The 55152-nt window shown below is 72.5% G+C and carries 48 protein-coding genes and 7 pseudogenes; 30 read left to right on the top strand and 25 right to left on the bottom strand.

Going from position 1 to position 55152, the window contains the following annotated elements:
- A partial coding sequence (locus ACFW6P_RS27160) for an IS701 family transposase (RefSeq protein ID WP_386425101.1) occupies nt 1-433 on the bottom strand: 433 nt, incomplete at its 3' end.
- A 51-nt stretch (nt 434-484) separates the two neighbouring features.
- Between ACFW6P_RS27160 and ACFW6P_RS27155 the strand changes: the two genes are divergently transcribed.
- The gene (locus tag ACFW6P_RS27155; protein WP_386358552.1) at nt 485-1264 is read left to right on the top strand and encodes a hypothetical protein; all 780 of its coding nucleotides are present in this window, start codon (nt 485-487) and stop codon (nt 1262-1264) included.
- Nucleotides 1265-2478: 1214 nt separating this feature from the next.
- Nucleotides 2479-3552: pseudogene (locus tag ACFW6P_RS27150) on the top strand (EF-Tu/IF-2/RF-3 family GTPase); the annotation flags it as partial.
- Between the two features lie 55 nt (nt 3553-3607).
- Here ACFW6P_RS27150 and ACFW6P_RS27145 read toward each other — a convergent pair.
- The gene (locus ACFW6P_RS27145) at nt 3608-5392 is read right to left on the bottom strand and encodes a coagulation factor 5/8 type domain-containing protein (protein ID WP_386425098.1); all 1785 of its coding nucleotides are present in this window, start codon (nt 5390-5392) and stop codon (nt 3608-3610) included.
- Between the two features lie 230 nt (nt 5393-5622).
- On the opposite strand from ACFW6P_RS27145, the gene ACFW6P_RS27140 reads away from it, so the two are divergent.
- The gene (locus tag ACFW6P_RS27140) at nt 5623-5844 is read left to right on the top strand and encodes a hypothetical protein (protein ID WP_386358548.1); all 222 of its coding nucleotides are present in this window, start codon (nt 5623-5625) and stop codon (nt 5842-5844) included.
- A gap of 431 nt (nt 5845-6275) precedes the next feature.
- On the opposite strand, the gene ACFW6P_RS27135 is transcribed toward ACFW6P_RS27140, so the two are convergent.
- Both ACFW6P_RS27135 and ACFW6P_RS27130 read right to left on the bottom strand, forming a co-directional pair.
- Nucleotides 6276-7199 (bottom strand): hypothetical protein, encoded by a 924-nt coding sequence (locus ACFW6P_RS27135; protein WP_386358546.1) that lies wholly within the window; start codon nt 7197-7199, stop codon nt 6276-6278.
- Nucleotides 7200-8117: 918 nt separating this feature from the next.
- Nucleotides 8118-8846: a hypothetical protein gene (locus tag ACFW6P_RS27130; protein WP_386358544.1), complete on the bottom strand. Its 729-nt coding sequence runs from the start codon at nt 8844-8846 to the stop codon at nt 8118-8120.
- 586 nt (nt 8847-9432) lie between these two features.
- Between ACFW6P_RS27130 and ACFW6P_RS27125 the strand changes: the two genes are divergently transcribed.
- Nucleotides 9433-9975 (top strand): hypothetical protein, encoded by a 543-nt coding sequence (locus ACFW6P_RS27125; protein WP_386358542.1) that lies wholly within the window; start codon nt 9433-9435, stop codon nt 9973-9975.
- Nucleotides 9976-10003: 28 nt separating this feature from the next.
- Here the strand turns inward: ACFW6P_RS27125 and ACFW6P_RS27120 are convergent, their stop codons facing one another.
- On the bottom strand, nt 10004-10963 hold the full coding sequence (locus ACFW6P_RS27120; RefSeq protein ID WP_386358540.1) for an ATP-binding protein: 960 nt from the start codon (nt 10961-10963) through the stop codon (nt 10004-10006).
- A gap of 112 nt (nt 10964-11075) precedes the next feature.
- Nucleotides 11076-11477, bottom strand: coding sequence for a RidA family protein (locus ACFW6P_RS27115; protein ID WP_386358538.1), 402 nt, complete (start codon nt 11475-11477; stop codon nt 11076-11078).
- A gap of 120 nt (nt 11478-11597) precedes the next feature.
- Here ACFW6P_RS27115 and ACFW6P_RS27110 point away from each other — a divergent pair, with 120 nt between their 5' ends.
- Complete coding sequence (locus ACFW6P_RS27110; RefSeq protein ID WP_386358536.1) at nt 11598-11978, top strand: winged helix-turn-helix transcriptional regulator; 381 nt, start codon at nt 11598-11600, stop codon at nt 11976-11978.
- 342 nt (nt 11979-12320) lie between these two features.
- Here ACFW6P_RS27110 and ACFW6P_RS27105 read toward each other — a convergent pair whose 3' ends face one another.
- Entirely contained in the window at nt 12321-13082 is a 762-nt protein-coding gene (locus ACFW6P_RS27105) for a CDP-alcohol phosphatidyltransferase family protein (protein ID WP_386358534.1), read from the bottom strand.
- 108 nt (nt 13083-13190) lie between these two features.
- On the opposite strand from ACFW6P_RS27105, the gene ACFW6P_RS27100 reads away from it, so the two are divergent.
- The 5 genes from ACFW6P_RS27100 (at nt 13191) to ACFW6P_RS27080 (ending at nt 18488) form a co-directional block, all read left to right on the top strand.
- Nucleotides 13191-14171: a zinc-binding alcohol dehydrogenase gene (locus ACFW6P_RS27100; protein ID WP_386358532.1), complete on the top strand. Its 981-nt coding sequence runs from the start codon at nt 13191-13193 to the stop codon at nt 14169-14171.
- A gap of 195 nt (nt 14172-14366) precedes the next feature.
- Entirely contained in the window at nt 14367-14765 is a 399-nt protein-coding gene (locus tag ACFW6P_RS27095; protein ID WP_386358530.1) for a 6-pyruvoyl tetrahydropterin synthase family protein, read from the top strand.
- Complete coding sequence (locus ACFW6P_RS27090; protein ID WP_386358528.1) at nt 14762-15961, top strand: glycosyltransferase family 4 protein; 1200 nt, start codon at nt 14762-14764, stop codon at nt 15959-15961. Before ACFW6P_RS27095 ends, ACFW6P_RS27090 begins: the two co-directional genes overlap by 4 nt.
- Nucleotides 15958-17037 (top strand): SAM-dependent methyltransferase, encoded by a 1080-nt coding sequence (locus ACFW6P_RS27085; RefSeq protein WP_386358527.1) that lies wholly within the window; start codon nt 15958-15960, stop codon nt 17035-17037. The genes ACFW6P_RS27090 and ACFW6P_RS27085 overlap by 4 nt, the downstream gene beginning before the upstream one ends.
- A gap of 113 nt (nt 17038-17150) precedes the next feature.
- Entirely contained in the window at nt 17151-18488 is a 1338-nt protein-coding gene (locus ACFW6P_RS27080) for a lysylphosphatidylglycerol synthase transmembrane domain-containing protein (RefSeq protein WP_386425095.1), read from the top strand.
- Here ACFW6P_RS27080 and ACFW6P_RS27075 read toward each other — a convergent pair.
- A pseudogene (locus ACFW6P_RS27075) lies at nt 18374-19093 on the bottom strand (creatininase family protein); the annotation flags it as partial. The gene ACFW6P_RS27080 and the pseudogene ACFW6P_RS27075 sit on opposite strands and share 115 nt — an antisense overlap.
- A 40-nt stretch (nt 19094-19133) precedes the next feature.
- On the opposite strand from ACFW6P_RS27075, the gene ribA reads away from it, so the two are divergent.
- The gene (gene ribA / locus ACFW6P_RS27070; RefSeq protein WP_386358523.1) at nt 19134-19793 is read left to right on the top strand and encodes a GTP cyclohydrolase II; all 660 of its coding nucleotides are present in this window, start codon (nt 19134-19136) and stop codon (nt 19791-19793) included.
- Between the two features lie 175 nt (nt 19794-19968).
- The gene (locus ACFW6P_RS27065; RefSeq protein ID WP_386425093.1) at nt 19969-21030 is read left to right on the top strand and encodes a saccharopine dehydrogenase; all 1062 of its coding nucleotides are present in this window, start codon (nt 19969-19971) and stop codon (nt 21028-21030) included.
- Nucleotides 21031-21045: 15 nt separating this feature from the next.
- On the opposite strand, the gene ACFW6P_RS27060 is transcribed toward ACFW6P_RS27065, so the two are convergent.
- The gene (locus ACFW6P_RS27060; RefSeq protein ID WP_386358520.1) at nt 21046-22275 is read right to left on the bottom strand and encodes a serine hydrolase domain-containing protein; all 1230 of its coding nucleotides are present in this window, start codon (nt 22273-22275) and stop codon (nt 21046-21048) included.
- Nucleotides 22276-22652: 377 nt separating this feature from the next.
- Here ACFW6P_RS27060 and ACFW6P_RS27055 point away from each other — a divergent pair, with 377 nt between their 5' ends.
- Both ACFW6P_RS27055 and ACFW6P_RS27050 read left to right on the top strand, forming a co-directional pair.
- Nucleotides 22653-22946, top strand: coding sequence for an ArsR/SmtB family transcription factor (locus tag ACFW6P_RS27055; RefSeq protein ID WP_386358518.1), 294 nt, complete (start codon nt 22653-22655; stop codon nt 22944-22946).
- Nucleotides 22943-23332 (top strand): VOC family protein, encoded by a 390-nt coding sequence (locus tag ACFW6P_RS27050; RefSeq protein ID WP_386358516.1) that lies wholly within the window; start codon nt 22943-22945, stop codon nt 23330-23332. The genes ACFW6P_RS27055 and ACFW6P_RS27050 overlap by 4 nt, the downstream gene beginning before the upstream one ends.
- 224 nt (nt 23333-23556) lie before the next feature.
- Here the strand turns inward: ACFW6P_RS27050 and ACFW6P_RS27045 are convergent, their stop codons facing one another.
- The 7 genes and pseudogenes from ACFW6P_RS27045 to ACFW6P_RS27015 form a co-directional block, all read right to left on the bottom strand.
- On the bottom strand, nt 23557-24147 hold the full coding sequence (locus ACFW6P_RS27045) for a histidine phosphatase family protein (protein ID WP_386358514.1): 591 nt from the start codon (nt 24145-24147) through the stop codon (nt 23557-23559).
- Nucleotides 24148-24152: 5 nt separating this feature from the next.
- Nucleotides 24153-25037: a phosphogluconate dehydrogenase (NAD(+)-dependent, decarboxylating) gene (gnd, locus tag ACFW6P_RS27040; RefSeq protein WP_386358512.1), complete on the bottom strand. Its 885-nt coding sequence runs from the start codon at nt 25035-25037 to the stop codon at nt 24153-24155.
- A gap of 1 nt (nt 25038) precedes the next feature.
- On the bottom strand, nt 25039-26691 hold the full coding sequence (pgi, locus tag ACFW6P_RS27035) for a glucose-6-phosphate isomerase (protein ID WP_386425090.1): 1653 nt from the start codon (nt 26689-26691) through the stop codon (nt 25039-25041).
- Nucleotides 26684-27619, bottom strand: a complete 936-nt coding sequence (gene opcA, locus ACFW6P_RS27030) for a glucose-6-phosphate dehydrogenase assembly protein OpcA (protein ID WP_386358509.1) — start codon at nt 27617-27619, stop codon at nt 26684-26686. Before opcA ends, pgi begins: the two co-directional genes overlap by 8 nt.
- Nucleotides 27616-29340: a glucose-6-phosphate dehydrogenase gene (gene zwf, locus ACFW6P_RS27025; protein WP_386358507.1), complete on the bottom strand. Its 1725-nt coding sequence runs from the start codon at nt 29338-29340 to the stop codon at nt 27616-27618. The genes opcA and zwf overlap by 4 nt, the downstream gene beginning before the upstream one ends.
- Nucleotides 29337-30420: pseudogene (gene tal / locus ACFW6P_RS27020) on the bottom strand (transaldolase). The gene zwf and the pseudogene tal overlap by 4 nt, the downstream one beginning before the upstream one ends.
- A gap of 7 nt (nt 30421-30427) precedes the next feature.
- Nucleotides 30428-30580, bottom strand: a pseudogene (locus ACFW6P_RS27015) (hypothetical protein); the annotation flags it as partial.
- Between the two features lie 211 nt (nt 30581-30791).
- On the opposite strand from ACFW6P_RS27015, the gene ACFW6P_RS27010 reads away from it, so the two are divergent.
- Nucleotides 30792-31679 (top strand): helix-turn-helix domain-containing protein, encoded by an 888-nt coding sequence (locus tag ACFW6P_RS27010; protein ID WP_386358503.1) that lies wholly within the window; start codon nt 30792-30794, stop codon nt 31677-31679.
- A 54-nt stretch (nt 31680-31733) separates the two neighbouring features.
- Here ACFW6P_RS27010 and ACFW6P_RS27005 read toward each other — a convergent pair whose 3' ends face one another.
- Nucleotides 31734-33128, bottom strand: coding sequence for a glycoside hydrolase family 16 protein (locus ACFW6P_RS27005; protein WP_386358501.1), 1395 nt, complete (start codon nt 33126-33128; stop codon nt 31734-31736).
- A gap of 690 nt (nt 33129-33818) precedes the next feature.
- On the opposite strand from ACFW6P_RS27005, the gene ACFW6P_RS27000 reads away from it, so the two are divergent.
- The 5 genes from ACFW6P_RS27000 (at nt 33819) to ACFW6P_RS26980 (ending at nt 38402) form a co-directional block, all read left to right on the top strand.
- The gene (locus tag ACFW6P_RS27000) at nt 33819-35654 is read left to right on the top strand and encodes an ATP-binding protein (RefSeq protein ID WP_386425088.1); all 1836 of its coding nucleotides are present in this window, start codon (nt 33819-33821) and stop codon (nt 35652-35654) included.
- Nucleotides 35655-35733: 79 nt separating this feature from the next.
- A complete protein-coding gene (locus tag ACFW6P_RS26995) occupies nt 35734-36192 on the top strand; it encodes a roadblock/LC7 domain-containing protein (protein WP_386425087.1) in 459 nt (152 codons plus the stop codon).
- The gene (locus ACFW6P_RS26990) at nt 36189-36545 is read left to right on the top strand and encodes a DUF742 domain-containing protein (RefSeq protein WP_386358495.1); all 357 of its coding nucleotides are present in this window, start codon (nt 36189-36191) and stop codon (nt 36543-36545) included. The genes ACFW6P_RS26995 and ACFW6P_RS26990 overlap by 4 nt, the downstream gene beginning before the upstream one ends.
- Nucleotides 36526-37143 (top strand): ATP/GTP-binding protein, encoded by a 618-nt coding sequence (locus ACFW6P_RS26985; protein WP_386358494.1) that lies wholly within the window; start codon nt 36526-36528, stop codon nt 37141-37143. Before ACFW6P_RS26990 ends, ACFW6P_RS26985 begins: the two co-directional genes overlap by 20 nt.
- Nucleotides 37140-38402 (top strand): cytochrome P450, encoded by a 1263-nt coding sequence (locus ACFW6P_RS26980; protein WP_386358492.1) that lies wholly within the window; start codon nt 37140-37142, stop codon nt 38400-38402. Before ACFW6P_RS26985 ends, ACFW6P_RS26980 begins: the two co-directional genes overlap by 4 nt.
- Before the next feature lie 82 nt (nt 38403-38484).
- Here the strand turns inward: ACFW6P_RS26980 and ACFW6P_RS26975 are convergent, their stop codons facing one another.
- Nucleotides 38485-39711, bottom strand: coding sequence for a cytochrome P450 (locus ACFW6P_RS26975; protein ID WP_386358490.1), 1227 nt, complete (start codon nt 39709-39711; stop codon nt 38485-38487).
- A gap of 219 nt (nt 39712-39930) precedes the next feature.
- Between ACFW6P_RS26975 and ACFW6P_RS26970 the strand changes: the two genes are divergently transcribed.
- The 4 genes from ACFW6P_RS26970 (at nt 39931) to ACFW6P_RS26955 (ending at nt 45632) form a co-directional block, all read left to right on the top strand.
- The gene (locus ACFW6P_RS26970; RefSeq protein WP_386425084.1) at nt 39931-40431 is read left to right on the top strand and encodes an SRPBCC family protein; all 501 of its coding nucleotides are present in this window, start codon (nt 39931-39933) and stop codon (nt 40429-40431) included.
- On the top strand, nt 40424-42043 hold the full coding sequence (locus ACFW6P_RS26965) for a phytoene desaturase family protein (protein ID WP_386425081.1): 1620 nt from the start codon (nt 40424-40426) through the stop codon (nt 42041-42043). Before ACFW6P_RS26970 ends, ACFW6P_RS26965 begins: the two co-directional genes overlap by 8 nt.
- A gap of 824 nt (nt 42044-42867) precedes the next feature.
- Entirely contained in the window at nt 42868-43758 is an 891-nt protein-coding gene (locus ACFW6P_RS26960; RefSeq protein ID WP_386358485.1) for an oxygenase MpaB family protein, read from the top strand.
- A 533-nt stretch (nt 43759-44291) separates the two neighbouring features.
- Nucleotides 44292-45632 carry a 6-phospho-beta-glucosidase gene (locus tag ACFW6P_RS26955; protein WP_386425078.1) on the top strand — a complete coding sequence of 447 codons (1341 nt, stop codon included), beginning with the start codon at nt 44292-44294 and terminating at the stop codon, nt 45630-45632.
- 357 nt (nt 45633-45989) lie between these two features.
- Here the strand turns inward: ACFW6P_RS26955 and ACFW6P_RS26950 are convergent, their stop codons facing one another.
- Nucleotides 45990-47156, bottom strand: coding sequence for an ATP-grasp domain-containing protein (locus ACFW6P_RS26950; RefSeq protein ID WP_386358481.1), 1167 nt, complete (start codon nt 47154-47156; stop codon nt 45990-45992).
- Between the two features lie 260 nt (nt 47157-47416).
- Between ACFW6P_RS26950 and ACFW6P_RS26945 the strand changes: the two genes are divergently transcribed.
- The gene (locus ACFW6P_RS26945) at nt 47417-48274 is read left to right on the top strand and encodes a metallophosphoesterase family protein (RefSeq protein ID WP_386358479.1); all 858 of its coding nucleotides are present in this window, start codon (nt 47417-47419) and stop codon (nt 48272-48274) included.
- Entirely contained in the window at nt 48271-48930 is a 660-nt protein-coding gene (locus ACFW6P_RS26940; protein WP_386358478.1) for a 4'-phosphopantetheinyl transferase, read from the top strand. The genes ACFW6P_RS26945 and ACFW6P_RS26940 overlap by 4 nt, the downstream gene beginning before the upstream one ends.
- Before the next feature lie 67 nt (nt 48931-48997).
- Here the strand turns inward: ACFW6P_RS26940 and ACFW6P_RS26935 are convergent, their stop codons facing one another.
- The 3 genes from ACFW6P_RS26935 to ACFW6P_RS26925 form a co-directional block, all read right to left on the bottom strand.
- A complete protein-coding gene (locus ACFW6P_RS26935; RefSeq protein ID WP_386358476.1) occupies nt 48998-49222 on the bottom strand; it encodes a hypothetical protein in 225 nt (74 codons plus the stop codon).
- A 176-nt stretch (nt 49223-49398) separates the two neighbouring features.
- Nucleotides 49399-49929: a toxin-antitoxin system, toxin component gene (locus tag ACFW6P_RS26930; RefSeq protein WP_386358554.1), complete on the bottom strand. Its 531-nt coding sequence runs from the start codon at nt 49927-49929 to the stop codon at nt 49399-49401.
- 32 nt (nt 49930-49961) lie between these two features.
- On the bottom strand, nt 49962-50621 hold the full coding sequence (locus ACFW6P_RS26925) for a helix-turn-helix domain-containing protein (protein WP_386358475.1): 660 nt from the start codon (nt 50619-50621) through the stop codon (nt 49962-49964).
- Nucleotides 50622-50858: 237 nt separating this feature from the next.
- On the opposite strand from ACFW6P_RS26925, the gene ACFW6P_RS26920 reads away from it, so the two are divergent.
- The 3 genes and pseudogenes from ACFW6P_RS26920 to ACFW6P_RS26910 all read left to right on the top strand — a co-directional run.
- Complete coding sequence (locus ACFW6P_RS26920) at nt 50859-51518, top strand: hypothetical protein (RefSeq protein ID WP_386358473.1); 660 nt, start codon at nt 50859-50861, stop codon at nt 51516-51518.
- 57 nt (nt 51519-51575) lie between these two features.
- Nucleotides 51576-51761: pseudogene (locus tag ACFW6P_RS26915) on the top strand (proline racemase family protein); the annotation flags it as partial.
- Nucleotides 51761-52205: pseudogene (locus ACFW6P_RS26910) on the top strand (GntR family transcriptional regulator); the annotation flags it as partial. The pseudogenes ACFW6P_RS26915 and ACFW6P_RS26910, both read left to right, overlap by 1 nt.
- Before the next feature lie 188 nt (nt 52206-52393).
- Here the strand turns inward: ACFW6P_RS26910 and ACFW6P_RS26905 are convergent.
- The 3 genes and pseudogenes from ACFW6P_RS26905 to ACFW6P_RS26895 form a co-directional block, all read right to left on the bottom strand.
- Nucleotides 52394-53500 carry an aliphatic sulfonate ABC transporter substrate-binding protein gene (locus ACFW6P_RS26905; RefSeq protein ID WP_386358471.1) on the bottom strand — a complete coding sequence of 369 codons (1107 nt, stop codon included), beginning with the start codon at nt 53498-53500 and terminating at the stop codon, nt 52394-52396.
- A 460-nt stretch (nt 53501-53960) separates the two neighbouring features.
- Entirely contained in the window at nt 53961-54419 is a 459-nt protein-coding gene (locus ACFW6P_RS26900) for an RrF2 family transcriptional regulator (RefSeq protein WP_386358470.1), read from the bottom strand.
- A 90-nt stretch (nt 54420-54509) separates the two neighbouring features.
- Nucleotides 54510-54653, bottom strand: a pseudogene (locus tag ACFW6P_RS26895) (TauD/TfdA family dioxygenase); the annotation flags it as partial.
- A 62-nt stretch (nt 54654-54715) separates the two neighbouring features.
- Between ACFW6P_RS26895 and ACFW6P_RS26890 the strand changes: the two are divergent.
- Nucleotides 54716-55152: TetR-like C-terminal domain-containing protein (locus tag ACFW6P_RS26890; RefSeq protein WP_386425074.1), on the top strand; the 437-nt coding region annotated here is incomplete at its 3' end.

The raw sequence follows: 55152 nt of genomic DNA, 5'->3' as shown, positions 1-55152 counted from the left end.
CGCGGTCCGACGTCCAGTCCTTCGGCAGATACAACTCCCGGTCGATCAACGCCCGGCCCTTTACGGACCCGTAGGCCAGAAAGACCGCTACCTGGGAGTTCTCGATCCGGCCGGCCGTCCCGGAGTACTGGCGCGCGACACCCGCTGACCGCACTCCCTTCTTGAGGAATCCCGTCTCGTCAAGAATGAGAACTCCCGCCACGGGATCTCCGATGTGTTCCACCACCGCGTCGCGGACGTCGTCACGCACAGCGTCCGCGTCCCACAGGTAGTGGTTCAGCAGCCGCTGCATGCCCTGGGGGCCTGCATCACCGGCGGCCTCCGCCAGGGTCCAGCCGTTCTTGCGTTCCGCCTCGCCCAGCAGTCCGCGCAGATAGGACACCATCCGCCGCCTCGGCTCCACCCGCCCGAACCGGCCTGCGAACCGCGCCACGAAGTCGTCGAACAGAACTGACCACTCGTCAGCTATCTCTCCCGTCACAAAGTGACCAACGACGCGCAACACTCCACGTCACGGAGTGTCGTTGCAGTACTAACCGCGCCCACCTGCGCAAACGCCGCATCAAGGCGGTCTTCCCGGAGTGCGATTTCTCGCGACGATCTCTCGCAGTACCCTCAGCACCCCGCATTCCCTGACGGCTTCATCACCGACCCCTACTGCTGCGTCTCGCCGCCGGACGACCTGGGCGACGTCGACGACCGATTCGTCTTCGACTTCCATTCCTACGACGACCTCGAGGACGGCCAGTGTTGGTCGACCTGGCTCAGCGTCGAACCCCTCTGCCGAGGCCCCGAGCCGCTACCGGACTGGGTGGCGACCTCGCAGAGCGCGATCGACACGGAGCTCGGCGTCCTGAAGACCGGCAAGGAGGCCGACGTCCACCTCGTCGAGCGCGCCGACCCGCTTGACCCCGCCGCCGACGTGGTCATGGCGGCGAAGCGGTACCGCTCTCCCGGGTACCGGACCTTCCACCGCGCCGCGTCCTGCACCGAGGGCCGCTCGATGAAGCGCTCACGTGACGAGAGGGCCATCAAGCGGAAGAGTGAGCAGGCCGGAGTGGAGGCAGAGGTACTCGGCTGGCTGATGGCGCGACCGGTCAGAGATCGGGACACCACGGTCGCGATCGCACAGCTGTCACGCGAAAGGGGCCAGGACCCGTCCGAGGTGTTGGTCTGGTATCAACGGGCGGCAGAGCTGGGTGAGGAGAACAGTTGGGGCTGGATCTCGGACCTGGCGGGCGGAGGCCGTGGGCCAGATCCCTGAAGCGATCGCATGGGCCGAACCGATGGCCTTGGCCAGCAACGCGAGGGCGGGCACCAGGCACCGGCGTTCTCGCCGTCTCCTGCCTCCAAATAGAGGCGCTCCATCAATTCGCACGCGCAACAAGGAGGCGGGGTTGAAGGCGTATCCGCACTACGTGCTGCAGCGAATCGGTGACGCGGAGAGGAAGCGCCAAGTGGAGGAGTACGGGGATCGAGTCTGGCGGACAGGTCGCCGAAGCATGGGACGCTGCGGAGATCCTCGACTTGCCTCCCGATTAGGTCCCCTCGTGGGGCCGTGGTGTCTCACTGCGCAAGCGGCCGCGAGTCGATGCCTGACCCATGGCCAGTCGGCCCTCACGGTGCGTGCGGTCTCAGCCTGTAGCTCGTTGTCGTGGAGGGCAAAGCCGTGGTCGAGGGGTGCAAGGGCAGGTTCGCCGATGACGGTGCAGCTGGCGACGTAAAGCGAGGAGACGTACAGGTCCCCGTCGGTGGCGATGGTCGGCACGGTGGGACTCCAGTGCTGAGGGCGAGGGGGCGGCGCTGCCGTCGGGAGCCGGCATGCATGGCGAGCGGGGTCGGCACGGCCGGAGGCGGAGGTGCGTGTATCGTCTGCTGGCAGTGATCACGATGATTTGCCTGGTAGCACCACTGCGTGTCGACGATCTGGGCCGCAATCCCGGTCGACCTATCCATGGTGATCTCGCCCAGCACCCGGGCGCGGCAGGCGGACGGCTTGAGGGAGAGGGCAGTCTCAGGCATGCCTGATCCACTGCCGGTTTGGGTGATCCGCCTCCGGTGCTTGAACGGGTGGGTGGCCCATGACGCGGTGGGAACGGTTCATGGCGCATGGAATGCACGCGCATTTTCTCGGGGAGTGATCTCGCGTGCTGCGGGAAACTATTGATCATTAACTCCCGTTGCGCCTGATCAAAGGATCTCGTGAACGTCCCACAGACAGATACAGATCAGCTCGGGCGGGTCGAGGAACCTCTCGACCCGCCCGAGCTGTGTGTTGCCCGCGGAGCGCGGGGATCCTGCCCTCCCCTTGACGCCCCGGCACCACGGCCCGCGCCGGCCCCGCCCTCGGCCGAGATACCCCTGGTTTTCCCACCGCCGCGACGGACCCTCACACCCGTCCGAGCACGCGCATCACGCCCCCGGGCACGCCCCGGCACCCGCATCGTCTCCAGGCACCCCCTGGCACGCGCATCAATGCGGATCTACTCCGGGACCGTCCAGAAGGGACACACCCTGTGGGACGCGACCGCGCGGCGCACCGAGCGGATCGGGCGCATCCTGCGTGTCCAGGCCGACCGGCACGCCCCGCTGGACCGTGCCGTCGCCGGTGACATCGTCGCCGTCGTCGGGCCGAAGTCGACCCGGGCGGGCTCGACGCTGTGCGCTCCGGGCGCCCCGCTGCTGCTGGAACCGCCCGGTGTGCCCGAGCCGGTGGTGTCGGTCGCGGTGGAGTCCCGCCGGGCCGGCGACACCGACCGTCTGGCCTCGGGTCTGGCACGGCTGACCGAGGAGGATCCCTCGCTGGCCGTGCGGACGGACCCGGAGACGGGCCAGACCGTGCTGTCCGGCATGGGCGAACTGCACCTGGAGGTGGCGGTGGAGAAGCTCCGGCGCGACCTCGGGCTGGACGTCAACGTCGGCCGCCCCCGGGTCAGTCACCGGGAGACCGTCGGCCGGGGCGTGTCCGGCCTGGTGTACCGGCACGTCAAACAGGACGACGGCGCCGGGCAGTTCGCGCACGTCGTGCTCGACGTCGAACCGTACGAGGAGGGCGGGTTCGCCTTCCGCTCGGCGGTCGTCGGCGGGCGGGTGCCGCAGGAGTACGTCCGGGCGGTCGAGGCGGGCTGCCGGGACGCTCTCGCCGAAGGGCCCCTCGGCGGGCACCCGGTGACCCGGCTGCGCGTCACGCTCACCGACGGGGCGACCCATGTGAAGGACTCCCCGGACACGGCGTTCCGCACCGCCGGCCGGCTCGGTCTGCGCGAGGCCCTGCGCGCCTGCGCGATGGTCCTGCTGGAGCCGGTCGTCGAGGTCACGGTCACCGTGCCCGAGGACGCGGTGGGCGGCGTGCTCGGCGACCTCGCCGCCCGGCGCGGCCGGGTGACCGGCTCGGACACCCGGGCGGGCGCGGCGGTCGTCACCGCCACCGTGCCGCTGGCCGAACTGTTCGGCTACGCGACCCGGTTGCGCAGTCGCACCCAGGGCCGCGGCACCTTCACGGCCCGGCCCACCGGCTACGCGCCGGCGCCCGCGGCGACCTCGGTGCGCTAGGACCGCGTCCGGCCCCTTCCCCCCGTACGCACGAGGGGAAGGGGCCGGTCCGTTCCTACGGGTAGGACACGATCGTCGACGGCACGGTCGATGTCCCGGAGGTCGGCGACCCGGTGTCGTTGATGACGCACTCGTACTGCCCGTTGCCGCCCAGCGACACCACGAGCAGGTCGTGGAAGCGCACCCCGGGCCGGTTCGGCGCGTCGAAGCCGTGGTGCTGGACGATGCTCGGATCCACGTTGTAGTAGCAGTAGCTCCCCAGGCCCCAGCCCTCGTGTCTGGTCACGTTCTCCCCGACCCGGTAGGCCGCATAGCCCTTGACCAGACCGTTCTGGATCGCGGCCTGGTTCGGCGCGTCGTACGCCTTCTCGTTCTGGAAGAAGATCGTGCGGCCGCGCTCGCCGAACCATTGCACGTCGTACTTGTTGAAGTGCTCCACGAACAGCCCGGTCGCTAGCACGTCGTGACCGTTGACGACGACGCCGTAGTCCGCGCGGTTGGTCTCCCAGCCGACGCCGTCGCCGTGGTCGGCGCGCCAGACCCAGGTGTGGTCGACGACGGTGTGGCGGCTGTTGACGACCATGCTGGTGGTGGCCTTGCCGGGGCCCGCCCCGCCGATGCGGACGAACACGTCCTGGACCGTGGTCGGGTTGGCCGAGTGGTCCCGCGAGGCTCCGCGCGGGCCGATCTCCAGCAGCGTCGGGGAGTTGACCGGCCCGGCGTCGACGAGGAAACCGGCCAGACGTACCCCGCCGACGTCGGCGACGCGCAGCGCGGTGACGCCGTTGTCGGGGATCAACGTCGCGTAACCCAGGCCGAGCACCACCGTGTTGGGCCGCTCGATCCGGACCGGACGGTCGAGGTGGTAGATCCCCGGCGTCAGCAGCAGGTGGAGCCCCTGGTCGAGGGCCTGGTTCAACGTGGCGGCGGACACGCCGGGCTTGGCCACGTAGAACCGCGACAGGGGCAGCGAGGTGCCGCGCGGGGTGCCGTTGCCCCAGGTGACCCCGCGGGCGTCGGTGCGCTTTGCCGGCAGGAAGATCCGGTACTCGTCACCGCTGAGGTACAGGAACGGCTTCTCACGGGAGACGGGTGTCGTGTCCAGCGTGGTGTAGGGAGGGTTCGGGAAGCCCTGCGCGGGGGCGCCCTCGACACCGGAGAACACCATGTTCCACACGCCGTTGAGCCAGCCGCCGATCGCGCTGTCACGGGTGTACCACTGCTGCTGCGAGTACGGCTGCACCTGGCCGTCGATGCGGCTGTCGGCGATGTAACCGCCGCTGGACCAGCCGTAGCCGCTCGGGGCGAGGTTGAGGTTGCCGCGCACGTGCATGCGGCGGAACGGGGCCGCCTGGGACACCGCCCAGCGGTTGGTGCCGCTGACGGGGACCACGGCGAGGTTCTCCGCCGAACGCCAGAAGTTCTGCGTGGCGTTGCCGCCGAACCAGCCCGCGTCGACCGTGATGTCGCCGTGGATGGTGGTGTCGTCGGGGGAGAGGCCGAGGCCCGAGATGGAGGTGTAGAAGCCGATCTGCGCGTTGAGGCCGTGGTAGGCGCCGGGCTTGAAGAGGAGTTGGTAGCGGCCGGTGCCGAACTGGGCCGACTCCTGCCGGCGGAAGACCTCGTCCAGCCTGGCCTGGACGTCCGGCGTCGACGGGTCGAAGACCAGTACGTTCGGGCCGAGGTCGCCCCCGCCCGGCAGGGCGCGCGGCTTCCTGCGCCGGGCCGGTGCGGCCGTGGCCGTGCCGGGCAGCGCCGCGAGCGCGGAGGCGGCCGCGGCGGCACCGAGGACGGCACGGCGGCAGGGGGCGGGCAGGTGGGACGGGGAGTCAGCAGGCATGGGGCGGCTCTCCTGGTTCAGGAAGTGAACGGAGTGGGGTTGTGGGAGCGCTCTCTCGCCGCTGAATGGTTCATCCCCTGGAACGGATGCGTCAAGGGGCAGCGGCGAGGGTGGGGAGAGTACGTCCGAACCCCTTGACGGTGCCGCCGTCGGGCGATTAACTCACGTCCTGAATCAAGTCATGATGACTCTCTTCCGGCGAGCTCGGGTGAGCGCGGTCGGGGGCCGCGGTGCCGCTGAGCGCGCTCGCCCAGGACTTCGAGGAGCTCGGCGACCTTCCCCGGGCGCTGCGCGCCCAGCGCCCGTACGCCGCCCTTCAGGAGACGGCATGGGACCGGGCCTCGGCGCGGCACACCCTCGCCCGCCTGGAACGGGAGGCGGGCCGGCTGCCGCAGGCGGTGAACAGCCTGGCCGCCGTGCGGGAGGCCCTGGCGACGCCGGGCGACGACTGACTGCGCTACTGGCAGCGGGTCAACCTCGGCCGTTTCATCGCCGAGGAGCACCACCGGATCACCCTCGCCCTGGCCGACGCGGGCCACCCCGAGGAGGCCCGTGCCCTCCTCACCGCCGCCGACGCCGTACTCGGCGAGCTCTCGGACGACGCCGTCAAGGGCGTCCGCGAGCTCGCCGAACGGACCGCTGCACGCGTCCGGGAGGTCGACTGACGACGGGCACGGTGGGCGGCTGGCCCGCCGCGAAGCAGTGACTGCCGCAGCAGCCTCCTCGCCCGCTGCTCCGAGCGACGCACCACCGTCGACGCTGCATTCTCCGAGATCGCCGGCGGGGAGAACGCCCGAAGACCGACATGTCGTGGTGGTGAACCCGTGGGCGGGGTGACGGCGCCCCGCCCACGCGTGCGGTAGCGGACGAGGCGGGAGGGAGCTCAGTCCGGCAGGGGGCAGGTGAGGGGGAGGACGCGTTCGGTCAGCCGGCCGGTGAGGTGGGTGTCGGTGAGGGCGGCGTCGGTGAGCCAGTCCGCTGCGGTCAGCCGGTCGATCAGGTCCCGCAGTTCGCCGGAGCCGACCGGGACCCGGGTGGCGAGGGCGTTCAGGGCGACGCCCCGGCCGCCCGGTCCGAGGCGCCCCACGCCGTCCGTCCACGTGGCCAGCGTCACGGCGAGCAGCCGGGCGCCGGCGGGTGCCTTGGCCTTGCGGAGCTTCTTGTCCGAGACCACTCTCTGGGCCCAGCCGGAGAGCTTGGGCCGTGTCTTCCTGCCGAACGTGAACGGGCTCGTCCCGTCCTCGTCGGGCACCACGGAGGGGACGGTGACCGGGGTGGGGTTCTCCGGCCGGGAGGCGAGCAGGTCGCCGACGGTGCCGGGGAGGGACAGCCAGCCGCAGCCGGTCAGCTGCTCGACCAGCTCCTCCGGGTCGGTCAGGCCCAGCGCGTTGACGTCCTGGCCGACGAGGTTGCCGGTGCCGGTGCGCGCGGTGCGCAGGGTCAGCATCAGCACCAGCAGCCGTGCCTCCGCTCCGGGCAGCGGCGTGTGGCCGGCCACGTGCGCGAGGACGGAGCGCACGCACTCCCACTGCGCCGGCACGGTCAGCAGGCGCGCCAGGCCCGGTTCGTCGCCGTCGGGGAAGCAGCCGGTGCGGTGCTGGTGCTGGCGTCGGATGACGGCGGCGGCCTGCTCGGCGCGCTGGGCCTCCAGCCGCAGGGTCACGTCGCAACTGACGTCGGACCAGGTGAGGAAGGCGCGGGCCTTGCGTTCCTGGAGATCGGCCAGCAGCGCCAGGTCGGGCTCGGGGCGTTTCTGGTAGGCGCGGAAGAGGCCACCGAGCTCGGTGAGTTCGTCCCGCAGGGACACGGGCCGCAGGTCCCGCGGGATGACACGCCGGCCGATCCGCGCCTCCGGCGGGCGGCGGCGCCGCGCGGGTACGGGGCGGGGTGCGGGTACGGGGAGGGGCGCGGGTACGGGGAGGGGCGCCGGACATCCCGTCCGGGGGGTGACCTGTTGGTCGGAGAACTGAGGCGTGCCCGCGCCGGTGCCCGCCACCGCGGGCATCGGGGGGCCGGCGGTCCGGGGTGCGGACGGACGGGAAGTGGCCGCGGTCCGGGCCCCCGGAGTGGCGGCCGCACACCGTGAACAACACTCCAGGGCCTGCCACCAGCGTCCTGCCCGGTCGGTGATCACGGCGAGGACGATCGGTCCGCCGCACCGCCAGGGTTGTTCGGTACGCGCATGCCTGCCGGTGTCGGGGAGGTGGGCGCGGCAGCCGTCGGCCCGGCAGACGCAGTAGGTGTCGGCCCTGGGGGCGGGGGTGGCGCGCAGGTGCGCCTTCACGTGGGCGACCGCGGCCGTACGGCCTGCCGCCGCGGAGGGCAGACGCCGCTCGGCACAGGCGGGTCGGCTGCACGAGACGCGCACCTCCGCGCTGCCTCGGCCGACGGGGTCCAGACGCACGGTCCACCGGCGCCCCGGCACCCGCTCGTCCGGTTCGCTCCCTGCGGCGGCCTGTGTCATCCCGTTCACCCTCCGTCTCCCGTGACCCGCGTGTCACCGCCGCTTCCCGTTCTGCCGAGAGGTGTTCGGGCGGCGAGCCCACGGTATGCGGCACAGAGGTGCAGGGGGATGAAACAGCCCAGGGTGAGGGCTTTCGGGTGACAACGCCGTCCGTTTCGGTGAACCCGGGCGGGCTCGGCGGCGGACATGACGACGGAATCGGTTCCGAACTGATCGTCTCGCGGGCGCACTTGAGCGGCTGCGGGGGAACTGAACTGTCGGTCAGCTGCCTTGGTAGATCGTGGTGCACAGCAGCGTGGCGCCGTCGTCCACCAGGGCGGCCCAGTAGCGCGTCTGGTCGCCTGCCGCCCGGCGGCAGTTGTTCGCGTCGGCGCCCGCCGGGGCGCGGTAGACGCCTGTGATGTGCATGATCTGGTTGTAGGGGACGGGTACCGGCTCGCGTCGGCAGGCCACGGCCGTCATCAGGGCGAGGGAGATCGAGTCGCCGGACTGCCGGCCGAGCATGCAGTAGTTGACGTGGTAGACGCGGGTGAGGCAGAGCTTCGTGGTGTCGCCGGTGGTGGCGGACCGGTAGCTCCAGTACGACTTCCCATAGCTGGTGGGGCAGACCGTGTTGATGGCGGTCACCTTGACCTGCGCCTGCTCGTCGGCGCAGGACACGGGGTCCGGCGGAGCACCGACGCTCCAGTCGACGCTGGTGGTGCCCCCGCGGCCCGTGTCGTAGACCGCCAGGCAGTCGCCGACCGAGATGGCCTCGAACGCCTCTTCGGTGGGATCGGGAGCGGGTGTCGACGGCTCGGGGTCGGGCTCGTCAGCGCTCCGCTCACCGGTGTCAGCGCTCCCCTCACCGGTGTCGGAGTCATCGGGGATGCGGACGGTCGGCGAAGACGTGTACGGCGCCGGGCTGGAACTGGAGGGGGGCGAGTCGGCCAGCAAGTCCTTGAGTTCACCCACGTTGTTCAAGCCCAGCCAGCCCAGGATAGACAGCACGGATGCGATTCCGCCGATCAGTGCCCACACCTTGGCAGCGGAATGGTCATCGGATGCCCCTGTCACCATGCCCTCCCCCCGCCGAGACGCAGGCGATGTTAGCTGTTGTGGCGCCGTCGAGAGTCCAACTCCCGCGTCCCGCCCCCGCTGGCCCCCGCCCGGGTCCAGCACCCCACGGATCGCTGCCCGCCGTGGCCACTACGCCTTCGGAGCCAGCCCGGCGACGATGAGGTGCTGCCAGACGCTGAGCTCCGGCCGCGCGCCGTCGGCGCTCCGACGGTTGGCGGTCGTGTCGGGACGCCACGGCGGCGCGGGAACGATCCCGATGGTCCGTGACCTGAGGGGAATCGCGAGCGTGTTCCTGACGGACCTCGCCGCTGTGCGCGGATCTCTTCGGGGTCCGGAATCCTCCTCGGGGAGTGCAACCACCGCTTGTCCGGCTGGGCCGGGCAGTTCCCGAGGCGCCGTGTTTCACGCTATCGGATGGTGCTTCGCGGGCCGGGCACCTGCCCGGGCCGCGGGCCGTTCGAGCGGGTGACGGGACTTCTTCGTCCCCAGTACAGCAACGGAGTGATGGGAGCACGCCATGTCACTGACTTTCCACCGCAACCCCGACGGCACGACGACCGGGCGCAACGAGGCCAACGGCTTCTCCGTGACGCATGCCGAAGAGGAAGAGGTGAAGCGGCAGTTGTACGAGGACGCAGGGTGGGAGTACACGCCTCCACCACCTCCGGTGCCGCCCGGCCTCCACCGGTTCTCGCTGGTGCACGACGAGTTCCGGGCCTCCGGGTTCGACGACGAGAGGTACGCCGGGCTGCGGGAGCGTCCGCCCGACGGGTGCGTACCCGTCGACGGGGGGTCCTTCGCCCTGGAGTGCGTGCGGCCGGGCAGGACGCTGTTGGACGCGGTCGCCGGTACCGTCGCTGAGATCCGCCGGGAGCACGGCCTGGTGATGAGCGGTCTGGGTGTCGAGAAGCCCCAGGAATGGTTCGACGCCGAGAGCAAGGACGGGTACGCGGCGGAGATCGTCGCGCACCTCCTGCTGATGGCCGCTGGTCGTGCCCGGCTGCTCGGGTACGGGCGCAAGGACCTGGTCCGGCTACTCGACGCGACAGGGATCGAGTAGCCGGTGGGGTGTGTCGGCAGGGCAGAGGTCAGGCCTGAGTGGCCGGCCCCGGGACGTACTCCGGATCCACCTGAGCAGCCAGGTCCTCCCCGGTTCGCGCGTCTCCCCACGCCCGGGCGTTGCGCAGGTGGAACTCGACCGCGTGGCGGTGGAGCCGGTCCCAGTCGCGGACGTGTGCGTCCAGTGTCTCGCGCAGGACGCGCAGTGCGTGGAGGTTGTGCGGTTCCAAGGAGTCCAAGGCGTCCAAGCCGCCCTCCGTGCGGCCCTGTTCCGCCGCCCGGACCCAGGGGGACTGCACCAGGTGCGTCAGCAGGTCGTCACCCACCTGCTCCTTGAGGAAGAGCAGGTCGTCCTCGCAGGTCACCTTGTTGCCGACGACCGCGATGCGGATGCCGAACTGTTCCGCGTGGTCGCGGTACTGCCGGTAGACCGAGACGCCTTTGCGCGTGGGCTCCGCCACCAGGAACGTCACGTCGAAGCGGGTGAACAGGCCGGAGGCGAAGGCGTCCGCGCCCGCCGTCATGTCGACCACGACGTACTCACCGGGGCCGTCGATCAGGTGACCGAGGTACAGCTCGACCCCGCCGAGCTTGGAGTGGTAGCAGGCCACGCCCAGGTCGGACTCGTCGAACTCGCCGGTGACCATGAGGGGGACCCCACCGGCCCGGCCGACGTGCCGGGCGTGCAGCTCGTCGTCACCCAGCGGCTGCAGGAGGCGGGAGCCGCGGCCCGGCGGGGTCGTCTTCATCATCGCCTCGGAGGAGGAGATGCGGGGGTTGTCGCCCCGGAGATAGTTCTTGATCTCCGGCAAGTGCGCGCCCAGGGGAGGAGCCGGCTCCTCCAGACCGCCCAGCGCCTCGGCCAGGTGCTGGTTGATGTCGCCGTCGACAGCGAGTACCGGGGCTCCCGAGCGCGCCAGGTGGCGGGAGAAGAGCGCCGACAGCGTGGTCTTGCCGCTGCCGCCCTTGCCGACGAATGCGACCCTCACGCCCGCTCCACCTTGTTGAAAATGGATGTCATGTGGACAGATTTAGGGAGTGATCACCTGTGGTGTCAAATCCGGTACTCCGTATGGATGCGATATCGCTGAGAAGCGTGCGTCACGCGGGCAGCCCCATGTCGACCACGCAGCTGATCTCCACGAGCTGTCCGGGGAAGGTCAGTTCGGTGACGCCGAGTGCCGTGGTGACCGGGCGGTGCGTGCCGAAGTACGCGCGGTTTCCTCGTGCCACTGCTTCGGAGTGGCGGTTCACGTCCACGATGTACAGCGTCTGGGAGACGATCTGGTTGCGGGTGGCGCCGTAGTGGGCCAGGACCTTGTCGATGTTGCCGTAGGTCCCGTCGAGCTGGGCGGCGATGCCGTCCTCGGGCCGGAAGTCACCCGCCTCGTCGAACGAGAGCTGTCCCGAGACGTGGATCAGGTCGCCGGACCTGATCGCCTGCGTGTAGCCGAAGTAGGTCTCGGCGGGGATGCCGTGGTCGTAGAGGTTCGGGCTGGTCATGGTGGTGTCCTTCCGTCAAGCACGGGCTCGCGGCTTCGTGCTCTCTTGCGGTTACTCGGAAACCATAGGAGAGTGAGCGTCGACCTGGAAGAACGCACTTTTTGGTGACTGGGGAACCAGATGGTGACCAAGCAGTTGACGGACCTGCCCGAGAACGCGGACCTGCGGCGGGCGGACTCCCTGGCGCGGGAGATCTTCTCCGACGTGGCCAACAAGTGGGCGTTGCTGATCATCGAGGCCCTCGGTGAACGCACCCTGCGCTTCAGCGAGCTGCGGGACGAGGTCGAGGGCGTCAGCCACAAGATGCTGACGCAGAACCTGCGGATGCTGGAGCGGAACGGCCTGGTCGACCGGACGGTGCATCCCACCGTGCCGCCGAAGGTCGAGTACACGCTGACCGAGCCGGGCCGGGCCCTGCGCGCCACGGTCGACGCCATCTGCGGCTGGACCCATCAGTACCTCGGCCATATCGAGGCGGCTCGCGGGCGGTTCGGCGCCTGATGAGGCGGCTCGTGGGCGGTTCGGCGCCTGATGAGGCGGCTCGTGGGTGGTTCGGTGTCTGGCGAGGTGGTTCGTGGGCGGTTCGGCGCCTGATGAGGCGGCTCGTGGGCGGTTCGGTGTCTGGCGAGGTGGTTCGCGGGCGGTTCGGCGCCCGGTGAGGTTGGTTCGCGGGCGGTTCGGTGCCTGACCGGTGGCTTTTCGGCCCCTCGCCGGCTCGGACCGAAGCCGGCGCGCCGGGCGGGGAGGGCCAGGCATCTGCCGTGTCTCGGTCAGGCTTCTGTCGTACCTCGGGCAGACATCCGCCTCACCTCGGCCAGGCATCGGCCGTCCGTCGGCCGGGGGTCAGCCCGCGACCAGCTCCGGCAGCGGCCGGGGCGCCGGGGGCTTCACCACCCGTGAGGTCCGGTACAGCCACAGCACATCGCGGCCGAAGGACCACACCAGCAGGCCCAGCGCCAGGGCCGCCACGCCGACGTTGGCTTTGTACGGCAGCGGTTCGGCGCCCGCCAGCAGCAGGAGCACGCCCTGGAGCGCGGCCACCGTCTTGCGTGCGGTGCTCGGCGGCAGCGCTGCGGTCAGCCAGGGCCAGACCTTCGCCGCGGCGACGAAGACGTAGCGCATGCCCCCGATCAGCAGCACCCACGGGCCCAGTTGCGTCGACACGTACACACTGAGCACCAGGATCAGGAACGCGTCGACCTCCATGTCGAAGCGCGCGCCCAGCGGGGTCGAGGTGCCGGTGCGGCGGGCGACCTTGCCGTCGACGCCGTCGAGGATCAGTGCCACCGCCGTCAGGCCGACGAACAGCGACACGGGGGGCGAGCTCTGGAAGGAGTCCGCGACCAGCGCGGTGACGCCGCCGACGAGGGCGGCCCGGCCGAGGGTGACCCGGTTCGCCGGCCCGAACGAGCGCAGCCCGGAGCGGTGCAGGGCCCGGGAGAGCACCGCCCAGGTGGCGATCGCGAACGCGAGGCCGCTCAGCCAGCCCACCGGGCCCATCCCGATCGCCGTGCCGATCAGGGCCAGCAGCAGGATCTGTGCGCCCGCCCCCACAGCGGTCTCCTGCTGTACGAGCCTCGCGTCGTAAGTGTTGTTCAGGGCCACCGAACACCCTCCGGCCGTGTGACAGAGTCGATCAACGCCGCTACCTTGTGCGCGGCCTGTGCACCCCTCGGTACGCAAGCGGCTTCCCGATCGTTCAGGAGGACTTCGATGACGCACACCGGTCGCGCGTTCTGGATCGATTCGCCCGGGCGAGGCGGGATCCGGGACGTCGCCCTGCCGGACCCCGGCGAGGGGGAGGTGCTGGTCCGCACGCTGTACTCCGGCGTGAGCCGTGGCACGGAGACGCTCGTCTTCCGCGGCGGGGTGCCCGTCAGCCAGCACACGGCCATGCGGGCACCGTTCCAGGAGGGCGACTTCCCGGGGCCGGTGAAGTACGGCTACCTCAACGTCGGAGTGGTGGAGCGGGGGCCCGGCGCGCTCGTCGGCCGTACGGTGTTCTGCCTCTATCCGCACCAGACCCGGTACGTCGTGCCGGCGAGCGCCGTGACGCCCGTGCCGGACTCCGTGCCCGCCGGACGCGCCGTGCTCGCCGGGACCGTGGAGACCGCCGTGAACGCCCTGTGGGACGCCGCGCCCCTGGTCGGCGACCGGATCGCGGTCGTCGGCGGCGGCATGGTCGGCTGCTCGGTGGCGGCGCTGCTCGCCCGGTTCCCCGGTGTGCGCGTCCAGCTGGTCGACGCCGACCCGTCCCGCGCCGAGGTCGCCGAGGCGCTCGGTGTCGTCTTCGCCGCACCCGAGGACGCCGCGGGGGACTGCGACCTGGTGGTGCACGCCAGTGCCACCGAGCAGGGCCTCGCCCGCTCCCTGGAACTGCTCACCGCCGAGGGGACCGTCGTCGAGCTCAGCTGGTACGGCGACCGGCGGGTCAGCCTGCCGCTCGGCGAGGCCTTCCACTCCCGGCGGCTCGTCATCCGCTCCAGCCAGGTCGGCACCGTCTCCCCGGCCCGCCCCCGGCGCACCTACGCCGACCGGCTCGCCGTCGCCCTCGACCTGCTCGCCGACCCGGCGCTGGACGCGCTCGTCACCGGTGAGTCGGCGTTCGAGGAACTGCCGGACGTGCTGCCGAAGCTCGCGTCCGGCGCGATCCCGGCGCTCTGCCACCGCGTCCGCTACGACCAGGGGGACTGACCACGTACGAGGAGTGCGAGGAGCGCATCGGCTGCCGATTCGTTCCATCCGGTACGAGATCGTTCCGACGCGAGCGCCTGACCTGAGAAAAGACGTAGCGGGCGCTGAACGGGGGAAGGCAAGGAGCCGTACTACCCGGCATCCCCGGCAGTCGACAGCGGGGGAGCCGACGCGCCGCACCTGGAGGGTCGTCCGTTGTTCAGCATCACCGTCCGCGATCACATCATGATCGCCCACAGCTTCCGCGGCGAGGTCTTCGGACCCGCGCAGCGCCTGCACGGCGCCACGTTCCTGGTGGACGCCACCTTCCGGCGCGAACAGCTGGACGCGGACAACATCGTCGTCGACATCGGGCTGGCCACCCAGGAACTCGGTGCGGTCGTCAGCGAACTGAACTACCGCAACCTCGACGACGAGCCCGACTTCGCCGGCGTCAACACCTCGACGGAGTTCCTCGCCAAGGTCATCGCCGACCGGCTCGCCGAGCGGATCCACAAGGGAGCGCTCGGCGAGGGCGCCAAGGGCATCGCGGGCCTGACCGTCAGCCTGCACGAGTCGCACATCGCCTGGGCGAGTTACGAGCGTGCGTTGTGACCGACTCGACGATCGAGCGGCCGGGGCAGGCCGGACCGGCACGCCTGGACTACGTTCGGGTGGGGCACGCCTCCCTGAAGAACGCCGAGATCATCCCCATGTCCCTGCGCACCGTGCACTTCGTGCTGCCGGGCGGTGTCGACGACCCGACGGCGCCGAGCGGCGGCAACGCCTACGACCGGCGCGTCTGCCTGGACCTGCCCGGCTTCGGCTGGCAGGTGACCCAGCACCTCGTGGCCGGCGACTGGCCCCGGCCGGACGCCGCCGCCCGTACGGAACTCGCCCGCACGCTCGCCGGCCTGCCCGACGGGGCCGCCGTCCTGCTGGACGGGCTCGTGGCCTGCGGCGTCCCGGAGATCGTGGTGCCGGAGGCGGACCGGCTGCGCATGGCCGTCCTCGTCCACCTGCCGCTGGGCGACGAGACGGGGCTGGACGCGGTCGTGGCCGCCGAACTGGACGCCCGGGAGCGGACGGTGCTGCGGGCGGTCCCCGCGGTGATCGCCACCAGCGACTGGGCTGTCCGCCGCCTGGTCTCCCACCACGGCCTGCCCCCGGAGCGGGTCCACGTCGCCGCGCCCGGCGCCGACATCGCGCCCCTCGCGCCCGGCACCGACGGCAGGTCGCGCCTGCTGTGCGTGGCCGCCGTGACCCCGCGCAAGGGCCAGCACCGGCTGGTGGAGGCGCTGGCCACGGTGAAGGACCTGCCGTGGAGCTGCGTCTGCGTCGGCGGTCTCACCCAGGACCCGGAGTACGTCGCCCATCTGCGGTCCCTCATCGCGCGGCACGGCCTGCAGGACCGGCTGGAGCTGGCCGGGCCGCAGTCCGGCGCCGCGCTGGACGCCAGCTACTCCACCGCCGACCTGATGGTCCTCACCTCGTACGCAGAGACGTACGGGATGGCCGTCACCGAGGCGCTGGCCCGGGGCATTCCCGTCCTGGCCACGGACGTCGGCGGACTCCCCGAGGCGGTCGGCCGCGCCCCCGACGGCGGGGTGCCCGGCATCCTCGTCCCGCCGGAGAACCCCGTTGCCATCGCCGCCGAACTGCGCGGCTGGTTCGGCGAGGCGGACGGGAGGCGCCGGCTGAAGGCCGCCGCCCGCAGCCGTCGCGCCGCCCTCGCCGGCTGGGCGACGACCGCACAGAGCCTGGCGGCGGTACTGCGCCGGCTCCCGACCGAACCCCGGAGGGCCGCATGACGAACCCGGCGACGACCCAGCAGAGCGGGGCGATCCCGGCCCAGCCCGGACCGAGGGAGGCGGCCGAGTCGATGAACGGCGTGACCCGGGGAGCAGGACCGGGCGGCACCGGCCGGCCCGGACCGGATGAGGAAGCCCTCACCGGCCCCGACGGGCGGAGCGGCGACGGTGTCATCCCGGGCGCCGGCCCCAGCGGCGGGCCCGGCACCCGGCCCACCGTGAAGCTGCGCGAGGCCGGGCTCGACGACCCGCCCCGCTACGCGCCCGAGTGGCTGCAGCTGAGGGAGCCCGCCGACGCCTCGGCCCGGGCGCACGACCTGCTCGACCCGCTGCGCATCCGGCTCGCCGACCTGCCCGGAAAGTCCGGTGTCGTCATCCACGACCTGGGCTGCGGCACCGGCTCGATGGGGCGCTGGCTCGCGCCCCGCCTGGACGGCGCCCAGCACTGGATCCTGCACGACCGCGACCCCTATCTGCTGCACTTCGCCGCCGTCGCCTCCCCGCACTCGGCGGCCGACGGCAGCCGGGTCAGCGTGGAGACGCGGCGCGGTGACGTCGCCCGTCTCACCCCCGACGCCCTGCAGGGCGCGTCCCTGGTGACCGCCTCCGCCCTGCTGGACGTCCTCACCCAGGAGGAACTCGGCACGCTCGCCGCCACCTGCGCCGGAGCCGGCGCCCCCGCGCTGCTGACCCTGTCCGTCGCGGGGAGCGTGGAGCTGACCCCGTCCCACCCGCTGGACCAGGAGATCGCCCGGGCGTTCAACGACCACCAGCGCCGCGACGGCCTGCTCGGCCCGGACGCGGTCACGGCCGCGGCCGAGGTGTTCTCCGAGCACGGCGCGACCGTAAGGCTGCACCCGAGCCCCTGGCGGCTCGGCCCCGAGCAGGCCGCCCTCACCGAGCAGTGGCTCCGCGGCTGGGTCGGCGCGGCCGTCGAGCAGCGCCCCGAGCTGCGTGCCGACGCCGACGTCTACCTGGCCGAGCGTCTGAAGGCCTGTGCGGCGGGCGAGTTGCACGTCACCGTCCACCACACCGACCTCCTCGCCCTGTGCCGCCCGGCGGACGGAGTCTCATGAGCCCCCAGGCGACGGGAACGCGCCCCCGGCCGGCGCCCGCGCGGGGTGCCGGGCCGCCGGAACCCGGCAGCGCTGGTGCGGGCGTGGGCCAGGCGACCGTACCGGGCCCGAGCGTGGACGCAACGATCGAGTCCGCTGCCCCGGCGCCGGTCGCGGCGGGCGCCCTGCCGCCGGCCGAGACCGCCTCCCTGGTCGAGGTCGGTACCGCCTTTCCGGTCGTTCCGGTTCCCGTTCCCGGCCCCGAGACCCCGTCGCCCGTCACCGACGCGGACGACTCCCGCGACCACCCCGCCGCCGCCTCCTCGTCCGGCCCCGTCCGCAAGGCCCTGACGCGCCTCGGTTCCCCGAGGGTCCGCACGCATCTCGGCACCGTCGCCGGAGTCGCCATCCTGGGCGTGCTGTTCTGGCGCCTGGGCACCGGCTTCTTCCTCGACGGGCTGCGCCGGATCGACGGTGTGACCCTGCTGCTCGCGCTCGGGATCGGGCTCGTCACCACCGTGTGCAGCGCGTGGCGCTGGGCCCTGGTGGCCCGGGGGCTGAGGATCAGGCTGCCGTTCGGGGCGGCCGTCGCCGACTACTATCGCGCGCTGTTCCTGAACGCGGTCCTGCCCGGCGGGGTGCTCGGCGACGTGCACCGGGCCGTGCGGCACGGGCGCAGCGAGGGCGACGTGCGGCGGGGAGTGAAGGCCGTCCTCCTCGAACGCGCCGCCGGGCAGGTCGCGTTGTTCGCCGTCGGAGCCGTGGTCCTGCTGACCATGCCGTCGCCGGTGCTCGCCGAGGTCCGGCACATCGCCCCGCTCGCCGCCCTGGCGGCGGTGGGCGCGCTCGCCGTCGTCCTCGCCGTGCGGATGAACCGGGCGGTGCCCTCACGCCGCGGCCGGAAGGTGCGGGCGGTCCTCGCCGAGGCACGCGAAGGGCTGCTGTCCCGTCGCAACGGGCCCGGAGTGGTTGCCTCTTCGGTGGTTGTGCTGGCAGGTCACGTCGCCCTGTTCGTCCTCGCCGCCCGGGTCGCCGGGACCGCCGCCGCGGTGGCCGTCCTGGTGCCGCTCGCGGTGCTCGCCCTGCTGGCGATGGGGCTGCCGCTGAACGTCGGCGGCTGGGGGCCCAGGGAGGGCGTCACCGCCTGGGCGTTCGGCGCCGCGGGCCTCGGCGCCGGCCGGGGACTGGCCGTCGCGGTCGTCTACGGGGTGCTCTGCCTCGTGGCGAGCCTGCCCGGAGTGATCGTGCTCGTCGCCCGCTGGTACGCGGGCCTGCGCGGCGAGGACCGGGCCACCCGGGCCGCGGCGGACCCGGACGCCGGCTGCGCGCCCCGGAGTCCCTACGCTTCCGGGTTCCCGGAGGTCAGCAACGAGAAATACGCCCCGAATGAATCCACCAGGCTCGCCAGGAGCTCCTTCCCCTTTTCCGCGGAACCCAGTGAAGGACGGCCGATGACACCGGAATCGGTATAGCCGGACATGCCGAGCGTGAGCAGATGACGCCGGTCGTCAGCGACGAAATCGGACGTCTCGTAACCGGGTCGGAGCATTTCGGGATGAGCGTGCAGAAGAATGGAGGTCTCGATTTCCCCCGCGTGCATGTCGGAGAGCAGCGAGGTGACCACACCCGCACGCTCGCGCGCCGTCTCCCAGTCCTCGGCGGCAGGGAAGAGCGCCATCCGCTCACCGCGCGCGGAGGCCTCCTGAACGACGTTGCCCAGTACGTAGTTCCCGCCGTGCGCGTTGACCACCACCAGGGCGTCGACGCCGGACCGGCGGAGCGAATCCGCTATGTCCCTCACCACCGCATGAAGGGTCACCGAGGAGATGCTGACGGTCCCCGGCCAGGCCGCGTGCTCGTGCGAGCACGAGATCGTCACCGGAGGAAGGAGGCGCACCGGGTACGCGCCGGCCAACTCCCGCGCGACGGCACAGGCGACGAGCGTGTCGGTCGCCAGCGGGAGGTACGGACCGTGCTGCTCGAAGCTCCCCACGGGAAGCAACGCGACCTGCCGTGAGACACCGGCGCCCCGCGTCCGTACGTCTTCCGTGGTGTCCGCCGGCACCAGATCACTCATCACGTCACGGCCTTTCGTCTCTTTTAGGAACTCGAGAATCATGACAGACAACATTGGCGTACTCGGCAAGAAGTCACCGCAGCGGGCCGGCGTGGAGCGCGTCGTGAATGCGCCCTTGCCCACGGTGTACGGGAAATTCCAGGCGATCGGCTACATGGACCACGACCGGGGCGACGAGCAGGTGGCCCTGGTCCACGGCGAGATCGGCACGGACGACGTCCTCGTACGACTGCACTCGGAATGCCTGACCGGTGACTCCTTCGGCTCCCGGCACTGCGAGTGCGGCGACCAGCTCGACGCCGCCCTCCGCGCGGTCGTCAGCGAGGGCGCCGGCATCGTCGTCTACCTCAGAGGGCACGAGGGCCGCGGCATCGGCCTGCTCGCCAAGCTGCGTGCGATGGCCCTGCAGGCGGAGGGCCTGGACACCGTCGAGGCCAACCTGGCCCTGGGCCTGCCGGTCGACGCCCGCGACTACGGTGTCGCCGCCCGCATCCTGGAGGACCTCGGCGTGCGCTCGGTGCGCCTCATGTCAAACAACCCGCGCAAGCGCGAGGCGCTGGTGAGCCACGGCATCGGCGTCGCCGAGACGGTGCCGCTGCTCATCCCGCCGTGCGAGAGCAACATCACCTACCTGCGCACCAAGCGGGAGCGGCTCGACCACCACCTGCCGCACCTGGACGCGGTGCTCAGCTCCTCCTGAGACCCGGGACCGGTACCGGCCCTCCACGACGTGACCCGGGGGCGAATCCGTACACGAGCCGCCTGCGACCAGTGCGCGCCGCGCAGTCGGGCCGCGTACGCTTCGTGACCGACCGACCCCTCGAGCGCCGGCCGCAGGCGGCGGCCGGCGCCTCACGTCCGGAGGCCCACCCGGTATGACCGAGCTCCATCTGTGGCTGCGCCACGAGGTTCGCACGACCGAGCGACGCACGCCGCTCGTTCCCGACGACGCCCGGCGGCTCGTAGGGAACGGAGTGGACCTGACCGTCGAGGAGTCCCCGCAGCGGATCTTCCCGATCGAGGAGTACGAGGCGGCCGGCTGCCGTGTCGCCCCCGCGGGCTCCTGGGTGTCCGCCCCGGCCGGCGCCGTCGTGCTCGGTCTCAAGGAACTGCCCCAAGGACCGGCCGGACTGACGCACCGCCACATCTTCTTCGGCCACGCCTACAAGGGCCAGCCGGGGGCGGCGGACCTGCTGGGCCGGTTCGCCGCCGGGGGCGGGGCGCTGTTCGACCTGGAGTACCTGGTGGACGACACCGGGCGGCGGCTGGCCGCCTTCGGCTTCTGGGCCGGCTACCTGGGTGCCGCCCTGGCCGTGCTGCAGCACCGGGGCCGGCTGCGGGCACCGCTGACGCCCACCACCGAGGACGTGCTGGACGAGACGCTCCGACCCGCTCCCGGCGACCCGGAGTTCACCGGCCTCGTCATCGGCGCCCTGGGGCGCAGCGGCCGCGGAGCGCGCGCGGCCTTCGCCACCGCCGGTGCCGACCCGACCTGCTGGGACCTCGAGGAGACCCGCGACCTGGACCGCCGGGCCCTGCTCCGGCACGACGTGATGGTCAACGCCGTCCTCGCCACCACCCCGGTCCCGCCCTTCCTGCGGGAGCGGGACCTCGACGCCCCGGACCGCCGCCTGCGCACCCTGTGCGATGTGACCTGCGACGTCGGCTCCCCGCTCAACGTCCTGCCGGTGTACGACGAGACCACCGACTGGGACGCACCGGTGCGCCGGCTGCGCGAGGCGCCCCCGCTCGACCTGATCGCCATCGACAACCTGCCCTCCCTGCTGCCGCTGGAGTCCAGCACCGACTTCTCGGCCGCCCTGCTGCCCCAGCTGCTGGAGTTCGGTGTGTCCGGGCCGTGGGGACGCTGTCTGGACCGGTTCCGGGAGGCCTGCCGCGCACACGGCCTGGACGTGCAGCGCTCCCTCGGCACCTGACGGCGGGCGGGAGGTTCAGTCCGTCAGCGCCTCGTGGACCATCCGCTTGAGGTCCTTGAAGACCGTGTGGGAGGTCCTGGGGCGCACCTGCGTCAGGAACTGCACCGTGAGGTCGCGGCCCGGGTCCACCCAGAACGTCGTCGTGGCGACCCCGCTCCAGCCGTAGGCGCCGGGCCCGGACGGCACCGGATTGCGGGACGGGTCGATCACCACGGAGCAGTTGAAGCCGAAGCCGATCCCGTCGTTGCCGGGCTCGTCGTGTGCCGGACGGCTGCCGAAGGCCCGCAGATCGGCGCCGCCGGGCAGGTGGTTGCGGGTCATCAGCTCCACGCTCTCGGGGGCGAGCAGCCGCACTCCGTCCAGTTCGCCCCGCCGGCGCAGCATCTCCATGAAGCGGTGGTAGTCGTACGCGGAGGCCACCATCCCGCCGCTGCCCGACAGGAACCGCGGCCGGCCGCGCAGGGGCAGCCCCGGGACGGGTTCGATGCCGCCGCCCTCCTTCTCCCCGTACATCTCGGAGAGCCGGGGCGCCTGTTCCTCGGTGATGTACAGGCCCGCGTCGTCCATGGCGAGCGGGGTGAAGATCCGCTCGGCGAGGAACGCGTCGAGCGGCTGCCCGGACACCACCTCGACGACCCGGCCCAGGACGTTGCTCGCCACGGAGTAGTTCCACTGGGTGCCCGGTTCGAACTGCAGCGGCAGGCTCGCGTACACCTCGATGGTCTCGGCGAGGTCGGCACCCGGCGGCACCGACGACTCCAGACCGGCCGCGCGGTACAGGGCGTCGACGGGGTGGGAGTGGTAGAAGCCGAAGGTCAGACCCGAGGTGTGGGTCAGCAGGTGCCGGACGAGTATCGGGTCCGCGGCGGGGCGGGTGCGCATCTCGGCGCCCGAGCCGCTCACATACACCCGCGGCTCGGCGAAGGCGGGCAGATGGTCGGCGACGGGGTCGTCCAGCCCGAGCCCGCCCTCCTCGACCAGCAACAGCGCGGCGACCGCCGTCACCGGCTTCGTCATGGAGTAGAACCGCCACAGCGTGTCGGGCTCGACCGGGAGCCCGGCCGCGATGTCCCGTCGGCCGTACGTGGTGAGGTGAGCGACGCGTCCGCCCCGGGCGAGGGAGACGAGGAAGCCCGGCAGCCGCCCCTCGTCGACCAGGCCGGCGAAGTGCCGGTCCAGTCGGGCCAGCGCCCGCGGATCCATACCGGCCTCGTCCGGGTCGGCCTCTTGTCGCAGCTGTGCCATCGCTCTTCCTCCGTCGCGCTCGTCGAGGTGGGATCCGGCATACCCCGCACGGACCACCTCCGACCCCTCCGTGGTGCAGGAACTCTTCATGATCGCGCAGCGGGAGGCCAGCGGGCCTGATCACCCCCCGGGGAGCGCAGGGCTATGCGGCGGGCTCCGCCGGTGCCGTCCCCGGGGTGCCGTCCCCGGCCGCCCGGCCGCCCGGTTGCCGGGCGCGGTGTGGGAGCGACGATTCACGGGGGCGTGACCCGCGGCGGAGTGGCCTGGTCACCGTCGGCGACCGGCAGCCGGATCGCGTTCGTGCCGCAGTCCACGGCGGCGACTGGGACCACCGGGCGCGCTTGATAGGCAAGTCGTTACTTGCCTATCGTGGGGGCGTGGCGGAGGATGTCTTCAAGGCGCTGGCCGACCCCACCCGCCGGCGCATCCTGGACGAGCTGGTGGAGCGGGACGGGCAGAGCCTGTTCGAGATCTGCACCCGCCTGGCGACCAAGCACGGACTGGGGCTGTCCCGCCAGGCGATCAGCCAGCACTTGGCCGTCCTGGAGTCGGCGGGTCTCGTCGTCACGCGGCGCGAGGGCCGCTACAAGTTCCACGACCTGAACACCGCACCCCTTGAGGCCGTCATGACCCGATGGCTCAAGCCCGAGGAACCGGAGGGCACCTCATGAGGATCCACATCACCAGCGTCTTCGTCGACGACCAGGAGCGGGCCCTGCGCTTCTACACGGACGTGCTCGGCTTCCTGAAGAAGCACGACGTGCCCGTCGGCGAGGCCCGCTGGATCACCGTGGTCTCGCCCGAGGACCCCGACGGGACGGAGCTGCTGCTGGAGCCGTCCGGGCACCCCGCGGTGCAGCCGTACAAGACGGCGCTGGTCGAGGACGGCATCCCGGCGGCGTCCTTCGCGGTGGACGACGTCCAGGCGGAGTGCGAGCGGCTGCGCGGGCTGGGGGTGCGGTTCACCCAGGAGCCCCTGGAGATGGGCTCGGTCACCACGGCCGTACTGGACGACACCTGCGGCAACCTCATCCAGATCGTGCACACCAAGGCGTAGCCGCCGCGCCCGCGGGCGGGCCCGCGGAACACGCGACCCCGCCCGGGGAGCGGACGCCGCCCGGGGCCGGGGTCCTCGTCCTCCCGCTTCCGGAAGTCCACGTCCCCGCCCCGGGGGGAAGGCGTCCGGGACCCGCTGCTCGGCGGGCGTCAAGTCGTCGATCCGCATCGACGGGGACTCTGACGTGCCCGGCCGGATACTGGCAACTCGCCTCCGGTCAGGCCTTATTGCGGCCGAATGTTCCACTCCTCGATGACAGGCCTGCCGTGCTCCGTGGACAGCCGGCAGACCGTGCCGGTCTCCAGGCGGAACAGCCGGCCCTCCGCCGGGGACAGGCCCAGCCGGCGGGCGGTCAGGACACGCAGGAAGTGGCCGTGGGCCACCAGCGCGACATCACCCTCGGGCAGCGCCGCCGTCACCCGGGACAGCACCCGGTCGGCGCGCTCGCCGACCTCCTCGGGGGACTCGCCCGGCTCGCCGCCGGGGCCGGGCGGGGCGCCGTCGGCCCACAGGTCCCAGCCGGGGCGGGTGCGGTGTATCTCCTCGGTGGTGACGCCCTCGTAGGCGCCGTAGTGCCACTCGTGCAGGTCCGGGTCCTGCTCGGCGCCCGTCAGGCCGACCAGTTCGGCGGTGTGCGCCGCGCGCCTGAGGGGGCTGGTGAGGACCCGTGCGAAGGAACGGTCCGCCAGGAGCGGGACCAGCGACCCGGCCTGCTCCTCACCGCGCGGGGTGAGGGGCAGGTCGGTGAAGCTGGTGTGCCGTCCGCTGCGGCTCCACTCCGTCTCGCCGTGGCGGACCAGCAGCAGATCGCCCACGCCGGTTACGCCTTCTTCGCCGACTCGACGGCGTGCCCGCCGAACTGGTTGCGCAGCGCCGCGATCATCTTCATCTGCGGGGAGTCGTCCTGCCGGGAGGCGAACCGGGAGAACAGGGAGGCGGTGATCGCGGGCAGCGGCACGGAGTTGTCGATCGCGGCCTCCACCGTCCAGCGTCCCTCGCCGGAGTCCTGGGCGTAGCCCCGCAGGCTCTCCAGGTGCTCGTCCTCGTCGAGCGCGTCGACCGCGAGGTCGAGCAGCCAGGAGCGGATGACGGTGCCCTCCTGCCAGGAGCGGAACACCTCGCGGACGTTGTCCACCGAGTCCACGGCCTCCAGCAGTTCCCAGCCCTCGGCGTAGGCCTGCATCATGGCGTACTCGATGCCGTTGTGGACCATCTTCGCGAAGTGCCCGGCGCCCACCTTGCCCGCGTGGACGAAGCCGTACGGGCCCGCCGGCTTCAGCGCCTCGAAGATCGGCCGCAGCCGGTCGACGGTCTCCTTCTCGCCGCCGACCATCAGGGCGTAGCCGTTCTCCAGTCCCCACACGCCGCCGGAGACGCCCGCGTCGACGAAGCCGATGCCGTGCTTGCCCAGCTCCTCGGCGTGCTTCTCGTCGTCCGTCCAGCGTGAGTTGCCGCCGTCGACCACCGTGTCCCACGGCTTGAGCAGGCCGCACAGCTGGTCGATGACGTGCTGGGTGGGGTGGCCGGCCGGGACCATGACCCAGACCGTGCGCGGCGCCTCCAGCCGGTTGACGAGGTCGCCCAGGCTGGCCACGTCGGACCGTTCCGGGTCGGTGTCGTAGCCGATGACGGTGTGGCCGGCGTTGCGCAGGCGCTCGCGCATGTTGCCGCCCATCTTGCCGAGACCCACAAGACCGATCTGCATGTCAGTTCACTTCCCGAAGATTGCGGTAGGCGGCCACCAGCGCGGCCGTGGACGGGTCGAGACCGGGGACGTGGGCGCCCTCGGTCAGGGCGGGCTCGACGCGCCGGGCGAGGACCTTGCCGAGTTCCACGCCCCACTGGTCGAAGGAGTCGATGTTCCACAGCGCCCCCTGCACGAACACCTTGTGCTCGTAGAGGGCGACCAGCTGGCCGAGGACCGACGGGGTCAGTTCGGTGGCCAGGATCGTCGTGGTCGGGTGGTTGCCCCTGAAGGTGCGGTGCGGCACCTGCTCCTCGGGCACGCCCTCGTCCCGGACCTCCTCGGGCGTCCTGCCGAAGGCGAGGGCCTGCGTCTGGGCGAAGAAGTTCGCCATCAGCAGGTCGTGCTGCGCCTTCAGGCCGTCGCTCAGTTCGCCGACCGGGCGGGCGAAGCCGATGAAGTCCGCCGGGATGAGCTGGGTGCCCTGGTGGATCAGCTGGTAGTAGGCGTGCTGCCCGTTGGTGCCCGGCGTGCCCCACACCACCGGCCCGGTCTGCCACTCCACCGGGCGGCCGTCGCGGTCCACCGACTTGCCGTTGGACTCCATGTCGAGCTGCTGGAGGTAGGCGGTGAACTTGGACAGGTAGTGGCTGTAGGGCAGCACCGCGTGCGACTGGGCGTCGAGGAAGTTGCCGTACCAGACACCCAGCAGGCCCATGATCAGCGGTGCGTTGGCCTCGGCGGGGGCGGTGCGGAAGTGCTCGTCGACGATGCGGAACCCGTCGAGCATCTCCCGGAACCGGTCCGGGCCGATGGCGATCATCAGCGACAGGCCGATCGCGGAGTCGTAGGAGTACCGACCGCCGACCCAGTCCCAGAACTCGAACATGTTCTCGGCGTCGATGCCGAACCCGGTGACCTTCTCCGCGTTCGTCGACAGCGCCACGAAGTGCCGGGCCACCGCCTTCTCGTCGCCCCCGAGGCCGTCGAGCAGCCAGGAGCGCGCCGAGGTCGCGTTGGTGATCGTCTCGACGGTGGTGAAGGTCTTGGACGCGACGATGAACAGCGTCTCCGCCGGGTCCAGGTCCCTGATCGCCTCGTGCAGGTCGTAGCCGTCGACGTTCGAGACGAAGCGGAACCCCAGCTCACGCGCGGTGAACGGGCGCAGTGCCTCGTAGGCCATGGCCGGGCCGAGGTCGGAGCCGCCGATGCCGATGTTGACGACGTTGCGGATCCGTCTGCCGGTGTGCCCGGTCCACTCGCCCGAGCGCACCCGGTCCGCGAAGCCGGCCATCCTGTCGAGCACGGCGTGCACGCCCGGTACGACGTTCTCGCCGTCGACCTCGATCACGGCGTCCCGGGGCGCCCGCAGCGCGGTGTGCAGCACGGCCCGGTTCTCGGTGGTGTTGATCCTCTCGCCGCGGAACATGGCGTCCCGCAGCCCGAACACATCCGTGGCGGCGGCCAGTTCCTGCAGCAGGGCCAGCGTCTCGTCGGTGATCAGGTGCTTGGAGTAGTCGATGCGCAGATCGCCGACGCGCACGACGTGGCGTTCGGCGCGGCCGGGGTCGGTGGCGAACAGCTCACGCAGGGTCGGCCGCGGCAGGGCGTCCGCGCGGTGGTCCTCCAGGGCGGCCCACTCGGGCCGTCGCGTGAGCCGGGGGGAGTCAGACATGGGCGGGGGTCTCCTCGGTCGCCTCGCCGTTCAGGGCGATGGCGTACATCTCGTCGGCGTCGAGGCGCCGCAGCTCCTCGGCGATGAGTTCGGAGGTGGCGCGGACCTTCAGCGCCAGGGTGCGCGGCGGCTGGCCCGGCAGGGACAGCGTGGCCAGCGGGCCCTCCGGGCGGTCGATGACGATCTCGCCCGACTCCGTGCCCAGGCGCACGGCCGTCACCACCGGGCCGGCGGTCACCACCCGCTCGACCCGGACGTGCAGCCGGGCCTCCAGCCAGCGGGCCAGCAGCTCCGCGGCCGGGTTCTCGGCCTCGGCCTCCACGGCCGCCGAGGTGATCGGCACCCGGGCCTGGTCCAGTGCCGCAGCCAGCATCGAACGCCAGGGCGTCAGCCGCGTCCAGGCGAGGTCGGTGTCGCCGGGCGCGTAGGCACGGGCCCGGGCCTGCAGCGTCTCCAGCGGGTTCTCCACGGCGTACAGGTCGGTGATCCGCCGCTGGGCCAGCGCCCCCAGCGGATCCTTCGCCGGCACCTCGGGGGCGTCCACCGGCCACCACACCACCACCGGCGCGTCCGGCAGCAGCAGCGGCAGGACGACCGAGTCGGCGTGCTCGGACACCTCGCCGTAGGTCCGCAGGATCACCGTCTCCCCGGTGCCCGCGTCCGCGCCCACCCGGACCTCGGCGTCCAGCCGGGAGGACTGGCGGTCGCGCGCGGTGCGGGCGTGCCGCCTGATGACGACCAGGGTGCGCGAGGGGTGCTCGTGGGAGGCCTCCTCGGACGCCTTGATCGCGTCGTAGGCGTTCTCCTCGTCCGTGACGATCACCATCGTCAGGACCATGCCCACGGCGGGCGTCCCGATGGCGCGGCGGCCCTGCACGAGCGCCTTGTTGACCTTGCTTGCCGTGGTGTCGGTCAGGTCGATCTTCATGGCCTGCGCCAGCTCCGTCCGTCTCGTGCGAGCATCTCGTCGGCTTCCGCGGGTCCCCAGCTGCCCGAGGCGTACTGAGCGGGCCGGCCGTGCGTGGCCCAGTACCGCTCGATCGGGTCGAGGATCTTCCAGGACTCTTCCACTTCCTGGTGGCGCGGGAACAGGTTCGCGTCGCCCAGGAGGACGTCCAGGATCAGCCGTTCGTACGCCTCCGGGCTCGATTCGGTGAACGACTCGCCGTAGGCGAAGTCCATCGTCACGTCCCGGATCTCCATCGACGTGCCCGGCACCTTCGAGCCGAAGCGGACCGTGACGCCCTCGTCCGGCTGGACGCGGATGACGATCGCGTTCTGGCCGAGCTCCTCGGTGGCGGTGGAGTCGAAGGGGGAGTGCGGGGCCCGCTGGAAGACGACCGCGATCTCCGTCACCCGGCGCCCCAGCCGCTTGCCGGTGCGCAGGTAGAACGGCACGCCCGCCCAGCGGCGGTTGTCAACCTGGAGCCGGATCGCCGCGAAGGTGTCGGTGGTGGACGCCGGGTCGATGCCGTCCTCCTCCAGGTAGCCGCGCACCTTCGTGCCGCCCTGCCAGGCCGCGGCGTACTGCCCGCGCACGGCGTTCGCCCCCAGGTCCTGCGGCAGCCGCACGGCCTTGAGGACCTTCAGCTTCTCGGTGAGCAGCGAGGCGGCGTCGAACGCCGCCGGTTCCTCCATGGCGGTGAGGGCCATGAGCTGCAGCAGGTGGTTCTGGATGACGTCGCGGGCGGCGCCGATGCCGTCGTAGTAGCCGGCCCGGCCGCCGATGCCGATGTCCTCGGCCATGGTGATCTGCACGTGGTCGACGTACGACCGGTTCCAGACCGGCTCGAACAGCTGGTTGGCGAAACGCAGCGCCAGGATGTTCTGGACGGTCTCCTTGCCGAGGTAGTGGTCGATCCGGAAGACCTGCTCCGGGTCGAACACGTCGTGCACGATCGCGTTGAGCTCCTCGGCCGACTCCAGGTCGTGCCCGAACGGCTTCTCGATGACCGCGCGGCGCCAGGACCCCTCGGGGGCGTCCGCCAGCTTGTGCTTCTTCAGCTGCTGGACGACCTTGGGGAAGAACTTCGGCGGCACCGAGAGGTAGAAGGCGTAGTTGCCGCTGGTGCCCCGGGAGGCGTCCAGTTCCTCGACGGCGGCGCGCAACTGCTTGAAGGCCGTGTCGTCGTCGAAGTCGCCGGGGATGAACCGCATGCCCTCGGCGAGCTGCTGCCAGACCTCCTCGCGGAAAGGGGTCCGGGCGTGCTCGCGCACCGCGTCGTGGACGACCTGCGCGAAGTCCTGGTCCTCCCAGTCCCGGCGGGCGAAGCCGACCAGCGAGAAGCCCGGCGGCAGCAGGCCGCGGTTGGCCAGGTCGTAGACGGCCGGCATCAGCTTCTTGCGGGACAGGTCGCCGGTGACGCCGAAGATGACGAGCCCGGAGGGGCCCGCGATCCTCGGCAGCCGGCGGTCGCGCGGGTCGCGCAGGGGGTTCTCGAAGCGGGTGTCGCCCTGCGCCGTGCGGGGAGCGCCGCCCGCCCGGACGCCCTCGGTCGCGGCCGGGGCGCCGGTGCCGCCCGCCCCGGCAGCGCCGCCGCTCACCCCGGTCTGCTCGACCCCGGCCGCCTCCTGTGCCGCCCGGGTCTCCTTGTCCTCCTCGGGCTCCTTCGTCTCCCGCTCGGCCGTCCGGGGGATCCCCTCGCTCATTCCGCGTCAGCTCCCTTGCTGTTGAGGGACTTGGTGACCGTGTCCAGCAGGTCCTGCCATGCCACCTCGAACGTGGCCACTCCCTCGTCGTCCAGTTGCCGCACCACCCCGTCGTATGCAATGCCGAGCCGATCGACTGCCGCCAGGGTCGGCCCGGGCCTGTGCGTAACCGCGCCTGACGGTGTCGCCCCGGACGTCACCGTGCGCCGCGACGGCGTTCAGCGTGGCCTCCGGCATCGTGTTCACCGTGCCGGGGGCGACCAGCTCGTCCACGTACAGGGTGTCCTCGTAGGCGGGGTCCTTCACACCGGTGGAGGCCCGAAGGGGGCGCTGCCGGTGCGCGCGGGCGCCTTCCAGGGCCCGCCAGCGCGCGCCCGCGAAGACCTGCTCGTACGCCTCGTAGGCGAGCCGTGCGTTGGCCAGGGCCGCCCGGCCCCTCAGCGCCAGTGCCTCGTCCGTGCCCAGCGGCGTCAGCCGCTTGTCGCTCTCGGAGTCGACCCGGGAGACGAAGAACGACGCCACCGAGTGGATCGCCGACAGCTCCAGGCCGGCCGCCTGCGCCTTCTCCAGGCCGGCGAGACGAACGTCCATCACCTCGCGGTAACGCTCCCGGGAGAAGATCAGCGTCACGTTGACGCTGACACCCGCCGAGATCACCTCAGTGATCGCGGGCAGGCCCGCCTTCGTCGCCGGGATCTTGACCATCACGTTGGGGCGGTCCACCAGCCAGGCCAGCCGGCGGGCCTCGGCGACGGTCGCCACCGTGTCGTGGGCCAGCCTGGGGTCGACCTCGATGGAGACCCGGCCGTCCCGGCGGCCGGTCGCGTCGAACACCGGCCGCAGCACGTCGGCGGCGGCCCGCACGTCGGCGGTCGTCATCATCCGGACGGCCTCGTCCACGGCGACGCCCCGTACGGCGAGGTCAGCGAGCTGCTCCTCGTAGCCCTCCCCGGAGCCGACGGCGGCCTGGAAGATGGACGGGTTGGTGGTGACGCCGACGACGTTCCGGGTCGCCACCAGCTCCGCCAGGTCGCCGGACTCGATCCGCCGGCGTGACAGGTCGTCGAGCCGGATCGACACGCCCTCAGAGCGTGTAGGCGGCCGGCGCCAGACTCATCGCGGTGCCCGGGTGACCGTTGCCGACCCGCTGCACGGCGTCGGCCGCCAGCAGGCGGGCGGTGTCGACCGCGCGCCGGTCGAGGTCGGTCCATTCGAAGCCGTCCGCTGTCTGCGTGCTCATCTTCAAGAAGTCCTCGAACGAAGCGAAGGGGCTGGTCTGACGCGTCCAAAACTAAAAGTCTGACTTATTTGCGGGAAGGTCCCCGTGTGCCAGCCTGTGGTGAAAGTGGGACACCCCTGAACAGCACGGCCCAGCACGGCCCAGCACGGCACGGCAGGGCACGGCTGGCCGCGGCACATCGGCGGGACGGCACGAGGCGGAGATGGCGGAGATGGCGGACAGAGGCGCCCAAGGCGGCGGCGGGATCAGAACGTTCCCCTTCCCGGTCGAGCTGAGCGTCGGACGAGTCGGCATGCAGGTCGGCCCGATGGGCACCGGCCGCACCTGGCACGCCGACGCGCCGCTGGAGCGGGTGCACCGCATCGACTTCCACGTCGTGATGCTGTTCGGCGAGGGCCCGGTCCGGCACATGATCGACTTCACCGAGTACGAGGCCACGGCGGGAGACCTGCTGTGGATCCGCCCGGGGCAGGTCCACCGCTTCTCGCGCAGCAGCGAGTACCGCGGAACGGTGCTGACCATGCAGCCCGGCTTTCTGCCCCGCTCGACGGTGGAGGCGACCGGCCTGTACCGCTACGACCTGCCGCCGTTGCTCCGCCCCGACGCGGCACAGCTCGACGCCCTGCGGGCCGGACTGGGCCAGTTGCGGCGCGAGTACGAGGACACGGCCTCCCTGCCACCGAGCCTGCACACCGCCGTCCTGCGCCACACCCTGACGGCGTTCCTGCTGCGTCTCGCGCATCTCGCGGCGCGTTCGGCGGAGGCGGTGCGCCGGCAGTCCGACTCCACCTTCACCCTCTTCCGGGACGCCGTGGAGCGGGACTTCGCCACCAACCACAGCGTCAGCGCCTACGCGGACGGCCTCGGTTACTCCCGCCGCACCCTGGTCCGCGCGGTTCGCGCCGCCACCGGCGAGACCCCGAAGGCCTTCATCGACAAGCGTGTCGTGCTGGAGGCCAAACGCCTCCTCGCGCACACCGACCTGCCGATCGGCCGGGTCGGCGCGGCGGTCGGTTTCGCCGACGCCGCCAACTTCTCCAAGTTCTTCCAGCAGCACACCGACCGGACCCCGGCGGCGTTCCGCGCGGATCTGCGCTGAGGGCAGCGGAAAGGGGCTCCACGCGTGCGTGCGCGAAGCCCCTCGCCGGGCCGGTCAGCGCCCGAAGGTGAACCAGTTGACGTTCACGAAGTCCGCCGGCTGGCCGCTGGTGAAGGTCAGATGGACGTCGTGGGTGCCGGTCACGGAGCTGATGTTCGCGGGAACGGTCCGCCAGGACTGCCAGCCCCCGGTACTGCCCACCGCGATACTCCCGACGGGCGGGTTGCTCCGGCTGTCCAGCCGCACCTCGACCAGGCCGCTGACGCCGGGCGCCGCGCCGCTCGCGAGCCGGGCGCTGAACTGCCGGGCCGCCGTGGAGCCGAAGTCGACGCCCTTGAACTGCAGCCAGTCCCCGTTGGCCAGCGAGCCGACGTTCCGGCCGCCGCCCGAGTCGGTGGTCGTCTCGGTCATGGCCCCGGACTGGGCGTCGTAGGACTCGGCCTGGATGGTGCCGTAGGCGTCGCGGCCGCCGGTCGGCGGAGGCGTGGTGCCGCCGCCGGAGGACAGCACCTGCACGTAGTCGACGACCATCGCGTGGCCGGGCCGGGTGCCCGCGTCCGGGCCGCCGCCGAACGCGTCCGGGAAGCCGCCGCCCATCGCCACGTTGAGGATGACGTAGAAGCCGTGGTCCGTGGCATTGCGCCAGGTCGTCGCGTCGACCTGGTTCGCGCGCACGGTGTGGTAGGTGACGCCGTCGAGGGAGAAGCGGATCTCCTCGACGCTCGTGGAGCGGTCCCACTCCATCCGGTACGTGTGGAAGCCCGCCTGGCAGGAGGTGCCCTGGCAGGTGGTGGAACCGCCGATGCCGCTGGTCTCGTTGCAGGGGCCGCCCGGCGAGGTGCCGCAGTGCATGGTGGCGAACACCGTGTTCATGCCCTGGGTGTTCTCCATGATGTCCAGCTCGCCGACGGCCGGCCAGTTCCAGTAGGTGCCGCGGTAGGGGCCGCCGAGCATCCAGAAGGCGGGCCAGTAGCCCTTGGCGGCGGCGCCGGTGACGTTCGGGACCTGGATGCGCGACTCCACGCGGAGCTTGCCGCCGGCCGGGGGCTGGAAGTCGGTGCGGTTGGTCTCGATGCGGCCGGAGGTCCAGTTGCCTGCGGCGTCCCGCCGGGGCGTGATGCGGAGGTTGCCGTTGCCGTCGAGCGAGACGTTGTCGGTGCTGCTGGTCATCGTCTCGATCTCGCCGGTGCCCCAGTTGGCCGGGCCGCCCGGGTAGCTCTTGCCCGTCGCGTACTGCCATCGGGAGGTGTTGACGCCGCTGCCGGCGGGGCCGTCGAAGTCGTCGACGAACAACCGCGTCCAGCCCGACGGCGGCGGGGGAGCTGAGGCGTCGGCGGGCGCGGTGGCGACCGCCGAGGCGGCCGCAGCGAGGCCGAGGGTGCTGACGACGGCGACGAACGCGCGCCGGAGGGGGCGGGGTCTGCGGGAGGTGCCGGAGGTGGCGCTCATGTGGGGGGGCCTCTCGGTTCCGGAGGGGTGTGCGGGGAGGGGGAGCGCTGCTCTCGGACTGAGAGGTGAGAGCGCTCTCAGGGTGCCGTCAATGTGCTGCACCGGCTCCGGGGCGTCAAGAGGTGAAGCTGTGTGAAGTTCGTGAGGTCCCGTGGGTGCACAGCCTGAACCCCCCTTCAGGACAAAGGTGTTCGGGCTGCGGGTCGTGGGGTGGCGGGTGCGGCCGGACGTCCTCCGCCCTTCACGGCGGACAGAGATGTGATGAATGTGTGTGGGTCTCGGAGGTGGAGAGGGGGCGAACGGCGCATTGCGGAAACCGAGCCGGCAAGGTGCCATGCGAAGTTGGCCGAATATCCCTCCTCTCCGGGTGACCCGTGGTCTCGAAAATTGCCCGAACGGAGGGAGGTTGCGCCGAGCTGCTCTCAGAGACGGTCTTGATCGCCGCGTATCGAGGGGCCGGTACGGCTTCGTTCCATTACCATTGCGCGCGGCCGTGACGACCACTTCGCGACGACCTTGTCTCTTCGTTCCAGGAACCAGCTCGTCTGATCGGACCGGCCCACCGGATGACTAGCATGGCCGCACTAGGTCGGAGGGGCGCTGTCCAGTCGGCGCTCCAGCCCTTGACCTGCGGCCGTCCACATGTCGGTCGACGTATCTCCTGCTCCCAACGACCGAGGGACCGCGGAAATGTCAGTGCCTGCACCGCCCCGTCAGCATCGGCCGGCGACGTCCGTGAAGACGTCGCCGGCCGTACCCGTGGCCGTGTTGACGGTGAGTGCCGCGGCGGCGGCCGGTGCGGTCATGGCGGCCCCGGACCCCGCGCGGTCGTGGACGCTCGGCGCGGTCGCCGGCGGTTGGCTGTGCCTGGCCGCCGCAGTCCTCGTCAGCACCCTGCTGATCCGCAGGACCCGCCGGACCACGGCCCGGAACCTCGCCGAGGCCGACCGGCACATGACCCAGTGGGCACAGGTCTCCGCGGAGACCGCGCACCTGGTGAACGTCACCCTGCCCGCGGTCGCCGGACGGCTGCGGGACGGGGTGAGCGCGAGCGACACCCTGGCCACCGTCACACCCCCGTCGGACCCCCAACTGCGCCGCCTCGTACACACCTTCGCCTCCGCCGTCGAGGAGAGCACGCAGTACGCGGCCGCCGTGGACGCCGAGCGCAGGCACTACCGGCAGGAACTCGACGAGGCCGCCGCCGAGGCGGAACGCCTCACCGGCGAGACCCTGCCGGCCGCCGTCGCCAGGCTCCGCGACGGTCAGCCGGCGGACACGGTCCTCACCGAGCTGGAGTGGCCGCAGTCCCGCCTGCTGCGCTCGCCCGTGGAGTCGTTCGTGCGCGAACTCGCCCTCAGCGAGCGCCGGGCCGCCGCCGCGCAGGCCGCGTCGGCGAAGGCGCTCAGCCGGGTCCAGGCCAAGGCCGTCAGCATGCTCGCCGACCTGCGGGACATGCAGGAGCGGTACGGCGAGGAGGTCTTCGGCGACCTCCTCAAGCTCGACCACGCCACCTCGCAGCTCGGTCTGATGACCGACCGGCTCGCCCTGCTCATGGGCGGCCGCTCCAGCCGCGCCTGGAACAAGCCGATCGTGATGGAGAGCATCCTGCGCGGCGCGGTCGGCCGGATCGCCGCCTACCAGCGGGTGCGGCTGCACTGCTCGACCAGCGCCGCGATCTCCGGGTTCGCCGCCGAGGGAGTGATGCACCTCCTCGCCGAACTGATGGACAACGCCGCCAACTTCTCCCCGCCGATCGACGAGGTCCACGTCTACGTCGAGGAGCGCAGCGCCGGAATCGTCGTCACCATCGAGGACAGCGGACTGAAGATGGCCGCCGCGGCCATGCGGCGGGTCGAGGAGGCGGTGTCCGGGCGGATGACCGACCTCGCCTCGCTGCAGGGCACCCGCCTCGGCCTCGCCGTCGTCGGGCGGCTGGCGGTCAAGTACGGCATCAGCGTCAACTACCGGCCGTCGTCGCGGGGCGGTACCGGCGTGGTCGTGCTGATCCCGCCGCAGTTGCTCTCCCAGCGCCGCGAACCGGCGCCCGCCCAGCCCCTGCTGCGGCCCGCCGCCGCGGTACCGACGCCCGGTCCCGCCCCCGCGGCGGCACCCGAGCGCGCCGCGGCCCTCCCGGGGCCCGAGCCCGCCCCGGCCGCACGGGCCACCGAGCCCGAACCCCACGCGCGGCCGGCCGCCCCGGAGCAGCCCGCCGCCCGCGCGGACGCGCCCGAGCCCACCCGCCCGCGCTCCCACCCGGCCGGGCCGGCGAACGGCGGACCGGCCCCGAGCGGACCGGCCCAGAACGGGCTGCCCGTCCGTACCCCCGGACGCGCCATGGCCCAGGCGGAACGCGAGCGTGAACAGCGCCGCGGCCCCGCCCCCTCCGCCACCGAAGGCCGTGGCCCGGCACGCGACGCGGGCTCCAGCTTCGGCGCCTTCCACCGAGGGCGCCTGACCGGACGGGACACCGGCCGGGCGGCGGCCCGGCCCGAAGGGGAGCCCGAACCGCCGTCCGTCCCGTGATTCCCGCCCTCGCGCCCCGCGCCGTCGACACGGCGTGCACGTCCCTCGCTTGAGTTCGTGAGATTGGAGGAACGGGCCGGTGACCGGTCACCCGGGCACCACCGTCCCACTACCCACCATGCAGACCACCGACAACAGCCTCACCTGGCTTCTGCAGTCCCTGCTGGAGCGCACGCCGGGCACCCGGCACGCCCTGGTGCTGTCCCGGGACGGCCTGAAGCTGTGCTGGACCGACCATCTGACGCAGGACCAGGCCGACCAGCTCGCGGCGATCTGCTCCGGCCTCCAGGCACTCGCCCAGGGCGCCTCCGTCGAGTTCGGCGACGGGACCGGCGGCGTGCGCCACTCGATGACCGAGTTCCACGGCGGGCTGCTGTTCATCGTGGAGGCCGGCGAGGGCGCCCATCTCGCGGTCCTCGCCGAGCAGAACGCCGATCCCGGTGTCGTCGGCCACCAGATGACCGAGCTGGTCGAGCAGATCGGCGACCATCTGCGTGCCGAGCCGCGCCGGTCCGTCGCGGGGAGCGCCGGCTCGTGACGCGCAGGCCCGTGGACATCGGTGACCCCGACCGGCTCTACACGGTCACCGGCGGTCGCAGCCGCGCCGACGACGCCTTCGACCTGGTCACCCTCATCGTCAGCGAATGCGAACCCACGACCGGGATGCAGTCGGAGCACGCCCGGATCCTCGACCTGTGCCGGCACCCGACGGCCCTGGTCGAGGTCGCGGCGGAACTCAAGCTGCCGATCACGGTGGTCCGGATCCTGCTCGGGGACCTGCTCGCCACGGGCCGCATCACCGCCCGCCACCCCCGTGCGGCCCGGTCCGCCGCCTCGCTTCCCGACTCCGCCCTTCTCAAGGAGGTGCTCCATGGGCTCCGCAACCTCTGAGCTGCCCTCCCGACGCACACCCCTGGCCGACGCCGCCGAGACCGGCCTGAAGATCGTCATCGTCGGCGGGTTCGGGGTCGGCAAGACCACCCTGGTCCGCTCGGTCAGCGAGATCCGGCCCCTCAACACCGAAGAGGTGATGACCCAGGCGGGCATGGGCGTCGACGACACCCACCAGGTCGCGGGCAAGACGACCACCACGGTGGCGTTCGACTTCGGGCGCATCAGCCTCAACGAGACCATGGTGCTCTACCTGTTCGGCGCGCCCGGGCAGGAACGCTTCTGGTTCCTGTGGGACCGGCTCTTCTCCGGGACCCTCGGCGCGGTCGTCCTGGTCGACACCCGCCGCATGGACGACTCCTGGTACGCGATAGACAGGCTGGAACACCACGGCACACCGTTCGTGGTGGCCGTGAACCGGTTCGACGACGACGTCGCCCGGCACTCCCTGGACGAGATCCGGCAGGCGCTCGCCCTGCCCCCGCACGTGCCGCTGGTCGACTGCGACGCCCGGGTCCGGCAGTCCGGGAAGGACGTCCTGATCACCCTCGTGGACTACCTCTACGAACGGGCCCTGGCCCAGGAGACGACACTGTGACCGACACCGGACCCTCCTTCACCGACGCGCCGCCCCCGGGCTGCCCCGCCCACCCGGGCGCGGTGCGCCTGGGCGGACTGGAGTACCAGCAGACGCCGTCCCAGCTCTACCGCGCCCTGCGCCGGGAGCACGGCCCCATCGCACCCGTCCTGCTCGACGGCGACATCCCCGCCTGGCTCGTGCTCGGCTACTCCGAGGTCAGCTACGTGACCAGCCACGACGAGCTGTTCGCGCGGGACTCCCGGCGCTGGAACCAGTGGCCGAACATCCCGGAGGACTGGCCGCTGCTGCCGTTCGTCGGCTACCAGCCGTCCGTGCTGTTCACCGAGGGCGAGGAGCACCAGAGGCGCGCCGGGGTGATCACCGAGGCGCTGGAGGGCGTGGACCAGTTCGAGCTGGCCCGCGACTGCCAGATCATCGCCGACGAGCTGATCTCCGCCTTCTCCGGCAGCGGCCAGGCGGAGCTGATGAGCGCCTACGCGCACACGCTGCCCGCGCGGGCCGTGGTGCAGGTGTGCGGCATGCCGCTCGCGGGCGAGGACACCCGGCAGCTCGTGGACGACCTGCGGATCTCGCTCGACGCGGCGGAGGGCGAGGACCCCATCGCCGCCTACGGGCGGGTCGGCGCCCGGCTGACGCAGCTGGTGAAGGAGAAGCGGGAACGGCCCGGCCGGGACGTCACCACCAGGATGCTGGAGCACCCGGCGGGGCTGACGGACGAGGAGATCGTGCAGGACCTGATCTCCGTGATCGCGGCGGCCCAGCAGCCCACGGCGAACTGGATCTGCAACACGCTGCGGCTGCTGCTCACCGACGAGCGGTTCGCGCTGAACGTCTCGGGCGGCCGCCTCAGCGTGGGCGAGGCGCTCAACGAGGTGCTGTGGCTGGACACGCCGACGCAGAACTTCATCGGCCGCTGGGCGGTGCGCGACACCCAGCTCGGCGGACGGCGGATCCAGGCCGGTGACTGCCTGGTGCTGGGCCTGGCCGCGGCCAACACCGACCCGCAGATCTGGCCCGAGTCGCACGTCGGCGCGGAGAACGCCGCGCACCTGTCCTTCAGCAACGGCGAGCACCGCTGCCCGTACCCGGCACCGCTGCTGGCGGACGTCATGGCGCGTACGGCCGTCGAGACCCTGCTGGAGCGGCTGCCGGACCTGGTCCTGGCCGTGGAGCCGGACGAGCTGACCTGGCGGCCGTCGATCTGGATGCGGGGCCTGACGACGCTGCCGGTGGAGTTCACCCCCGTCGTGCAGTAGGACGGCGGGAGCGGGGCCCCGGCACGGGGGCCCCGTCCGTGACCGGGCCCCGGCACCGGGTCCCGTCCGCGACCGCGGGCCGTCAGGAGGCGACCGGCGTGAACCGGACCGGCAGGCTCTGCGGGCCACGGGTGAACACGCCCTGCTCGACCGGGTCGAAGCCGTCGGCCAGCCGTATGTCGGGCATCGCGTCGAGCAGCTGGTTCAGGCCGATCTCCACCTCTGCCTTGGCCAGCAGGGCGCCCACGCAGAAGTGCCGGCCGAGGGCGAAGGCGAGATGGTCCGCCGCGGCCGAGAAGGCGTTCTTGGTGGTGAGGTCGTCCCGGAAGATGTCGAACCGGTCCGGATCGCCGAAGCGGCTCGCGTCCCGGTTGGCGGCCCCGATCAGACAGGTGACGGTGACCCCCGCGGGGATGGTGCCGCCGCTCAGCTCCACCTCGGTCGCCGACTGGCGCATGATCATGTGGACGGGCGGCGTGTAGCGCAGCGTCTCGGCGAACGCCCGGGGGATCAGCGAGCGGTCCCGCTGCACGGCGGCGAGCTGGTCGGGGTGCAGCAGCAGGTTCGCGAAGATGCCGGCGATCGCCTTGTCGGTGGTCTCCCCGCCGGCGGCGAGCAGCAGGCTGCAGAACGCCTTGATGTCCTCGTCGCTCATCCTGACGCCGTCGACCTCGGCGGCGCACAGCGTGGAGAGCAGGTCGTCACCGAGGTGGTCCCGGCGCTGCCGGATGATCGGCAGCATGTACTCGGCGAACTCGACCCGGGTCCGTTCACCCGCCTCCGTCACCTCCGGGTCGCCCGAGAGGTTGCCGAGGAAGGCGATGACCGAGGTGTACCAGCGGTGGAAGCGGGCGTGGTCGGCCTTGTCGAGGCCCAGCATGTCCGCGATCACGTTGACCGGGAAGCGCGTGGCGTAGTCGGTGACCAGGTCGGCGGAGCCCGCGTGCCGGAAGGCGTCGATCAGCTCCCGGGAATTGCGCTCGATGACCGGCAGGAACTTCTCCTCCAGGTCGCTGCCGCGGAAGGCCGGGGCGACCAGGGCCCGCCGCACGGCGTGCTCCCGGCCGCTGAGCTGCAGGATCGTCTTGCCGTGCACCGGCTCGATCTGCCAGTTGTAGTTGTCGGTCGTGAACTGGCCCTCCTTGTCCTTGAAGACCCGCTCGACGTCCTCGTAGCGCGAGACGATGTAGCTCTGCGTCGCCTCGTGCCAGATGAGGGGAGCGCTCTCACGCATCACGCGGTAGGCGGGATAGGGGTCGGCGGCGAACTCGGGCGACAGAATGTCGGGGACCTGCTGCGCGGTGGACACGGGGCTCCCATGAGTCGGTAACGGGTGTACCGCACAAGGCTATTGATCATCCGTCACACGGGACAGGGGGTAGGTCCGTTTGTTGATTTCTGAACCGTGCATGGCCGGTTGTCGCCCCTGCGCGGATCCGTCTGGTCGGTCCGGGCTCGCGCCGTGCTGTTGCACGGGGGAATGTGGGGGCACTCGGGGTGGACGACAGACAGCAGCAGGAGGTAACCCGTGGCCGTTCGCCATCGCCTGATCCGAGTCGCTCCCCGCGCCGTGTGGGACGTCCTCGCCGACGGCCACCGCTACGCGGAGTGGGTGGTGGGGACCGCCGAGTCGCACCCCGTGCGCGGGCACTGGCCCGACAGGGACGCGGCGATCCGCTACCGGATCCGGCTCGGCCCGGTGGAGCTGACCAACCAGACGGTGGTCCGCACCTGCGAGCGGGGCCGGCTGCTGGAGCTGGAGGCCCACGCCGGCGTGCTGGGCACCGCGCGCATCTCGATCGAGGTGCGGCCGTGGGGCGAGGACTCCCTCGTGATCGTCGACGAGCACCCCCTGAGCGGCGCGGGCGGCCGACTGCACAACGTCGGCTTCGAGGCGCTGATCCAGCTGCGCCACCGCACCATGCTCGCCAGGCTGGCCCGGCTGTGCGAGAGCGGGACGGCGCAGACCGGGGGCGGCCGTCCCCTGGGCCAGGTGACGGTGGAGGCGGACGGAGCCGGCCGTGCCTGACGCCGTGGTGATCGGCGCCGGCCCCAACGGCCTGGTCGCCGCCAACCTCCTCGCGGACGCCGGATGGAGCGTGGAGGTGCTGGAGGAGCAGCCCGAACCGGGCGGTGCCGTGCGCCACGACCGCGGTGTCGACCCCGGCTTCGTCAACGACCTGTTCAGCTCCTTCTACCCCCTCGCGGCCGCCTCGCCCGTCCTCGCCGGGCTCCGCCTCGACGACCACGGACTGCGCTGGAGCCACGCGCCCAGCGTGCTGGCCCACCCCCTCACCGACGGCAGCTGCGCGGTCCTGGACCGGGACATCGGCACCACCGCCGCGTCCCTCGACACCTTCGCACCGGGCGACGGAGCCGCCTGGGAGCGGCTGCACGAGGTGTGGCGGAGCCTGCGCCCCGGTGTCCTGGACGCCCTGTTCACCCCGTTCCCGCCGGTGCGGGCGGCGGCCCGGCTGGCGCTGCGGCTGCGGGCGGCGGGCGGACTGCGCGTGGCGCGCTCCCTCGTCCTGCCGGTGCGCCGGATGGGGGAGGAGGAGTTCCGCGGCGAGGGCGGCCGCCTGCTGCTGGCGGGCAACGCCCTGCACGCCGACCTCGCGCCCGAGTCGGCGGTCAGCGGCGGCTTCGGCTGGCTGATGGCCATGCTCGGGCAGACGTACGGCTTCCCGGTCCCGGCCGGTGGCTCCGGCGCGCTCACCTCCGCCCTGGTGCGGCGCCTGGAGACCCGGGGCGGACGGGTGCGGTGCGGACAGCGCGTCGACCAGGTCGTCGTCCGCGGCGGCCGGGCCGTCGGCGTGCGCACGGCCGGCGGGGACGCGGTGCGGGCCCGCCGGGCGGTCCTGGCCGACGTGTCGGTGCCCGCCCTGTACGGCGGGCTCGTCGACCCCGAGCACCTGCCCGCGCAGCTCCTGGACGACCTGCGGCGCTTCCAGTGGGACTTCGCCACGTTCAAGGTCGACTGGGCGCTCGACGGCCCGGTGCCCTGGCGGGCCGAGCAGGCGTCCCGGGCCGGCACCGTGCACCTCGCCGACGGCCTGGACGAACTCACCCGCTTCGCGGCGCAGATCGCGATGCGGCAGGTCCCGGACCGGCCCTTCCTGCTGTTCGGGCAGATGACCACATCCGACGCCTCCCGCTCCCCGCAGGGCACCGAATCGGCCTGGGCCTACACGCACATCCCGCACGACATCCGCGCCGACGCCGCCGACGAGGGCATCACCGGCAGCTGGGACGCCAAGGACCAGGAGCTCATGGCCGACCGGGTCGAACGCCAGGTGGAACGCTTCGCCCCCGGCTTCCGCGGCCTGATCCGCAGCCGCCGCATCCTCGCGCCCCCGACCCTGGAGGCGCTCGACGGCAATCTCGTCGGCGGCGCCATCAACGGCGGCACGACCGCCATGCACCAGCAGCTCTTCTTCCGACCGCTGCCCGGCACCGGACGCCCGGAGACGCCGGTGCCCGGCCTGTACCTCGCCTCCTCCGGTGCCCACCCGGGCGGCGGCGTGCACGGCGCACCCGGAGCCAACGCGGCCCGGGCCGCGCTGCGCCGCCACTTCCCGCCCGGCCTCGCCGGCGCGCAGCGGGTCCTCGCCCGCCGCGACCGCACGGGTACCAAGCGCTGAGCGGGCGGGAAGGGCCGGGGCGGGCGCGGATCGGAGGGCCGGGGCGCGTACACCCTCCTGCGCTCCCTGCGCGCCCGTATGCCCCCGCCCGCCGACCGGGTGCACTCCGTGGACGCGGTCGCCGCCCGCGTGGTGAAGGGATGGAGCGCCGCCGCACGGCCGTCCACGCACCGCCCTGGCTGCGCCTGGGCCAGCCGCTGCGCCCGGCCGTACCGCCCGTGGTGCTGCGCCTGGCCCGCCGCGAGCTGCCCCGCCTGGAGTCCGAGGACCCGGTCCGCTACACGGGCCCGCCGGCGCCGGCGGCCGTGCCGACCGGCAGGCGTCCGGGGAGGACGGCTGACAGCGCGCTCAGAGCAGACGGGGCCAGTCCGGCGCAGGTCCGGATGCTCGCCGTGCGGCGCGGGCCGGGCGGCCGTCCGCCGGGCGGAGGGCCGGAGGGCTGTCCGCCCGCCGGGGCGTGGCCGGCCGAGCAGTGCGCGGCTGCCCGCGCGGGCCCGGACCACGCTGTTCGATGTCCTCGGCCAGGACGTCCCCCGTCGGCTGCCCGCGCGGGCCCGGTCCCGCTCGCGGCTAGGTGTACTGACCCGTGAGGTCGGGAACGCGGCTGGCGGGCTGCCGGGCGTGCGATCCCGCACCCCGCAGCCGCGACGCACGACGCCGCCCCTGCCCGTGCCCTCGGGGCATGGCCGCCCCGGCAGCGGCGCAGAACGGCGTCTCCGCCCCGTCGCGCCGCCCCGGCAGCGGCGCAGAACGGCGTCTCTGCCCCGTCGCGCCGCCCCGGCAGCGCCACTAACGAGGACCCCCAGGCTCCATCTCGTCGCCCCATGGCGGACACTGGGCAGCGAGGGGAAGGGAGACCGATCGTGCTGACCGGAGTCCGTGAGCAGTTGGGCCAGGCCCTGTTCCGTCGTGTCGCCGGGCCCGGGGGGCCACAGACGCGTGCCCGGATCCATGACACCCCGGGGCCGCGCTGGTTCGGGCCGGACCGGCCGATCCGCACGGTCCACGGCGACGCCTCGATGTTCATCGGCGGTCTGACCGCGCTGCTCCTGCAGTCCCTGCACCCGTTGGCGATGGCGGCGGTCGCCGGGCACTCCGGCTACCGCGGAGACCCGTGGGGCCGGCTGCAGCGCACCAGCACCTTCCTCGCCGTGACGACGTACGGCACCGCCGAGGACGCCCAGCAGGCCGTCGACCACGTGCGCGGCATCCACGAGCGGATCCGCGGCACGACCTCCGAGGGCGTGCCGTACCACGCGGCCGATCCGCACCTGCTCGGCTGGGTGCACGCCGCCGAGACGGACAGCTTCCTGCGCGCCCACGCCCGCTACGGGGCCCGGCCCCTGGACGCCGCGGGCTACGACGCCTACGTCGCCGACACCGCGCGCGTCGGTGAGGCGCTGGGCGTGACGGACCCGCCGCGGGACCGCCGCGAGCTGGCCGAGTGCCTGGCCGCCTACCGGCCCGAACTGCGGGCCACGCCCGAGGCCCGTTCCGCCGCCCGCTTCCTGCTGTTCCGGCCTCCGCTGCCGCTGCCCGTCCGGCCCTTCTACGGCGGGCTGGTCGCGAACGCCGTCACCCTGCTCCCGCCCTGGGCACGCGGCCTGCTGTGGCTGCCCCGGGTCCCGGTCGTCGAGGACATCGCCGTACGCCCCGCCGGGCAGGCCCTGACCCGGACCATCCGCTGGGCCATGACCCCGCCCCGGGACGCCTGACCCCTCACCGCCGGGGCCGGCACCGGCACCCGGGCGTCCGCGTGCGGCACCACGACCGGCACGGCGGCGGTCACCGCACCGTCCGGGCCGCGCACCGGAGACGGCCACCGGCACGGCGGCCTCGGTGGCCTGACGCTTGCTCACCGCCCCCGACCGCCGCAGCTACCCGAACCGTTGAGCAGCGGGCCGAGGCCGCTCCAGGTCGGCCGGGAGCCCGGGGCGTGGCACCGGCGCTGCCAGAAGCCGGGCAGGGGCAAGCCCGGCGGGGTCCAGGACCCCAGGCGGTCCTCATCGCGCACGCGGCCCACCGCACCTGCGCCCGTGCGGTCGGTGACCTGCCGGTACGCGGGGGCGCCTATCGTCGTTAAGGTGCTCGGGCCGTCCAGGAAGGCGGTGTGGAGGGCACATCCCCTCGGACCGGCCGGGACGCGCACGAACCGGCGCGGGTGAGCGGGCGCGGGTGAGCGGGCGCGGCAGGCGCGTGCCCGGTCCCGCGGCGCGGTCCCCGCGTCCCACCGAAACGGAGGAACCCGGTGAAACTGACGATTCTGGGCGGCGGAGGATTCCGTGTGCCGCTGGTGTACGGGGCGCTCCTGACGGACCGTGCCGAGGGCCGCGTGACCCGAGTCGTGCTGCACGACCTGGACGCCGGACGGCTGTCCGCCGTGACCCGCGTCCTCGCCGAGCAGGCTGCCGGGGTGCCCGACGCCCCCGAGGTCACGGCCACCACCGACCTGGACGAGGCGCTGCGCGGCGCCGGCTTCGTGTTCTCCGCGATCCGCGTCGGCGGCCTCGAGGGCCGCGCGCACGACGAGCGCGTGGCCCTGGCCGAGGGGGTCCTCGGCCAGGAGACGGTCGGCGCGGGCGGCATCGCCTACGGTCTGCGCACGGTCCCGGTCGCCGTGGACATCGCGCGGCGGATCGCCCGCCTCGCCCCGGACGCCTGGGTCATCAACTTCACCAACCCGGCGGGCCTCGTCACCGAGGCGATGTCCCGCCACCTCGGCGACCGCGTCATCGGCATCTGCGACTCCCCGGTCGGCCTCGGCCGCCGCATCGCCCGCGTGCTGGGCGTGCGGAACCCGGGCGAGGCGTTCGTCGACTACGTCGGCCTCAACCACCTCGGCTGGGTCCGCGGCCTGCGCGTCGCCGGCCGGGACGAGCTGCCCCGCCTGCTGGCCGACCCCGGTCTGCTCGGCTCCTTCGAGGAGGGCAAGCTCTTCGGCGCCGACTGGCTGCGCTCCCTCGGCGCGATCCCCAACGAGTACCTGCACTACTACTACTTCAACCGGGAGACCGTCCGCGCCCACCAGCAGGCCGAGAAGACCCGCGGCGCCTTCCTGCACGACCAGCAGGCCCGCTTCTACGCGGCGATGCGCGACCCCGGCGCCCCCGCGTGGAGGCTGTGGAACGACACCCGCGCCGAGCGGGAGGCCACCTACATGGCGGAGAACCGCGAGAGCGCGGGCGCCGGCGAACGCGACGAGGACGACCTGTCGGGCGGCTACGAGAAGGTCGCGCTCGCCCTGATGCGGGCCATCGCCCGTGACGAGCGCACCACCCTCATCCTCAACGTGCGCAACCGCCACACCCTGTCGGTCCTCGACGCCGAGGCCGTCATCGAGGTGCCCTGTCTCGTCGACGCCAACGGCGCCCACCCCGTCGCCGCCGATCCGCTGCCCGGCCACGCCACCGGCCTGGTCTGCGCGGTCAAGGCGGTCGAGCGCGAGGTGCTGGCCGCCGCCGGGTCCGGCTCCCGGGCCGCGGCCGTGAAGGCGTTCGCCCTGCACCCCCTCGTGGACTCGGTCACCGTGGCCCGGCGGCTGCTGAAGGGGTATCTGGAGGTCCATCCCGGACTGGCGTACCTTGGGTGAACGCCGCGCGGTAAGCCCTTTCTGGCCTTGCTCTTCCCGCTTCAGCAGCTCGTGGAGCCCCTCAACCCGGTCCTCGCGATGCGTACCGTCCCGAGCGGCGCGGCGGCCCTGGCCGCCCGGCGCCCCGAGGGGTGACGGGACCGGCACGCCGATCGCGCGCCCGGTCCCGTTTTCGCTGCCGACGCCGCAGCCCGGGCCCGGCGTCTCCTGCCCGACCCGTACGACAGGCCCCCCGCCCCGTACGACAGGCCCCCCGCCCCGTACGACGGGCCCCCCGCCCCGTACGACAGGCCCCCCGACCCGTACGACAGGCCCCCCGCCCCGTACGACGGGCCCTTCCGCCCCGTACGACAGGCCCTATAGCCGCAGCGCCTCGACCGCCCCGACCTGCGGGGCGGTGGCCGCCGGGGTGATCTGCGGCAGCGGCCGGGGGTCCGTCGCCGTGTCCGCGCGCTGCGCTTCCGCCGCCGGCTCCGGCTCCGGCCGCTGCTGGGGCAGCGGCACCGGCCGCAGCGGGCGCGGGCCCGACACCACCGCGTAGTCCTGGCCCAGGAACGGCGGGACCATCTCGCCCGGGTCCTCGCCGAGCGCCAGCTGCACGGCGGCCCACGGGGCGTTGACGCCGCACAGGGCCAGCTGGTGCAGGCCGCCGGCCGGGCGGGTGTTCACGTCCATCAGGACCGGCTGCTCGCCGAGCATCCGGAACTGGATGTTGGACAGGTAGTGCAGGCCGAAGCCCTCCGCGATCCGCCGGGCCGGCTCCAGCCAGCGCTCGTGCAGCGTGAAGCCACGCCGGCGCCCGTTCTTGGTGCGGCCCACCGCGAGCCGGACCAGGTTGTCCGGGCCGGTCAGGCAGTCCACCGACACCTCGGGCTGTTCCAGCCGCGGCATCACCAGCCAGTCGACCCGCTCGTCCGTCTGCTCCAGCGCCTGCAGCACCAGGTCGAGCGGTACGTACGGGCTCGGGAAACCGGTCAGCTGTGCCATCGAGAAGGGCGTGCGCGTGATCACGCGGAACCCCACCCCGCCCGCGCCGGACGCCGGCTTGAGGCACGCCTTGTGACCGGCGGCCTCCAACTCCTCGACCACGCACACCAGTTCGTCACCCGTGCGGACCCGCCACCATGGCGGGACCGGCACGCCGATCGCCTCGACCGCCTCGTACGCGATCACCTTGTCGTGGAAGACGGCCACCGCCTCGGGCGGCGGCGCCAGCACGGCCGTGCCGGCCGCCTCGAACTCCGCGCGGTGCGCCACGATCGCCGCCTGGTGCAGCCGCGGCACGAACACGTCGATGCCGCGCCGCGCGCACTGGGCCAGCGCGTATTCGACGTATCCGGCCGGGGACAGCCCCTCGGGCTCCAGTTCGGCGGTGTCGGCGGCGGCCAGCACCGGGGAGTCGGGGTCGCCGTGCGTGGCGTGGATCTCGACGGCCCTGTCGCTGGGATTTCTCCGCAGCTGATCCATGAAGAACACGTTCTCCGCGTACGTGCGGTTGAGCCAGACGCGTACGCGAGAGACCATGCAGGCCGCCTTTCACGGTTTGCGGGCAGGGCTCAGCGGCCCGTGCCCGGGCAGGGGGAATGGAGGGACACCAAACCGCCCCGTTGAAGGGATGTTCAGGCGGTGGTGTTGGGCCAGATCATACGGCCTGGGCGACCGTTCCCGTGCAACGCTCGTGTGAACTAATGATCCCCTCGGCGCCGGCCGGCCTTTCTTGTCCCCGGGCGCGTGGATGTGATCTCTTGGGGAGGCCGGAGCGAGCGCGGAGGGGGCGAGAGGCGATGTCGACGGCACGTCGAGCCGGACAACTGCTGGCCATCAGTGATCTGCACGTCGGATATCAGGAGAACCGCGCCCTGGTCGAGCGGATGCGGCCGGAGTCGGAGGACGACTGGCTGCTGGTGGCCGGGGACGTCGCCGAGACCGTGGCGGACATCCGCTGGGCCCTCACCACACTCGCGGACCGCTTCCGCAAGGTCGTCTGGGTGCCCGGGAACCACGAGCTGTGGACCCATCCGAGCGACGACGTCACCCTGCGCGGCGTCGCCCGGTACGAGCACCTGGTCGAGCTGTGCCGGGGACTGGGCGTGACCACACCCGAGGATCCCTACCCCGTCTGGGACGGCCCCGGTGGCCCGGTGGCCGTCGCCCCGCTGTTCCTCTTGTACGACTACTCGTTCCTGCCGGCCGGGTGCACGACCAAGGAACAGGGCCTGGAGTACGCGCACGGCACGGGCATCGTGTGCGCCGACGAGCACTTCCTGCATCCGGACCCGTACCCGAGCCGCGAGGCCTGGTGCCGGGCCCGCGTCGAGCAGACCGCCCGCAGGCTCGCCGAGCTCCCCGCGGACCTGCCGGTCGTCCCCGTCAACCACTACCCGCTGCACCGTCACCCGATGGACGTGCTGTGGCACCCCGAGTTCGCCCAGTGGTGCGGCACCGCCCTGACCGCCGACTGGCACCGCAGGTTCCGGGTGCACACCATGGTCTACGGCCATCTGCACATCCCCCGCACCACCTTCCACGAGGGCGTGCGCTTCGAGGAGGTGTCGGTGGGCTACCCCCGCGAGTGGCGCGAGCGGCCCATGCCACCCGGGCGGCTGAGGCGCATCCTGCCGAGGGAGAGCGAGGAACGGTGATCGAGGAGTTGCTGCCCCGCACCGTCGTCACCGTGGAGGCCTACGGCCACGAGGACGCGGACAGTCCGCTCTATCCCGAGGAGGCGGCGCTCCTGGAGTGGGCGGTCGCCAAACGGCGTCGGGAGTTCGCCGTCGTGCGCTCCTGCGCCCGGCGCGCCATGGAGAAGCTCGGCGTGCCCCCGCAGCCGATCCTGCCCGGGGAGCGCGGCGCCCCGCTCTGGCCGGCGGGTCTGACCGGGAGCATGACCCACTGCGACGGCTACTGCGCCGCCGCCCTGGTCCGCGCCGCCGACCTCGCCTCCCTCGGCATCGACGCCGAGATCCACGGACCGCTGCCCGAGGGCGTCCTGGAGTCCGTGGCGCTGCCCACCGAGACCGACCGGATCCGGCGGCTCGCGGCCGGCCACCCCGGAGTCCACTGGGACCGGCTGCTGTTCAGCGCCAAGGAGGCCGTCTACAAGGCCTGGTTCCCCCTCACCGGGAAGTGGCTCGACTTCACGGAGGCCGACATCGAGCTCACCGCGCACGGCGGCCTGCGCGCCACACTCCTCGTCCCCGGGCCGCTGGTCGGCGGCCGCCGCATCGGCCACTTCGACGGCCGCTGGACGGCCGGCCGCGGCCTGGTCGCGACGGCGATCGCCGTACCGCACTCCTGAGCCGGTCCGTCAGGAACCCGGAGCCGGGTTCCTGAGCCGGTCCGCCGGGGGCCCGCTGTCCGCTCCGTCAGGAACCCGGCTGCGGGACCCAGGTCTGCACCAGCCGGAAGAACGCCTCCTCGTTGCCCGCCAGGCCTGCCCGCTCCAGGGCCCGTTCCGCGTCGGCGAGCACCGCGGGCGGGACGACCGGCGGGCCGGTCTCCAGGTCGAGAGCGGCCCGGACGGTGTGCAGCAGCCGCAGATAGGCCTGGACGGCGGTGCGTTCACTGTCGGTCAGTACGGCGGTGGGCATCGGTCGGCACTCCCCGTGTCGGCGTGGTCGGTCCCGCGCCTCGCGGCGCACACGGCCCCGCACAGCGGAGCCGCACCACCAGCTTGCCGCCCACCACTGACAATCCGGTCCCGCCGCCGCCCGGTTCGCCCGCTCGGCGCAGACCGGACCGCCCTGTCGCCGGACGGGACGGTCCGTCAGCCCTGCGGTCCCCGGTACCCGAGCGACGCCTCGATCCGCCCCGCCAGGTGGTCCCGCCGCAACGGCCCCCGCGACACCGAACCGGTCAGCCAGGCCCGGCACTTGCTGGCCAGCAGCAGCCCGAAGCTCTCGGCGTCCTTCTCGTCGTCGAGGTCGAACCGGGTGCGCGCGGCCACCTTCAGCACGGTCGCCTGCAGGTCCGCCCCGTCGGCGAGCATCCGGGCCGCCACGGCCGCGCCCTGGACGTGATGGGAGCAGTGTCCGGCGTTCATGTGCCACAGCTCGTGCCCGAGGATCACCAACTGGTGGTCGGGAGCCGTGCGTTCCTCGATCACCACCAGGTCCTGCTCGGCCATGTCGAGCCATAGCCCGCTGGCGGTCCCGGGCGGGAAGGGGGCCGTACGGAAGCGGACCGGGCGGCCCCGGCGTCTGCTCATGGCGTCGCACAGCGCGGTGTACAGCTCGTCGGGACGCGCCGGTGCCGGGAGGGTCAGTTCCGCGACCAGCTCGCCGCACAGGCGGCGCATGTGCTTACCGATGCCCACAGTTCTCCCCACGGTCACGACTCGGGCCGCTTGACGCTCTCCAGGAGCATGTCCAGCCACTCCGCGACCTTGTCGCGGTGCTGGTCGGTGGGCAACTGCGCGGCCCGCCAGGCGATGCCGCGCACGCCGTGGTCCTGCAGCAGCCGCTCCAGCGGGTCGTGCGCGGCGGCCGCGGCCCGCCGCTCACGGTCGGCGAGCTTCTGCAGCAGCTCCTGCTCGGTGTGCTGCAGGGCGCTCACCAGGGCCTCGGGGTCCTCGGCCGTGAGGAAACCGGCGTGCACCCGGAAGAACCGCTGGAGGGCGTCGCAGTGCTCCATGGTCGGGCGGCGGTCGCCGTTGATCAGGGCACCGGCCTGCTGCCGGGACATGCCCGCCCCGTCGGCGATCTCCTGCTGGGTGTACCTGCGGCCGTTGGGCTTGAGCCGGGTCCGGCGCAGCAGGTCCAGACGCTGCAGGAACCTGGCCTGCACGTCCGGCTCACCGGCGGGCCGGCCGCCGAGCAGGGCCTTCACGACCGGTTCCGGGACGCCGGAGGCCACCGAGAGCCGGCGCGTGTCGAAGACCTCGGAGTGCGGTATTCCGAGCCGGTCGGCGAGCGCGGTGACACGCGCGACGACGGCCGTCGGCACGGCCGTCGGCGTGGCGCCCGGACCTTCGACGAAGTCACCCGTCACCGACAGATCTCCTACGTCTCTCACAGGCTTCTCACATGAGGATGCCGTGACCTACCCGGCGTGAACTTCCCGGAGCGTAGCGGGTGCCTCGAACTCACATCCAGGTCTCGCCACAACTGTGGCCAATTTCAGCCGTCAACAGACATGAAATGCCACGATAGTTGACACGCCTCAGCTCGGGGCATCAGGATCGGGGCGCCGCGTCAAGGCCGCACAGGCAAGAGGGGTGACCTCCCGATGGCATACCAGGCAGGAGGGCAGCGGCCGGAACCGCGGCCCCTTCCCGACTCTCCCGAGGCCCAGGCCTACCTGGAGGACTGCGCCGCGTTCCTGGAGGCCGTGTCCCTCCCCTCGCTCGTCGTCGACCACCGCTGGGACACGGTGCTGACCAACAGCGCCTTCCGGTCACTCTTCGGCGGCGTCGGCCCGCACCCCACCGCGATGCCGGGCGACAACTTCCTCCGGTTCGTGCTCTTCCACCCCGACGCCCCCACGGTGCTCGGCGAGCACGAGTCGAGCTGGTGCCTGCCGATGCTGGCCCACTTCGCCCGTACCGCGGAGACCCACGGCCCCGACCACGGCCTCCAGGGCATCCGCCGGGACATCGCCCAGGACCCGATCATGGAGGCCGCCTACCGGCACGGCCTGCCGCACTGGATCCGGGCGGTGGGGGAGGGCGCGGCCGAGATCGACGGCGCCGTACGGCCCCTGCTGCACCCGGACCCCCGCTGGGGCGCGACCGACTGCCGCGTCGTCGTGGAGACCTCGCGCACCCTGGAGGAACTGGGCTGCACCCGCCTCACGTTCGTCCTGCGCGACGCCCGCCGCGCCCCGTCCCGGGACCGCCGCACACGCCGCGGCGCCTCGCACCTGAGGGTCGTCCCGGCGGCCGACTGACCTCGCAACGCACCCCCGGATGCCACCACCCGGCCCGCCGGATCCGCGGGCACCCTTCCCCGTTGTCGTGGTGTGTGGCATTCGCCGCCCCCCGGCTCCACCGCCCGGCACTCCCGGCGCGCCACGGCCATCCACCCCGGCTGGTTCGACCGCTCGCCCTGCGGCACGGGCACCGGCGCCCGCATGGCGCAGCCGCACGCCCGCGGTGAACTCCCGCTGCACACCGAGTTCGTGAACGAGTCAACAAGGGCTTCCGGGGCACCGCCGTCTCCGAGCGGCAACTTCACGAGGACAGCCGCTCCGGGCGCTGATCGGGATTCCCACCACGACGGGCCTCGCCGCCACGGCCGACCGGGTCGCGCTGGAGGCGCTGCGCGCGGTCGCCCAGGAGATCGTCCGCTCCGCCGCGGCCGGGGACCTCATCGCCTACATCGAGGCCGACCTGCTCTTGCACCTCGGCCTGCTCGCCCTGGCCGGGAACGCCCGTCTCGTCGACGTCGTACGGGACCTCAGACGCCGCTCCCGGCTGTACGGGCCCAGCGCACTGGTGGAACAGGGTCGGCTGCAGGGGTCCGCCGAGGAGCACCTGGAGATCCTGGACGCGCTCCTGGCCCGCGACGAGGAGGCCGTACGGCGGTCATGACCCGGCACCTCGGACACGTCCAGGGGCTGTGGGCCGCGCCCTGACCAGCGGCCGGTGCCGGTGCCCGGACCACAGGCCAGCACGAGCCGCTTCCCACGGCAGAGGGACACGCGGACGAGTACGGCACCTCGGTGTCCTGTCGGCGCCGGCGCGTGACGTGGCCCTCGATGCCGGGCGCACTACGGCTTCCGCCTCACGGGAGTGCCCCCGGGAAGGGGGCACTCACCGCCCGTCATCCGGTGCCGAGACCGGCGTCGTCCACCTCGTCCCGGCCCTCGGCCGCGAGGACCTTGTTGAGGAGTGCGAGGTCGTAGATGCCCTTCAGATCGGGCTTCTCCAGCAGGCCGGCCTTGACCGCGTGCTCAGCCTCGGTGCCGAGGGTGGCGGCCAGCGGGTCGTCGAGGAAGGCGACGGATTTCCAGGCCGGGTCGATGACCTCGGCGGGCAGCTCCTTGCCCGCCAGTTCCTTCAGGGCCGCGTTGGCGGACGCCTTCGCCTTGTCCGGGTTGGCGTTGATCCACGCGTTGGTCCTCACCGAGCCGCGCAGCACGGCCTCGACGACGTCCGGGTGCTCCTTCAGGAACGTCTGCGACACGATGATGTTCGTGATCACGAACTTCTTGCCGGGCCACAGGTCCGCCTCGTCCAGGAGCACCTCGGCGCCTTCGGCGACCAGCTTCGACGCGGTCGGCTCCGGCACCCAGGCGCCGTCGATGGAACCGGACTTGTAGGCGTCAGGGGTGATCTTGTTGTCCGTGCGGACCACGGAGACGTCGCCCCTGCCGCTCTGTGCATCGACCTTCCAGCCCTGGTCAGCGATCCAGTTGAGGAAGGCGACGTCCTGGGTGTTGCCGAGTTGCGGCGTGGCGATCTTCTTGCCCTTGACGTCCTGCAGCGACTTGATCTTCTCGGGGTTGACGACGAGCTTCACGCCGCCGGAGGCCGAACCGCCGACGATGCGCAGGTTCCTGCCCTTCGACTTGGTGTAGCCGTTGATGGCGGGGGAGGGGCCGATCCAGCCGATGTCGATGGAACCCGCGTTCAGCGCCTCGATCTCGGAGGGGCCGGCGTTGAAGGTCGAGGCCTTGATCGTGGTGCCGCCGAGCTCCTTCTGGAACAGGCCTTCCTGGACGCCGACGAGCGCGGTGGCGTGTGTGAGGTTGGGAAAGTAGCCGATCTTCACCTCGTCGGCGGAGAGCTTCCTCGCGTCCGCCGCGACGTCGCTGCGCTTGCCGTCGCCGGTGGTCTCGGAGCCGTACCCGCAGGCGGTGAGCAGAAGGGGGAGCGCCGCTGTGAGGGCGAGAGCGCGCAGGGCGGTGAGCGGTCTTGCGGTAGGCACGGTGGTGTCCTCTCGGGCAATGAGTGATCAGGGACGTGCGAGGAGCGAGGAGTGAGGCCCGGGGGCATGGGCCGCCCACCGCTCGTCGGTCCCGGGCGGCGGGAGGGCCGGCCCGGGCCGGGGAACGGATCGTGGGGGAGAGGGCGTCGCGCCCCGGCGGGGCTGTACCGCGTCAGACGCCTGCCCCGGAGAGCGGCTTTCGCGGGTGCCGGTGGGGGGCCTCGGCGCTCAGGCGGGCCGACAGATGGCGCTGGAGACGTGGCCGAAGTCGATGTGGCGCCGCGAGGTCAGGGAGGGCAGTGGCCGGACGGAGGTGTCGAGCGTCTTCACGGCACCGTATCTCCATCCCTAGTTTTCCTACCTGATTCATAGGGAATTCTGGCAGAAGGGCACCGGGGGCCCAAGAGGGTGATCACATGGTGGACGACCGCATCCCGCTCACTGAGACGGGCTCGGTGGGTCAGGGGTTCACCCAGGCGTCCGGGGCGTGGGTCAAGGCGGAGACCCGGGCAGGGAGTTGGGCGGAGGCGACCTCGGCGAGCGACACGCCGTCGAGGATCTCGCGCACGTTGGACCGCAGGGCGATCCACAGGGGGAGCAGCGACTGGGCGGGGCCGGTGTAGGACAGCTCCGGGGGCCTCACGCCCCGTACCGAGACCAGCGGTCCGTCCACGACGCGGATGACGTCCGCGATGCTGATCGACTCGGCGGGTCTGGCCAGCCGGTAGCCGCCGTTGCCACCGCGCTGGCTGAGTACGAGACCGCCGCGGCGCATGTCGTTCAGGATGCCTTCGAGGAACTTGTGCGGGATGTCCTGGGCGTCGGCGATGGCCTCGGCCTTCAGGGGCCGGTCGTCCTGTGACGCGGCGAGCTGCAGCGCGGCGCGCACCGCGTAGTCCGCCCTGGCTGAGATCCGCATGCGCCCAGTATCGCGCAAGCTCTCGACCGGCACCCACCGCGGGCGGACCGTCGGGCAGGGCGGCTGACCCCTGCCCGACGGCCCCCGTTCTCAGGCGGCGGCGGGCGTGTAGTGGGAGGCGTCGCCGCCCTCGACGATGTGGCGGGAGGTGCCGTCGACGCCGACCGGGACGTCGCCCGCGACGGTCGCCCGGCGCAGCAGCCGCGGGAGGCCGCCGTAGTCGTCTGGCGCGTGCCCGGCCAGGCCGGCAACCACGTCACGGCAGCTCCTGGACGCATGAGCAAGAGCCCTGACGGATGGGCCGGTTCGCCGCCACCGCCCGGTGCGGCAAGTCCACGCTCCACCGCCAGTGGAGGACCAAGCCGCAGTTCGTCGCGGCGGCCCTGCGCTCACGCCGGCGGACGCGCTGTGTCGTCACCGGCTCGCCCGCCGGGGACCTGCGCGAGGCGGCCCGGGTGGTGGGCGACCTGTCGGGCCGGGACACCCAGCTCCTCCACGCCCTCACCCACGCCGCCCAACAGGACCCCGAGTTGCAGCGCGCGTTGCGCGAGGCGGTGGTGGAACCGGAGATCGTCGCGCTGAAGGAGATCATTCGCAGGGGGGTCGAGCGGGGCGAGGTAGCCGCCGGTCATCCGGCGCTGGAGTACATCCCGGCGCAGGTCCTGGGCGTGCTGCGGCTGCGGCCCGTGCTGGAGGGCCGGGGGGGGGCGGGCGCGGGGGTGTGGGAACCCCC

It is taken from the genome of Streptomyces sp. NPDC058741, assembly GCF_042746715.1.
Taxonomy (GTDB): Bacteria; Actinomycetota; Actinomycetes; order Streptomycetales; family Streptomycetaceae; genus Streptomyces.
Note: the sequence above shows the minus strand (reverse complement) of the source record. Positions and strands in the feature narration are given on the sequence as shown.

What these genes read in the sequence shown, in the direction of transcription:
- ACFW6P_RS27145 (WP_386425098.1), bottom strand. Translation starts at nt 5,392, where the DNA reads ATGCCTGCTGACTCCCCGTCCCACCTGCCCGCCCCCTGCCGCCGTGCC.
- ACFW6P_RS27125 (WP_386358542.1), top strand. Translation starts at nt 9,433, where the DNA reads ATGTCACTGACTTTCCACCGCAACCCCGACGGCACGACGACCGGGCGC.
- ACFW6P_RS27115 (WP_386358538.1), bottom strand. Translation starts at nt 11,477, where the DNA reads ATGACCAGCCCGAACCTCTACGACCACGGCATCCCCGCCGAGACCTAC.
- ACFW6P_RS27110 (WP_386358536.1), top strand. Translation starts at nt 11,598, where the DNA reads ATGGTGACCAAGCAGTTGACGGACCTGCCCGAGAACGCGGACCTGCGG.
- ACFW6P_RS27100 (WP_386358532.1), top strand. Translation starts at nt 13,191, where the DNA reads ATGACGCACACCGGTCGCGCGTTCTGGATCGATTCGCCCGGGCGAGGC.
- ACFW6P_RS27085 (WP_386358527.1), top strand. Translation starts at nt 15,958, where the DNA reads ATGACGAACCCGGCGACGACCCAGCAGAGCGGGGCGATCCCGGCCCAG.
- ribA (WP_386358523.1), top strand. Translation starts at nt 19,134, where the DNA reads ATGACAGACAACATTGGCGTACTCGGCAAGAAGTCACCGCAGCGGGCC.
- ACFW6P_RS27065 (WP_386425093.1), top strand. Translation starts at nt 19,969, where the DNA reads ATGACCGAGCTCCATCTGTGGCTGCGCCACGAGGTTCGCACGACCGAG.
- ACFW6P_RS27060 (WP_386358520.1), bottom strand. Translation starts at nt 22,275, where the DNA reads ATGGCACAGCTGCGACAAGAGGCCGACCCGGACGAGGCCGGTATGGAT.
- ACFW6P_RS27050 (WP_386358516.1), top strand. Translation starts at nt 22,943, where the DNA reads ATGAGGATCCACATCACCAGCGTCTTCGTCGACGACCAGGAGCGGGCC.
- gnd (WP_386358512.1), bottom strand. Translation starts at nt 25,037, where the DNA reads ATGCAGATCGGTCTTGTGGGTCTCGGCAAGATGGGCGGCAACATGCGC.
- pgi (WP_386425090.1), bottom strand. Translation starts at nt 26,691, where the DNA reads ATGTCTGACTCCCCCCGGCTCACGCGACGGCCCGAGTGGGCCGCCCTG.
- opcA (WP_386358509.1), bottom strand. Translation starts at nt 27,619, where the DNA reads ATGAAGATCGACCTGACCGACACCACGGCAAGCAAGGTCAACAAGGCG.
- zwf (WP_386358507.1), bottom strand. Translation starts at nt 29,340, where the DNA reads ATGAGCGAGGGGATCCCCCGGACGGCCGAGCGGGAGACGAAGGAGCCC.
- ACFW6P_RS27010 (WP_386358503.1), top strand. Translation starts at nt 30,792, where the DNA reads ATGGCGGACAGAGGCGCCCAAGGCGGCGGCGGGATCAGAACGTTCCCC.
- ACFW6P_RS27005 (WP_386358501.1), bottom strand. Translation starts at nt 33,128, where the DNA reads ATGAGCGCCACCTCCGGCACCTCCCGCAGACCCCGCCCCCTCCGGCGC.
- ACFW6P_RS27000 (WP_386425088.1), top strand. Translation starts at nt 33,819, where the DNA reads ATGTCAGTGCCTGCACCGCCCCGTCAGCATCGGCCGGCGACGTCCGTG.
- ACFW6P_RS26985 (WP_386358494.1), top strand. Translation starts at nt 36,526, where the DNA reads ATGGGCTCCGCAACCTCTGAGCTGCCCTCCCGACGCACACCCCTGGCC.
- ACFW6P_RS26960 (WP_386358485.1), top strand. Translation starts at nt 42,868, where the DNA reads ATGGCGGACACTGGGCAGCGAGGGGAAGGGAGACCGATCGTGCTGACC.
- ACFW6P_RS26950 (WP_386358481.1), bottom strand. Translation starts at nt 47,156, where the DNA reads ATGGTCTCTCGCGTACGCGTCTGGCTCAACCGCACGTACGCGGAGAAC.
- ACFW6P_RS26945 (WP_386358479.1), top strand. Translation starts at nt 47,417, where the DNA reads ATGTCGACGGCACGTCGAGCCGGACAACTGCTGGCCATCAGTGATCTG.
- ACFW6P_RS26935 (WP_386358476.1), bottom strand. Translation starts at nt 49,222, where the DNA reads ATGCCCACCGCCGTACTGACCGACAGTGAACGCACCGCCGTCCAGGCC.
- ACFW6P_RS26930 (WP_386358554.1), bottom strand. Translation starts at nt 49,929, where the DNA reads ATGCGCCGCCTGTGCGGCGAGCTGGTCGCGGAACTGACCCTCCCGGCA.
- ACFW6P_RS26920 (WP_386358473.1), top strand. Translation starts at nt 50,859, where the DNA reads ATGGCATACCAGGCAGGAGGGCAGCGGCCGGAACCGCGGCCCCTTCCC.
- ACFW6P_RS26900 (WP_386358470.1), bottom strand. Translation starts at nt 54,419, where the DNA reads ATGCGGATCTCAGCCAGGGCGGACTACGCGGTGCGCGCCGCGCTGCAG.